56 protein-coding genes, 2 tRNA genes and 1 riboswitch (1 of these 59 running past the window's edge) are annotated in these 57,671 nt (G+C 38.8%); of the genes, 1 reads left to right on the forward strand and 57 read right to left on the reverse strand.

Features of this window, described 5'->3' with window-relative positions:
* Nucleotides 1-514: 514 nt before the first annotated feature.
* From AC1EJ0_RS03480 to AC1EJ0_RS03500, 5 genes are all read right to left on the reverse strand, one after another.
* The gene (locus AC1EJ0_RS03480; RefSeq protein WP_480023399.1) at nucleotides 515-1,051 is read right to left on the reverse strand and encodes a TIGR01440 family protein; all 537 of its coding nucleotides are present in this window, start codon (nucleotides 1,049-1,051) and stop codon (nucleotides 515-517) included.
* Between the two features lie 115 nt (nucleotides 1,052-1,166).
* Nucleotides 1,167-1,916, reverse strand: a complete 750-nt coding sequence (locus AC1EJ0_RS03485; RefSeq protein WP_480023398.1) for a transglutaminase domain-containing protein — start codon at nucleotides 1,914-1,916, stop codon at nucleotides 1,167-1,169.
* A 383-nt stretch (nucleotides 1,917-2,299) separates the two neighbouring features.
* On the reverse strand, nucleotides 2,300-3,058 hold the full coding sequence (locus AC1EJ0_RS03490; protein ID WP_480023397.1) for a sortase domain-containing protein: 759 nt from the start codon (nucleotides 3,056-3,058) through the stop codon (nucleotides 2,300-2,302).
* Between the two features lie 9 nt (nucleotides 3,059-3,067).
* Nucleotides 3,068-10,735 carry a Cna B-type domain-containing protein gene (locus tag AC1EJ0_RS03495; protein ID WP_480023396.1) on the reverse strand — a complete coding sequence of 2,556 codons (7,668 nt, stop codon included), beginning with the start codon at nucleotides 10,733-10,735 and terminating at the stop codon, nucleotides 3,068-3,070.
* 195 nt (nucleotides 10,736-10,930) lie between these two features.
* Complete coding sequence (locus AC1EJ0_RS03500; RefSeq protein ID WP_480023395.1) at nucleotides 10,931-11,464, reverse strand: hemerythrin domain-containing protein; 534 nt, start codon at nucleotides 11,462-11,464, stop codon at nucleotides 10,931-10,933.
* A 94-nt stretch (nucleotides 11,465-11,558) separates the two neighbouring features.
* Between AC1EJ0_RS03500 and AC1EJ0_RS03505 the strand changes: the two genes are divergently transcribed.
* Nucleotides 11,559-12,332, forward strand: a complete 774-nt coding sequence (locus tag AC1EJ0_RS03505; RefSeq protein ID WP_480023394.1) for a ZIP family metal transporter — start codon at nucleotides 11,559-11,561, stop codon at nucleotides 12,330-12,332.
* A gap of 96 nt (nucleotides 12,333-12,428) precedes the next feature.
* Here the strand turns inward: AC1EJ0_RS03505 and AC1EJ0_RS03510 are convergent, their stop codons facing one another.
* The 52 genes from AC1EJ0_RS03510 to AC1EJ0_RS03765 form a co-directional block, all read right to left on the reverse strand.
* Complete coding sequence (locus AC1EJ0_RS03510) at nucleotides 12,429-12,848, reverse strand: flavodoxin (protein ID WP_480023393.1); 420 nt, start codon at nucleotides 12,846-12,848, stop codon at nucleotides 12,429-12,431.
* Nucleotides 12,849-13,028: 180 nt separating this feature from the next.
* Nucleotides 13,029-13,979, reverse strand: coding sequence for an arsenosugar biosynthesis radical SAM (seleno)protein ArsS (gene arsS / locus AC1EJ0_RS03515; protein WP_480023392.1), 951 nt, complete (start codon nucleotides 13,977-13,979; stop codon nucleotides 13,029-13,031).
* Nucleotides 13,980-14,318, reverse strand: a complete 339-nt coding sequence (locus AC1EJ0_RS03520) for an arsenosugar biosynthesis-associated peroxidase-like protein (protein ID WP_320604918.1) — start codon at nucleotides 14,316-14,318, stop codon at nucleotides 13,980-13,982.
* Between the two features lie 119 nt (nucleotides 14,319-14,437).
* The gene (gene mreB, locus AC1EJ0_RS03525; protein ID WP_480023391.1) at nucleotides 14,438-15,463 is read right to left on the reverse strand and encodes a rod shape-determining protein MreB; all 1,026 of its coding nucleotides are present in this window, start codon (nucleotides 15,461-15,463) and stop codon (nucleotides 14,438-14,440) included.
* Between the two features lie 11 nt (nucleotides 15,464-15,474).
* A complete protein-coding gene (gene murA, locus AC1EJ0_RS03530) occupies nucleotides 15,475-16,743 on the reverse strand; it encodes a UDP-N-acetylglucosamine 1-carboxyvinyltransferase (protein WP_480023390.1) in 1,269 nt (422 codons plus the stop codon).
* Nucleotides 16,744-16,875: 132 nt separating this feature from the next.
* Nucleotides 16,876-17,421, reverse strand: a complete 546-nt coding sequence (locus AC1EJ0_RS03535) for a rubrerythrin family protein (RefSeq protein WP_480023389.1) — start codon at nucleotides 17,419-17,421, stop codon at nucleotides 16,876-16,878.
* A gap of 85 nt (nucleotides 17,422-17,506) precedes the next feature.
* Nucleotides 17,507-17,998, reverse strand: coding sequence for a ferritin (locus tag AC1EJ0_RS03540; RefSeq protein WP_480023388.1), 492 nt, complete (start codon nucleotides 17,996-17,998; stop codon nucleotides 17,507-17,509).
* A gap of 13 nt (nucleotides 17,999-18,011) precedes the next feature.
* The gene (locus tag AC1EJ0_RS03545) at nucleotides 18,012-18,620 is read right to left on the reverse strand and encodes a DUF4230 domain-containing protein (protein ID WP_480023387.1); all 609 of its coding nucleotides are present in this window, start codon (nucleotides 18,618-18,620) and stop codon (nucleotides 18,012-18,014) included.
* Nucleotide 18,621: 1 nt separating this feature from the next.
* Nucleotides 18,622-18,906 (reverse strand): hypothetical protein, encoded by a 285-nt coding sequence (locus AC1EJ0_RS03550; protein ID WP_294795894.1) that lies wholly within the window; start codon nucleotides 18,904-18,906, stop codon nucleotides 18,622-18,624.
* Between the two features lie 137 nt (nucleotides 18,907-19,043).
* Nucleotides 19,044-19,119: transfer RNA gene (locus AC1EJ0_RS03555), tRNA-Phe, on the reverse strand.
* 4 nt (nucleotides 19,120-19,123) lie between these two features.
* A tRNA-Ile gene (locus AC1EJ0_RS03560) sits at nucleotides 19,124-19,200 on the reverse strand.
* Nucleotides 19,201-19,284: 84 nt separating this feature from the next.
* On the reverse strand, nucleotides 19,285-20,100 hold the full coding sequence (locus AC1EJ0_RS03565; RefSeq protein WP_480023386.1) for a hypothetical protein: 816 nt from the start codon (nucleotides 20,098-20,100) through the stop codon (nucleotides 19,285-19,287).
* A gap of 159 nt (nucleotides 20,101-20,259) precedes the next feature.
* Nucleotides 20,260-20,673: a DUF2871 domain-containing protein gene (locus AC1EJ0_RS03570; protein WP_480023385.1), complete on the reverse strand. Its 414-nt coding sequence runs from the start codon at nucleotides 20,671-20,673 to the stop codon at nucleotides 20,260-20,262.
* A gap of 93 nt (nucleotides 20,674-20,766) precedes the next feature.
* Complete coding sequence (locus AC1EJ0_RS03575; protein ID WP_480023384.1) at nucleotides 20,767-21,435, reverse strand: hypothetical protein; 669 nt, start codon at nucleotides 21,433-21,435, stop codon at nucleotides 20,767-20,769.
* A gap of 69 nt (nucleotides 21,436-21,504) precedes the next feature.
* Nucleotides 21,505-22,059, reverse strand: a complete 555-nt coding sequence (locus tag AC1EJ0_RS03580; RefSeq protein ID WP_480023383.1) for a TetR/AcrR family transcriptional regulator — start codon at nucleotides 22,057-22,059, stop codon at nucleotides 21,505-21,507.
* A gap of 278 nt (nucleotides 22,060-22,337) precedes the next feature.
* The gene (gene pcp / locus AC1EJ0_RS03585; protein WP_480023382.1) at nucleotides 22,338-22,979 is read right to left on the reverse strand and encodes a pyroglutamyl-peptidase I; all 642 of its coding nucleotides are present in this window, start codon (nucleotides 22,977-22,979) and stop codon (nucleotides 22,338-22,340) included.
* A 32-nt stretch (nucleotides 22,980-23,011) separates the two neighbouring features.
* Entirely contained in the window at nucleotides 23,012-24,010 is a 999-nt protein-coding gene (locus AC1EJ0_RS03590; protein ID WP_480023381.1) for a DUF979 domain-containing protein, read from the reverse strand.
* Nucleotides 24,003-24,674, reverse strand: coding sequence for a DUF969 domain-containing protein (locus AC1EJ0_RS03595; RefSeq protein WP_058259447.1), 672 nt, complete (start codon nucleotides 24,672-24,674; stop codon nucleotides 24,003-24,005). The genes AC1EJ0_RS03590 and AC1EJ0_RS03595 overlap by 8 nt, the downstream gene beginning before the upstream one ends.
* 116 nt (nucleotides 24,675-24,790) lie before the next feature.
* On the reverse strand, nucleotides 24,791-26,848 hold the full coding sequence (locus AC1EJ0_RS03600; RefSeq protein WP_480023380.1) for a glucosaminidase domain-containing protein: 2,058 nt from the start codon (nucleotides 26,846-26,848) through the stop codon (nucleotides 24,791-24,793).
* The gene (locus AC1EJ0_RS03605) at nucleotides 26,845-27,711 is read right to left on the reverse strand and encodes an ABC transporter permease subunit (protein WP_480023379.1); all 867 of its coding nucleotides are present in this window, start codon (nucleotides 27,709-27,711) and stop codon (nucleotides 26,845-26,847) included. Before AC1EJ0_RS03605 ends, AC1EJ0_RS03600 begins: the two co-directional genes overlap by 4 nt.
* On the reverse strand, nucleotides 27,695-28,660 hold the full coding sequence (locus AC1EJ0_RS03610; protein WP_480023378.1) for an ABC transporter permease subunit: 966 nt from the start codon (nucleotides 28,658-28,660) through the stop codon (nucleotides 27,695-27,697). The genes AC1EJ0_RS03605 and AC1EJ0_RS03610 overlap by 17 nt, the downstream gene beginning before the upstream one ends.
* Entirely contained in the window at nucleotides 28,641-29,711 is a 1,071-nt protein-coding gene (locus tag AC1EJ0_RS03615; protein WP_480023377.1) for an ATP-binding cassette domain-containing protein, read from the reverse strand. The genes AC1EJ0_RS03610 and AC1EJ0_RS03615 overlap by 20 nt, the downstream gene beginning before the upstream one ends.
* Nucleotides 29,704-30,765 carry a BMP family ABC transporter substrate-binding protein gene (locus AC1EJ0_RS03620; RefSeq protein WP_480023376.1) on the reverse strand — a complete coding sequence of 354 codons (1,062 nt, stop codon included), beginning with the start codon at nucleotides 30,763-30,765 and terminating at the stop codon, nucleotides 29,704-29,706. The genes AC1EJ0_RS03615 and AC1EJ0_RS03620 overlap by 8 nt, the downstream gene beginning before the upstream one ends.
* Nucleotide 30,766: 1 nt before the next feature.
* Nucleotides 30,767-31,213: a GNAT family N-acetyltransferase gene (locus tag AC1EJ0_RS03625; protein ID WP_480023375.1), complete on the reverse strand. Its 447-nt coding sequence runs from the start codon at nucleotides 31,211-31,213 to the stop codon at nucleotides 30,767-30,769.
* Nucleotides 31,213-32,397 carry a cation:proton antiporter gene (locus AC1EJ0_RS03630; protein ID WP_480023374.1) on the reverse strand — a complete coding sequence of 395 codons (1,185 nt, stop codon included), beginning with the start codon at nucleotides 32,395-32,397 and terminating at the stop codon, nucleotides 31,213-31,215. Before AC1EJ0_RS03630 ends, AC1EJ0_RS03625 begins: the two co-directional genes overlap by 1 nt.
* 1 nt (nucleotide 32,398) lies before the next feature.
* A complete protein-coding gene (locus tag AC1EJ0_RS03635) occupies nucleotides 32,399-32,737 on the reverse strand; it encodes a hypothetical protein (protein ID WP_058259457.1) in 339 nt (112 codons plus the stop codon).
* A 59-nt stretch (nucleotides 32,738-32,796) separates the two neighbouring features.
* Entirely contained in the window at nucleotides 32,797-33,933 is a 1,137-nt protein-coding gene (locus AC1EJ0_RS03640) for a D-serine ammonia-lyase (RefSeq protein WP_480023373.1), read from the reverse strand.
* Nucleotides 33,934-33,990: 57 nt separating this feature from the next.
* Nucleotides 33,991-35,091 (reverse strand): hypothetical protein, encoded by a 1,101-nt coding sequence (locus tag AC1EJ0_RS03645; RefSeq protein ID WP_480023372.1) that lies wholly within the window; start codon nucleotides 35,089-35,091, stop codon nucleotides 33,991-33,993.
* Between the two features lie 11 nt (nucleotides 35,092-35,102).
* Nucleotides 35,103-35,645: an ImmA/IrrE family metallo-endopeptidase gene (locus tag AC1EJ0_RS03650; protein WP_480023371.1), complete on the reverse strand. Its 543-nt coding sequence runs from the start codon at nucleotides 35,643-35,645 to the stop codon at nucleotides 35,103-35,105.
* A complete protein-coding gene (locus AC1EJ0_RS03655) occupies nucleotides 35,645-36,022 on the reverse strand; it encodes a helix-turn-helix domain-containing protein (RefSeq protein WP_058259461.1) in 378 nt (125 codons plus the stop codon). The genes AC1EJ0_RS03650 and AC1EJ0_RS03655 overlap by 1 nt, the downstream gene beginning before the upstream one ends.
* Before the next feature lie 70 nt (nucleotides 36,023-36,092).
* On the reverse strand, nucleotides 36,093-36,695 hold the full coding sequence (locus AC1EJ0_RS03660) for a ribonuclease H1 domain-containing protein (RefSeq protein ID WP_480023370.1): 603 nt from the start codon (nucleotides 36,693-36,695) through the stop codon (nucleotides 36,093-36,095).
* A complete protein-coding gene (gene hemB, locus AC1EJ0_RS03665; RefSeq protein ID WP_480023369.1) occupies nucleotides 36,695-37,651 on the reverse strand; it encodes a porphobilinogen synthase in 957 nt (318 codons plus the stop codon). Before hemB ends, AC1EJ0_RS03660 begins: the two co-directional genes overlap by 1 nt.
* Nucleotides 37,641-39,119, reverse strand: a complete 1,479-nt coding sequence (gene cobA / locus AC1EJ0_RS03670) for a uroporphyrinogen-III C-methyltransferase (protein ID WP_480023368.1) — start codon at nucleotides 39,117-39,119, stop codon at nucleotides 37,641-37,643. The genes hemB and cobA overlap by 11 nt, the downstream gene beginning before the upstream one ends.
* The gene (gene hemC, locus AC1EJ0_RS03675) at nucleotides 39,112-40,014 is read right to left on the reverse strand and encodes a hydroxymethylbilane synthase (RefSeq protein ID WP_480023367.1); all 903 of its coding nucleotides are present in this window, start codon (nucleotides 40,012-40,014) and stop codon (nucleotides 39,112-39,114) included. The genes cobA and hemC overlap by 8 nt, the downstream gene beginning before the upstream one ends.
* Nucleotides 39,983-40,576: a precorrin-2 dehydrogenase/sirohydrochlorin ferrochelatase family protein gene (locus AC1EJ0_RS03680; RefSeq protein ID WP_480023366.1), complete on the reverse strand. Its 594-nt coding sequence runs from the start codon at nucleotides 40,574-40,576 to the stop codon at nucleotides 39,983-39,985. Before AC1EJ0_RS03680 ends, hemC begins: the two co-directional genes overlap by 32 nt.
* Nucleotides 40,557-41,369 (reverse strand): energy-coupling factor ABC transporter ATP-binding protein, encoded by an 813-nt coding sequence (locus AC1EJ0_RS03685; RefSeq protein WP_480023365.1) that lies wholly within the window; start codon nucleotides 41,367-41,369, stop codon nucleotides 40,557-40,559. Before AC1EJ0_RS03685 ends, AC1EJ0_RS03680 begins: the two co-directional genes overlap by 20 nt.
* A 4-nt stretch (nucleotides 41,370-41,373) precedes the next feature.
* The gene (locus AC1EJ0_RS03690; RefSeq protein ID WP_480023364.1) at nucleotides 41,374-42,054 is read right to left on the reverse strand and encodes a CbiQ family ECF transporter T component; all 681 of its coding nucleotides are present in this window, start codon (nucleotides 42,052-42,054) and stop codon (nucleotides 41,374-41,376) included.
* 15 nt (nucleotides 42,055-42,069) lie between these two features.
* A complete protein-coding gene (locus tag AC1EJ0_RS03695) occupies nucleotides 42,070-42,360 on the reverse strand; it encodes an energy-coupling factor ABC transporter substrate-binding protein (protein WP_480023363.1) in 291 nt (96 codons plus the stop codon).
* Nucleotides 42,347-43,057 (reverse strand): energy-coupling factor ABC transporter permease, encoded by a 711-nt coding sequence (locus tag AC1EJ0_RS03700; protein ID WP_294983757.1) that lies wholly within the window; start codon nucleotides 43,055-43,057, stop codon nucleotides 42,347-42,349. Before AC1EJ0_RS03700 ends, AC1EJ0_RS03695 begins: the two co-directional genes overlap by 14 nt.
* An 82-nt stretch (nucleotides 43,058-43,139) precedes the next feature.
* A riboswitch (cobalamin riboswitch) is annotated at nucleotides 43,140-43,307 on the reverse strand.
* 126 nt (nucleotides 43,308-43,433) lie between these two features.
* Nucleotides 43,434-43,802 carry a hypothetical protein gene (locus AC1EJ0_RS03705; protein WP_480023362.1) on the reverse strand — a complete coding sequence of 123 codons (369 nt, stop codon included), beginning with the start codon at nucleotides 43,800-43,802 and terminating at the stop codon, nucleotides 43,434-43,436.
* Nucleotides 43,803-43,941: 139 nt separating this feature from the next.
* Nucleotides 43,942-45,282 (reverse strand): hypothetical protein, encoded by a 1,341-nt coding sequence (locus AC1EJ0_RS03710; RefSeq protein WP_480023361.1) that lies wholly within the window; start codon nucleotides 45,280-45,282, stop codon nucleotides 43,942-43,944.
* Nucleotides 45,283-45,454: 172 nt separating this feature from the next.
* Nucleotides 45,455-45,799 (reverse strand): ArsR/SmtB family transcription factor, encoded by a 345-nt coding sequence (locus tag AC1EJ0_RS03715; RefSeq protein ID WP_058259895.1) that lies wholly within the window; start codon nucleotides 45,797-45,799, stop codon nucleotides 45,455-45,457.
* On the reverse strand, nucleotides 45,789-46,649 hold the full coding sequence (rsmA, locus tag AC1EJ0_RS03720) for a 16S rRNA (adenine(1518)-N(6)/adenine(1519)-N(6))-dimethyltransferase RsmA (protein WP_480023360.1): 861 nt from the start codon (nucleotides 46,647-46,649) through the stop codon (nucleotides 45,789-45,791). Before rsmA ends, AC1EJ0_RS03715 begins: the two co-directional genes overlap by 11 nt.
* Nucleotides 46,642-47,175, reverse strand: coding sequence for a ribonuclease M5 (gene rnmV / locus AC1EJ0_RS03725; protein ID WP_294983746.1), 534 nt, complete (start codon nucleotides 47,173-47,175; stop codon nucleotides 46,642-46,644). The genes rsmA and rnmV overlap by 8 nt, the downstream gene beginning before the upstream one ends.
* On the reverse strand, nucleotides 47,168-47,938 hold the full coding sequence (locus tag AC1EJ0_RS03730; RefSeq protein ID WP_480023359.1) for a TatD family hydrolase: 771 nt from the start codon (nucleotides 47,936-47,938) through the stop codon (nucleotides 47,168-47,170). The genes rnmV and AC1EJ0_RS03730 overlap by 8 nt, the downstream gene beginning before the upstream one ends.
* The gene (gene metG, locus AC1EJ0_RS03735; RefSeq protein ID WP_480023358.1) at nucleotides 47,938-49,875 is read right to left on the reverse strand and encodes a methionine--tRNA ligase; all 1,938 of its coding nucleotides are present in this window, start codon (nucleotides 49,873-49,875) and stop codon (nucleotides 47,938-47,940) included. Before metG ends, AC1EJ0_RS03730 begins: the two co-directional genes overlap by 1 nt.
* A gap of 451 nt (nucleotides 49,876-50,326) precedes the next feature.
* On the reverse strand, nucleotides 50,327-50,899 hold the full coding sequence (locus AC1EJ0_RS03740; RefSeq protein WP_480023357.1) for a methyltransferase domain-containing protein: 573 nt from the start codon (nucleotides 50,897-50,899) through the stop codon (nucleotides 50,327-50,329).
* Between the two features lie 69 nt (nucleotides 50,900-50,968).
* Complete coding sequence (locus AC1EJ0_RS03745; RefSeq protein ID WP_480023356.1) at nucleotides 50,969-52,018, reverse strand: DMT family transporter; 1,050 nt, start codon at nucleotides 52,016-52,018, stop codon at nucleotides 50,969-50,971.
* Nucleotides 52,011-52,940: a hypothetical protein gene (locus tag AC1EJ0_RS03750; RefSeq protein WP_480023355.1), complete on the reverse strand. Its 930-nt coding sequence runs from the start codon at nucleotides 52,938-52,940 to the stop codon at nucleotides 52,011-52,013. Before AC1EJ0_RS03750 ends, AC1EJ0_RS03745 begins: the two co-directional genes overlap by 8 nt.
* A 119-nt stretch (nucleotides 52,941-53,059) precedes the next feature.
* The gene (locus AC1EJ0_RS03755) at nucleotides 53,060-54,508 is read right to left on the reverse strand and encodes an aspartate ammonia-lyase (protein ID WP_480023354.1); all 1,449 of its coding nucleotides are present in this window, start codon (nucleotides 54,506-54,508) and stop codon (nucleotides 53,060-53,062) included.
* A 661-nt stretch (nucleotides 54,509-55,169) separates the two neighbouring features.
* Nucleotides 55,170-56,606 carry a glycogen synthase gene (locus AC1EJ0_RS03760; protein ID WP_480023353.1) on the reverse strand — a complete coding sequence of 479 codons (1,437 nt, stop codon included), beginning with the start codon at nucleotides 56,604-56,606 and terminating at the stop codon, nucleotides 55,170-55,172.
* A gap of 2 nt (nucleotides 56,607-56,608) precedes the next feature.
* Nucleotides 56,609-57,671: the 3' portion of an ATP-binding protein gene (locus AC1EJ0_RS03765; RefSeq protein ID WP_480023352.1), read on the reverse strand. The gene runs 776 nt beyond the window's last position; 1,063 of the gene's 1,839 nt are visible here — the last part of the coding sequence; its start codon lies off the right edge, out of view — the gene reads right to left on this strand; the stop codon is at nucleotides 56,609-56,611.

The following is a 57,671-nucleotide window of genomic DNA, read 5'->3' on the forward strand; positions in this document are numbered from 1 at the left end:
TTTGTTGTCAAACCTATTATATCAGAATACCTCTCTTTTTTTATTTGTTTTTGTAACATATGTTATACCACATAACATACGCAAGAATATTTTCTTTTTTTCACTATGCTTATAGCATTGCTATGATATAGATTTTAAATATGAAAATATTTAAAATCGCAAGAAAATTTTTGTAAATAAATTTTCTTTTTTTCACTATGCTTATAGCCTTGCCACGAATAGTTTTTTTACTTATGCTAATGGCCTTGCCATGATAAGTAAATTTGCTTTTGCTAATGGTCTTGCCATGAATAGTTTTTTGCTTTTGCTAATAGCCTTGCCACGACAAGTAAATTTGCTTTTGCTAATGGCCTTGCCATCTTAAGTTATTCTGCTAAAGAAAAGCGCGGCGGATGTATAGCGCGCGGCACTCATATAACGCGCGGCACTTGTATATCGCGCGGCAGATATATAGCGCGCGGCACTTATATAGCCACGCCCAATAAAAAAGAGGAGCTCATCACTCCTCATCAATCTACTTATATTGTGCTCTTTCGCCGCCTATTAGCTTAGGTCTTCTTCTAACAAGCGTTAGATGCGCTTCACCTATCTCCTTAACGCTCACTCTTACAGGTACTGCAACTGGCTTTATATGCATGCCGATAAATGTATCGCCGATGTCAAGGCCACCATGCGCCTGAATCCATTCAACAACGACTGGATCAGCTAATTTTTTGTATGCGATAGTCGCCATAGATCCGCCCGCGTGCATCTTAGGCACCACACTTACCTCTTCAAGGAAGTATTTCTCCATGCACTCTCTTGTAGTGACTATTGCCCTGTTTAAGTGCTCGCAGCATTGAAATGCAAGGAAGATTTTGTGTTCTTCCGCAAAATCCATAAAGACATCGATAAAGTCTTTAGCGACATCCATTGACGATGCTTTGCCTATGCGTCCGCCAACAACCTCGCTTGTTGAGCAGCCTACGACAAGTATCTCGCCTTCCTTTAAATTCGCCTCAGCTTGAAATTCATCAAGTACCTTCTTAAGCGTTTCTTTATATTCTGCCATGTATATCACTCCTTTTATCATTTTCTACTTACATTTTATATCAAAGGCGCTTCTTTGTCAATCGCATAAAAAGGTCCGCATCATATGATGCAGACCTCGTAATATCTCATATTAATTAATGTTCGCCGTCAGCCGCCATTTGTGCTTGAGTTAAGTTAAAGTACTTCCTAGGTTTTTTAGTAGTGTCATTCCAAGTTACATCGAAGTATTTCCACTCGCCATTGACCTTTGCTCTGTTCCAAGCGTGATCAGCATTGGTAACAGTTTCTGATTCAATGCCGCATAGCTCACACATACGGTTGAATAAGCCAGCGTACGCTTCGCATACACCTTTGCCTTCGTCCATGATGGCTTGCCAAGAATAGTAATAAAAACCATTCTTTGTAGTCATGTTGTCACCTTGAGCGCTGTTAAGCACTTCGTAGTAGTAGTCAGACTTACCAATTATGTAGTCGTTAATCTTTTCTATTTTTTGTATGTCGCTGAGATTCTTAGGCCAAGATTCAACCACATTTTTTAATTCCTTTGCATAGCCATCAGTTTTAGCTTTCTTAGCATTTAATGTGCCAATATCTTGCTTAAACTTAGGCTTAATGGTCAGCGTCTGCCTCGACTTACTGTAGCTAGACGAAATCTTCTGGAAGTCCGTGGCCTCAAATTTACAATCGCTTCTTGTTCTAATGATGTCATAAACTTCTTGTAAAGCTGCGTCCCATTCGGAGTCGTTCTTGATAAGTACTTTCTCGAACTTAATTTCGCTTTCGCAGTTGTTGATTCCTTCCACTAGTTTATCTTGTTCAACAATACTTGGAAAGAATACGAATATGAAAATTTGTACAATAAATAAAGTTTCAATCAGTAGCATATCATCACCCCATATCTATATTTTGCGTAATATTTCTATAGTCCTTTACTGATTTAAATCGTTCTCCTTTGATTTATATATATTATACCACAGAACTTTATTTTTGTAAAGTGAAAATGTGCGGAATACGAATGTATAAGTAAATATTATAGTAAAAGCCGTTTTATTAAAATTTTATCAATGTATCATTTATATGTATCTATAGTCACCCATGAAAAATATCTTTTATCCTTTATATATAATACTAAACTATCATTATTAAAAAAATGTTTTACGCGCGTTAAGACTAAGTAAATAATCAAGACGCGAGTGGTGCAGCGAGCGCCATTACCATAAGCAAGGCAAAAGAAAAACCCCTATGTATCACTACATAGAGGCATCTCTTATCTATCTACAACCGTCATCACTATGAGCCTTTGATTCTTGGCCTCATAAGTGCATGTGACTAGATTGATGATCTGGTCATCTTCCTTAAGCTCGTAGCCCGTGTCGTACACGGCGTGCTTCTTAAGAAAGCTGTAGAGTTCTTTTCTTTTTTCAAAAGTCTTGTAATCCTTTGGATTGATATACGTCTCGCCCGAGACCCTGGCCGCAAGGACGCAAGTGGTTCTAAAATCTTGCTCCCTTGTGTATATAGTAAAGCCAGTCTCAGTGGGATTCTTCTTAAACTCATGAAGCGAAGCGAACATCGTACCGTTCTTGACCACGTGTCCGTAGATCATGATCATCGGGTCCGCCATCGATTCATTTCTGCAGTCCATGAAGATGGATCCGACCAAATTCCTTTGGCCAGTGACCGCGTGATAAAGGTAGTAAGTATTGTTCTTGCCCTTTACGACAGGGTAGTCAATACTTCCCTCATCCGACTCGATCCATGAGACGATGTCCTTGCTAATGGATTCAAGCGCATCGAAGTCGACCTTCTTTGCGTCATCATCATTTTCATCAGCACCGTTATAGGCATCACCATGGTCCTCGTCCGCGTCCTTAGTCCTCTTAAGACCTATATCTTCAATCTTCTTATAGATGTCCACAGACTCTTTCTCTTGTCTTTTTACGTCAATGTATGAGTAGACCTTATATATTAAAAATAAACTTGTTATAACAATGAGTATATTGATTAATATCTTTGATCTCTTCATACTAACTCCTTATTTTACAAGATATCTCTTTTTGATAAATACTAAGCCGAGTAATAATACGAAGGCAAAGTAGATGCTAGCTAAGTCTTCAGCTACGCCAGTCTTAGGTAATTTGTTCTTACCTTGATTGTGTTCTCTTTCTTCTTCGTCATCATGAGGTTTGTCTTTGTTTTTGTCGCCATGATCACGTTCGTCGTCTGGGTGCTTTGGTTCTTCCTTAGGTTTTTCTGTGTTGGTAATAGTGATGCTGCCATCTTCGCCTATGTCGTAGCTTACTTCGAATTTTCTTTCGCCAATCTCAGTAAGGTAGTTAGTTTCGCCAACTTCAACTACAGTGTAGACAATGTCCTTACCATCTTTATCCTTAGCTGGAAGATCTTTAAATTCAGCACTCCAGTTGCCATTGCCTAAAGTTAAGAACTTATCAGTAGGCTCTCCGTTAGCATATAATTGAACCTTAATGCTTGGTGTTGAACCACCATTAAGAACTTTCCAAACCTTGTTAACTCTGATAGTTACTTTAACTTCCTTAGGTTCTTCATTAGGATATTCAGGTTTTTCTGGTTCAGTGTTCTTGGCTTTAAAAGCTATAGCAATCTTATATTCGTCTTCTTCAATATTTTCGACTTCAAGAATATATCCCTTGCTATCTTTTTCTTTAAGAGTATAGTTGTACTTGATTTCTTCTTTCTTAACTTTAGCGTTACCGTCTTCATCAAATGTTACGGTCTTCTTGAACCATGGCAGATATCCAGATTTTCCTTCAAAGTTATTTTCTTTTTTAAGAATAATTGTTTCTGACTTACCATTTTCATCTGTAATGATAAATTCAAGCTCATCAGGTAAACCTTCAGTTATTCTCTTGCCTTCACTGTCAAAGAATTCTTTAAAGATTTTAACGAACTTTTGTTTTTCCAAATAAACTCTAACTTCGTTGGAATCTTCAACGGAGTTTTCCCCGTATAGATCCTTATCTTTTTCTTTAAAATCACCAAGTTTAAAGAACTTATCAGCATCTTCTACAACTTCTTTACCATCAGTTCCGATGTATTTGATCTTTCCACCTTCAATCTTAGCATCCATATCTAAAATTTCCATTGGAATTTCAAATGATACATCTTCGTCAACTTTAAAAGTTCTACCTTCTTTAAGTGTGAAAGTTATTTCAGTAACATCAGATAGTTTTGCTTTACCAGCTTTAATATCATCTTCTGTATATTCATTACCATTGATTTTGTAAAGAACTTTTAGATTATCTGGAACTTTTACAAAGTCTCTTAGAATTGGTCTTAAACCGTTAACATTGCCTGGTAATTTATCTGTCATTTTCCATTCTGTTAAGTTGGTAGAGTTACCAAAGCCAGTGTCAACCAAATTATTGGTTTTTCTTACTTTGATTTTGTAATCAAACTTGTCACCAAATTTTAGCTCAACATTGCCCTTAAACCAATTGCCTAGCTCTTCATCACTAACAGGCTCGCCTTTTTCATTGACTACTCTTAGATACTTGTTTACACTTCCCTTATGACCATCTGTTACTGTAGTATTTTCATTATCATAAAGTATAGTACCTTCGCCACTAAACAAACCGTGGTTTGTATAAATTTGGCCTTTGTTGTTTTTAGTTTCGGCTTCTTTGTATTTTTTCTTATCTACTAATAGATTTTTAATTTCTACTGTAAATTGGGGATCCGCTGATCCGTGTGGAGCTTGAAACTTTGGCAATTTAACAATGATTGCCCTTTGGCCTTTTTTGATACCTTTTTCTTCAATAGCTTCTTCAAAAGCTTTTCTTTGATCTTCATCAGTGATTTTTGATAGATAATCATAAACATCTTCGACATAGATATATTTTGCTTTTTTTCTGAAAGCTTCAAGCTTTTCATCATCTGCAAAATCTTTATTTGCACCATTTGCCGTTAAAGCGTCTTTGTTGAATGTTAAGTTTATCTTTGTATCCTTAGTGATTTGGAAGATATCTGGTAAGACGTCAATTATAAAAGAATTCTTGTAAACAAAGTAACCATCTTCGTCATAGTATCCTTTTCTAACATCTTCTTCTAATTTCTTATCTGCTTTTTCTTTTTCTTTCTTGTCTTCAATCAAAATGTTTTTAGCTTCTTGTTCCTCTTTTTTAAGTTTATCGACTCTTGTATCAATTTTAAAGTCAACATTCATATCCTTTGATTCGTTGATATTAATATCCTTTTTATCAGGATTTGGATTAGTTTTATCAAACTTAGGATTTTCTTCGTCTGGACCTGGATTAGATGGTGTGTAATCAAGTGTTATCTTGTTCTCAGCATCTCCATCTGTTCCAATTAAATCCTTTGTAGGCTTTACAGTTTCACCAGAACTTCCGCCTTCTTTTACCAAGCATGAACCGATTCCAACTTCACCACAAATCTTATACTTCCAATCATCTTCGTTGCCGAAAATTCTTGGGCCTTGACCAAATTTGCCTAGTTTATAGCTAGCTTTATTTTCATAAAAGCCTCTAGCTGGTCCTTGTTCATGGATATAGTATGAGTAAAGGTCTATTGGAGAATTAATAATTTCTGCAACGATAGCCTTAACTTTCTCATCTTTTATAGATTTTAAGTCAACACGTGGTCCTGGATCTTCGCTTTTGCTAGACTTAACATAATATTTGTTAATTTGGTTGCCATTCTTATCTAATAAAGCCTTATACTTATCATCTTCTCCTTTAATTGCTAAATCAGTGAAATCTAAGTCTTTTCCTAATTTTGCTGAGTAGATATAGTAAGGAATATCGTCTTTGGTGTAGAAGAATTCAAAATCATCTCCGGCTTTTCTTAATACCTCGTCTTTAATTGTATCCTCAGCCACAAGATTTCCATCTTTATCCTTAACTTTTATAAGAACTTTAGGATCATTATCTGCCACAGCCTTATTGGTAAGAGGTCTGCCAAATTCATCTGTATAAGGAATATCTACTTCAGGAACTAATACTGAGCTAATACCAATCTTCTTAATCTTTGATACATCTAGAGGTCCACCTATTTGTATATTAGGTTTTAGTAAGACCCTAATAGCGTTGTATCTCATATCATCGTACTTGTAATCATCTTTTGAGTCGAGATATTTTAACTTAGCTGTATCATTAGATTTTTTGATGTCATCCAATACTTTGTTCAAAAATTCTGTCCTAGCATTGCCTGTTTTTGCATTCAGTAGCTCGTAGAATTTTTGAGTCAAGGTGTTGTAGCAGTAAGTTTTTTCTGGATAAACTTTACCAACTAATGTTTCGAATTGGTTTTTCAAAGCATTAGTGTCATCACCCTCAAACTTAAAGTTTTCTGCTTCTTTAGCCAAAGCTTCTAGCGATTCTTCATAGCCTTTTTGAACTGGTGATTTATAGCCATCTGTTCTAAAGTCTTTGTTGTAGAAGGCATTTAAAACCTTGATCCTTATTTGGGCTTTATCCTTATCAATAATGATTTGGTATTTAATACCATCTTTAACAATTTCATTATCACCATTATTAACAGCATTGCGTAATTCGTCTCCGCTAATAATAAATTTTTCACCAGCTAGTTCAAAATCTTTTTTGTTTGCAGCATTTGGATTAACTCCTAGGATAATGTTGTCGATTTGGTCTAAGAAGAAATATTCTCCTGTTCCTTCGAACTTTTGACCTGCTTTTTCTTTAGCAGTTTTAGTGTCTTCCCATTTTTCCCTAGTGTTGTTGATAATGATTTCATCATATACTAGACGATTATCCATATTGTAATCATCAATGGTAATTTGTGTGTCAGCATCAATTGGGAATAGAATTCCTTTTTCATTGTTAAAACCAACTTCCCATAATAAGGAACGCTTAACTTCAAATTCCTTATTTTTATCCTTTGAGTCTACAACAACTAATTTGCCATCATCATTTTTAGCAAACTTAAGACCATCTTTACCGTAGATTTTACCTAAACTTTTTTCTAGTTTTTCTAAGAATTCGATTTGTTCTTTAATCTTTTTAGCTTTTTCCTTATCCTTTTCTTCAGTTTCAGGATCGTACTTTTCTCTTAGTTCAACTAAAGCTTTGATAAAGTCATCTCTTTGCCTATCACTAGAATCACGGTAAATGATGTTAAATAGGTTGTAATCAGGTAATTGATCAAATTCTTCAGGATGATTTTTAAAGAAGAATCCAAGTCCTTTTTCATTAGGCCTTATAGTGAAGTATTTCTTGAAAGAGTATGATACTTCTTCTCCTTCTGTTTTGCGATACTTCTTAGCTTCTTCACTATCACTTTCAAAGATAGACTTTTCTTTTTTCTCCAATGGATCAAAGTAGGAAGCTTTTACATCCGTTTGGATATTGTATTGCATATCTTTGCTTGCCAAGAATCTTGGGAATCTTAATCGGAATTTAGCATTTCTAACTGCATCAAAGATATTAGTTTCCTTTGTGATTATTTCATCCTTGCCTATTGTTTGAACTATTTTATAGATCACGTCTTTAGATATAATATCTGCACTGTCTTTAACTTCTGCATATATATATCTATACTCTGGTTCTTCGTCAGTTCCAACATTTTCCCTATAATAAATTTTATTTTCAATAGTGAAATAATCATCAGGATTATTGCTACCATAAAGTATGTCCAGCTTAGGTGCTGTAGTTATAGCAGCGTTCGTCTTAGTGTTATAGTATTCAGTCTCTCTTTCTGCAGTTGAGTCACTATAGCCTAGATAAATTTTATCTCCGAAAACACCTTTATCGGCTAGTAAAAACTTGCCGTCAGGATAGCTGCCATCATAATAGTATTTTCCTATGATAGCTTCTCTATTTTCTTTATCTTTGATGATGTTTTTGTTATCTACAAAAAGTTGATCTTCATTGCTAATAGAGATATTTAAACCATCTGCAGTAGTTTCGCCAGTTTTTCTAATATCTTCACCTTTTGTAAAGGTATACTTTCCATCTTTTTTATTGAAATTAACAGATATATCCATCAAGAGGCCAAATTTGTCAATTAAGACATAGTCGCCTATCTTTTCATAACCTTGTGGGACTTTTTCTCCCCATTCGGTAGGCTTAGTAGATATATACTTTCTGTCTATTGGTTTTCCTTGACTATCTTTAATTACTTTAAAGATACCATCTTTAATAATAGTTCCACCGTAGGATTTTGTACCATCTTTCTCAACAACTATTTGAGTTCCTTTAAAAGTTGGTGTTACTTCCTTGTTTGCGGTTTTATTTCCACTGCCATCTATATCGTTTGAGACATTGCCTTCATATACATCTTTAATATCTGTGTATGAAATTAATTTATCCCCTTCAAGTTTGTAAGTTCTGCCATCAAGTTTCCAAGTGTTTTTTTCACCTTCAACTTTATTAGCTTTGTCGGTACCAACAGTTAATTCGTCTCCAACAATTTTATATTTGGAAGAATTTATTGTGCCTGTCAGAACTTCTCTTTCTTCAACTTGAACAGGATCTGAAGTCTCATCTGATGGATCTGCTCTAAGAAGTTTTCCATCTTGGTCAACATAGACCTTGTTGCCATCTTTATCTACAAGGATAACGTTCTTTAGTTCAAATTTTTGAGCACCTTCAGCCTTTTCAAAATTGCCACCGATTGCTTTGACATCTAGCTTTAACCTATATTTACCACCTTCTAGCTTTTCGTATTTAAGTTCTGAATTGTGGATAAATTCTGCAAAGTTTCCGTTGTATTCTGGAACTTTTATTGTGATTTCAACTGATGATAGTGGTAGAGACTTTCCATTTGCAGAGTTGACTAGGATTTCCTTGTCAATATAGCCATGAGCTTTTTCTAGCTCTGCAAAAAAATCTTGCAAGACTTTAGTGTTTTCTACTACAATGCCATTTTCGGTTGTACCTGCATCGATTTCTGGAACTTCATCTTTATTAGTTGGTTCTTCATCTTTCGGTTTCTTAAGTCCTGGTCCGTTGAGATCAGCCTTATCTTCATAACCTTTTTTGGTGATTAAGAACTTTTTAGTCTTAGCTGTCTTTTCTACCTTTTGACCATCAACATAATTTTCCATTGTCAATTCAAATCCATTGTGGAATGGTGCACTAAATTTACTTGTCTTTAAAGTTAATTGAGCAATACCAAAGTTGTCTTCGCCAGCCTTAACTGTAAATGTATAAGATCCATCTGAATTTGGTTGTAATTCTATTGGCTTCCCATTGATATATGCTATTTCTCTTGTAGCTTCTAATTTAACATCTGGGTCAAAATCACCAATATTTTCTGGTCTTATAGTAAATTTAAAGTCTTTATCCTTATCCTCATCATTTCTATTGACTTGGACAATTAGTTTTACTTCAGCATCATCTGGAATATAATAGGTTTCTCTATTTTGCCAATCATCTTTACCTTTATCTTTGTCGCCATATCCGAATCTTGGGTCGACTCTGCCGTCATCACCTATAGGGAATATCCAAATCTCAGGTTCGCCATCTTTCTTTGCGTAACTTAAATCAAGCTTATCTTTTTTAATCGCTTCCTTAAGTGGTCCAATTGTGCTATTAAAGGCATTTAATAAATCGCTAATTTCTTTGTCACTTTTTGGTTCATCTGAATTTAGAGCTTTTTCCAAGGCTTCTTTTGCTTCTTGGTAGTTTTTCCAGGCTGTTTCACCTGGACCTAAATTCTTTTCTGCTGCTTTTAATGCATCTGCTAGATCTTTGTTATCTGGATCAGCTTCTAAGGCTTTTTTAGCATCTAGATAAGCTTTATACTTAGTTTCACTATCTCCAGATAGTCCTGGATAATAAGGCTCTTGGCCAACCTTTTTAGCTGCCTCTGACTCTTTTTCAGTAAGAGCTCTAGGTGGTGTAAATCCTCCCAAAAGTTCATTGAAATCGTCAACATCTTTTTGACTTAACTTACCCTCTTCTTTTTTTGCATCAAGTTCTTTTTTCTTTTCCTTGATTTGGTTGTACAAGGCAATTTGATCCTTGTCCTTCAAACGCTTAGCTGTATCATCAGCATACTTATCTTTTCCTTCAGCTTCAACTTTCTTTAAATACTTTTCATTGTATTCTTTTTGAAGTTCTTCCGCTTTTTTCTCGTCGTTTGCATCATTTGCAGCTTTGATTTGCTCTTTCAGCTTTGTTAGCTCTTCATCTGCGTTTGGATCGACTTGCTTTTTGTCTCCGCCTGATGGTGTTGGCTCTGTTGGTTGTGCTGGTGCTGGTTCACCTGCTGGTGCGCCTTGTGCTTCTGGTGCTTTCGCTGGTGCTGCTTGTAATTTTGCACCATCTTCTGTACCAGGTTCTGCTGGTTTTTCTGGTGCCTCAGCTGGATTGTCAGCTTTTTCAGCTTCTTTAGCATCTGCATTAGCTTTAGTCTTTTCCTCTTGCTTTGCCTTAGGTGCATCTTCACTTGCTTTAGGCTCACTTACTTCAGTACTTGTATTTTTATTAGCCTCTGCCTCTGTAGTTTCAGTTTCACCTGTCTCTTCATCATTAGCCTTTTCACTATCTATTTTAGTGTCCTTATTGTTACCAACTAAAGATGCCCCTTCTTCACCTTTGTCTTTTGATTCTACTTTTTCTATATTGGGAGTTGTTTGAGGGTCCACTGCATCATTTAGATTTTGTGCCATCAAACGTGTGCCTCCAAACATAAGAACAGTTAGAACCATTGTGAGTATTATTACTCTTATTTTTCTGTCCATTTTTCTCCCCTCCTTTCTTTTTTGAATTTTATTATAATATCTCTATTATAATATGAATATTATATCACTTATCATCATTTAGTGCAAGTCGCTTTATGGTGATATCATCAAAAAGAAAGCGCTACTTTAGAGCTATGTACTCATTAAGTAGCGTTTTTGATTTAATGTATTAAAATTCTTACAATTTTGTCATAATTAAAATTTATTTATAATATCTAGGTATCTGTCTCTTTGCTCTTTATTTTCTTCTTCAAAGGCTTTTGTCTCTTCGTCTAATTTCTTTTGAATCTCTTCGGGAAGGTTTTTCATGGCGAATGGATAGACGACTTTATTCTCCTTATCTGCGTGGCGGATTAACAGTGAGCGATAGCTCATTAGGTGGCCTATCAGTTCAAGGCGCGCCTCATCTGTTTGATTTTCTTCATAGTGTTTAAGGCTTTCTTCTATCATCATTCGTTCGTAGCGAGCTAGGTCGTGCTCAACTAACATGCCATTTGTCACAAGTTTTTCTGCGAGCTCGCCAAGGTGGTCTAACATGGCTCTAAAGACTAGGTCTTCTTCTTTTTTGTGGTGGTAGCCGTCGGCGTAATTTTTAATCACGTCTGTTATGGTCCTTATGGCACTTCCATTGACATGGCCATACATTATATCTTTAGAGACTTCTAGTATGTGGTCTGTGAGCTTAATTATATATTCATGCTCTTTCTTAAGTGTATCTATATAGAACATTTTATCAACTCCTTTATGTATTTTACCCTTTTTCTTGACTTTTATTTCACCTTATAATATAATCTTTTTAGTATTATTAAAAAGGAGATTTATTATGGATAAATATTTTACTAGGGAGGCAATTGTTGCCTTTGGTCTTGTCTTTCCGGGACTAATGACTGCTTTGGGCGCGGTGCCTGTCTTTTTCACGAAGAATGTTTCGCAAAAGCTTCTTGATGTTATGCTTGGCTTTGCTGCTGGTATCATGCTGTCGGCGACTTGTTTCTCTTTGGTTATGCCATCGATTGAATATGGCGGTGGTGACTTCAAGGCGGTTATGATCGCTTCTTTGGGTATCATCTTTGGCGCCTTTGTCATTGACATGATTGACAAGTTCTCGCCGCACGAGCACCTTATTGACAAGAGGCGTGAGGGCGCATCGTCTTCTTTAAGTCAAATCTGGCTATTTATCATCGCGATCACCATTCACAATTTTCCTGAGGGTATGGCGACTGGTGTTGGTTTTGGTACTGAAAATATTAACGACGGTCTTGCGCTTGCTCTTGGTATCGGTATTCAAAATATGCCTGAGGGTCTAGCTGTTGCCTTGAGTCTTGTGCGTGAGAATTACACTACGAAGTACGCTTTTATGGTGGCTGCTCTGACTGGTTTAGTTGAGCCGGTTGGTGCTCTCCTTGGTTACAGTCTTGTCAATGTATTTAAGCCTGCACTTCCTGTGGTGCTTGCTACGGCTGCGGGTGCGATGCTTTTTGTTATCTGTGACGAGATCATTCCCGAAACGCACTCGAAGGGTTACGAGCGTGAAGCGACTTACGGTATCATCTTTGGTTTTGTAATTATGATGATACTGGATATATTACTTGGATAATGGTTTTAAGAGCATAAATACAAGAAACTGCCTTGATGGGCAGTTTTTTTATATATGTACAAGGGGCGCCAAGGGGGCTCAACGCTCCTTGATAAATTACTTCATTAGTTTTTCTGCTAGCTCTCTGCACTTTTCTAGTGCTTCTGCATCTGGATGATCGTATGCGATAAGTGCGTCTACGACTTCTATGCCGCTGTCAGCACATTCGTTTTTCCAAAGGTCCATCCACTCTCCGCTGTTCCACTCGTATGAACCGAAGATGGCAAGTTTCTTGTCTTTGATTATCTCTTTGATGCTGTCGAAGTATGGTCTGAAGTAGTCTTCTTCAAGCTCTTCTGCTCCCATGGCTGGGCAGCCAAGTGCTAGAACGTCTGCTTCTTTGGCATCATCTGTGCTTGCATTTTCTACTGATATAAGCTTAGTATCTGCGCCAAGCTCCTTTAGCTTTGAAGCGATTTCATTCGCCATGGCCTCTGTGTTTCCTGTGCCTGACCAGTATATTACGCTTGCTTTCATCTATAAAACCTCCTTTATTAGTTAGTCATTGCTAACTAAATTTATTATACAATATATTTTTATAAAAAGCAATATAAATTTTGCTATTGGCATAAATATTATTATAGTTTGAATGGCAAAAAAATACTTCCCGTCTAGTGACAGGAAGCTCTATGTGAGTAACTACTCCAATGCTCCGCCTCATGAGGAGCCGCTGCCGGCTGTACATGTGTAGCAATGGTTCATAGTTCTAATTTTTCGTCCGATTAAATCGTCTTTTTCTATATCGAAGATGGTCTTGTGTGGACCAGCAATCTTCATGCCGAGTGCGAGATTGAAGTCGCAGTCGTGAAGGCTGCCGTCGTAGTCGACGGATAATGTGTCAAGGCACATAAGTTCATCGACGGTCGCTGGATTGAAGGCATCGCAAAGCCTTGTAAGGTAGCGATCCATATTGCCTGATCTATCGAGCCACTCGCCGAAGCGGCCTATGGGTGAATTGGTCATGCTGAATAGATTGTTAAAGTCTATGTCGTACTCGTCCTTAAGCTTGGTCCTATATATGGCCTCGAGCTCTTCTTGACTCGATGGTATCATGGCACCGCTCGGGTTGTAGACAAGGTTCAGCTGAAGCTTCTCGTCTCGTCCGTAGCCAAGCGCGCAGAGCCTTTGAAGTACTTCGATTGAGTCATGAAAAACGCCTATGCCTCTAACTTTATCCGTTCTTACTTCTTCGTAGAATGGCAGTGAAGCTACGATCTCGACTTTTCTTTCTTTTAAAAACTCTGGCAGATCTCTATATTCATCTTCATTAAAAATTGTAAGGTTAGATCTGGTCATGATTTTCTTATCCATGGACGTGGCTGTATCTATAAGATACCTATAGACAGAGCTCATCTCGGGTGCTCCGCCTGTTATATCAAGCGTAGTGAAGTCCCATTCTTTCAATATTTGCATAGCTCTTTCGGCTGTGCGCATATCCATATCCTCGCTTCTTGCAGGTGAGCAAGCCACGTGACAATGTTTGCATGCCAAATTACACTTCCTAGTTATATTTAACTGAAGTGTTTTGGGATTTTTCGTAAGTATATCGCGCCCAACGGTCTTAGCAAAGGGCTGAGCTGCCTCTTGTAGACTCTTTAGATAAGACAATTACATCTCCATATCGTCGGCAAGCTTCTTCATTTGTGTTGAATAAGCAAGGACTGCGCCGCCTGTGATTGAGCTAGCTACGTGAACTGCTTCCATCATCTCTTCTTTTGTGTAGCCTTGATCTAAACAAGCTGTTGTGTACGCTTCGATGCAGTATGGGCAGTGAATTGCGTGTGCAACGGCTAGTGCGATAAGTGATTTTTCTCTGCCGCTAAGCTTGCCATCTTGGTAAACGCTTCCGTAATAAGCCATGAAATTATCCCATAGCTCCTTATTTAATTCGCCTAAAGCACCTCTACCAAACTCTTCTAAATCTTTTCTTTCAAAATATTCGCTCATATATATACCTCCAAATATTTACAATACTATTGACATTATACCAAAAAAAGAGCGGATAAATCAATTAACCGCTCATGTATAAATATTTTTAATAGTTTACGCCATAAGTATAGATAAAATTATCTAAATCTAACGCTTGCTCCGCTTTTATTGTTTGACTTTTCAAGTATTTCTACCCAATCAAGTGACTTTCCTGTACCGATGGCTACGCATTCAACAGGGTCTTCAGCAACTTTGCATGGTATGCCTGTTTGCTCTGTAACAAGTGTGTCAAGGCCCTTTAATAGGGCGCCGCCGCCTGTAAGTATGATGCCGCAACCGGAGATGTCGGCCGCTAGTTCTGGTGGTGTTCTTTCAAGAACTGTGTGAACTGCTTCGATAATCTCTTGAACCGGCTCTTTAAGTGCTTCGAGCATGTCTGATGATGATACTACTACGTTCATAGGTAGGCCGCTCATTAGGTTTCTGCCCTTTACTTCCATGTATTGTTCTTCTTCGAGTGGATAAGCGCAGCCTATAGTTACTTTAAGCTCTTCGGCTGATCTTTCGCCTATCATCATCTTGAATTTCTTTCTTATATACTTAGTGATTGCTTCGTCGCAGTCGTCGCCCGCTACTTTGATGGACTTACTTACAACGATGCCGCCAAGTGAAATAACGGCGATGTCTGTTGTACCGCCACCTATATCGATGATCATGTTACCATTGGGCTGAGTGATATCTAGTCCAGCGCCTATAGCTGCCGCAATTGGTTCTTCGATAAGATAAGTTTTGATTGCACCTGCTTCGTTTGCAGCCTCAATAACGGCTCTCTTCTCAACTTCTGTACAACCGCTTGGCACGCAAACTACTAGTCTTGGCTTGAAAAGCATTCTACCAAGTGCCTTTTGTATAAAATACTTAAGCATTCTTTGTGTAACGCTGTAGTCTGAGATAACTCCTTCTCTAAGCGGTCTGATTGCAACGATGTTGCCTGGTGTTCTACCAAGCATCTTTCTCGCTTCTTCGCCAACTGCTAAGAATTTATTTGTATATTGGTCTATCGCTACGACAGACGGTTCTTTAAGTACTATGCCTTTACCTTTTACATAAACAAGTACACTTGCTGTACCTAAGTCTATGCCTACATCAGATCTTAATCCCATGCCTATCCCCCTTATTCCTCTACTCTATAGACTTTTGCGCCTAAGGATCTAAATTTCTCTTCAAAATCTTCATATCCTCTGTCGATATGATATATGTCTGAAAGCTTTGTCTCGCCCTCTGCACATAGGGCTGCTATGACAAGTGCGGCTCCAGCTCTAAGGTCTGTCGCCTTTACTTCTGCTCCGTGAAGCTTTGCTACGCCCTTAACTGTTGCAGTTCTGTCCTCTACGTCAATGTCTGCGCCTAGCTTTCTTAGCTCATCTACGTGCATAAATCTATTTTCAAAAACTGTTTCTATTACCTCGGACTTCCCTTCGATGATGGTTTCAAGCGCCATGAATTGGGCTTGCATATCTGTTGGAAATCCTGGATATGGTAGTGTTTTTACCTTGATCGGCTTAAGCTTTTTAGTCGCTATAATCCTTAGTGAATCAGCCTCTTCATATATTTCGCAGCCTGCTTCACGCAGCTTCGCTATAACAGGTCTCATATGATTAACGATGACATTATTTAATATGATGTCGCCGTGTGTTGCCGCCGCAGCCACCATAAACGTGCCTGCCTCTATCCTATCTGGCATGATTTGATGTGTAGCGCCAAGAAGTTTTTCAACGCCTCTTATACGTATAGTCGATGTGCCTGCGCCATAAATCTTTGCGCCCATCTTGTTGAGGAAGTTTACCATATCAACGATTTCTGGCTCCATGGCCGCGTTATCGATGACTGTCTCGCCTTGAGCAAGGACCGCCGCCAAGATGATGTTTTGTGTTGCGCCAACTGATGGAAAGTCAAGATATATCTTATTGCCAGCTAAATTATCTGCGTGAGCAAAGATATCTGTGTACTCGTCTGCCTCTTCAACATCGACGTTGACGCCAAGTGATCTAAAGCCTTTTAAGTGCAGGTCAACTGGTCTTGCACCTATAGCGCAACCTCCCGGCATCGAGGACCTCGCCTTACCCATCCTGCCTATGAGCGCCCCCATAACTATGAAGGATGCTCTCATCTTGTGCATCAATTGGTAGTCGACTTCGTATTTATTTATAGTATTTGAATTAATTTTTACTCTATGTTCATCTAATTTCTCAACCGTAGCCCCAAGTGACTCAAGCACTTCGCACATGACTTCGACATCTTTCAGCTTAGGTAAATCCTCTAAGATGATGTCTTCAGTGCCAAGTATAGTCGCAGCAAGTATCGGTAGTGCAGCGTTCTTCGCGCCGCTGACTCTTACTGTGCCTAGCAAGGGATTTGATTCTTGTATAAGTAATTTTGCCAATGCAATACCTCTTTCTATATTAATCAGTACTATTTTATCACATATGAGCAAATATTTCTACTCTTTTTACAAAAAAATTCCTATACGCTTATGGTATAGGAATCTTTTAGATAATTAAATTAATTTCGTGTATTAATATTCAACGAATTTTGATTTGTCTGCGCCGCAGATTGGGCACTTGTCTTCTTCGCCTGTAAGTGAAATAAATCCACAGAATGGGCATAGATAAATCTTGTCAGCGTCTAAGTCTTTGCCTGCGTCAACTGCTTCTTTAGCTTTTAAGAATAGTTTTTCGTGAACTTTTTCAGCTTCGATAGCAAATTTCATTGCTGATACAGCTGCTTTTTCGCCTTGTTCTTCGGCAACTAATATGTAGCTTGGATACATTTCTGTAAATTCAAAACGTTCTCCGCCTGCTGCTGCTTCAAGGTTTTTAGATGTTCCGTGGTCACCAAAACCTGCTCCAGATGTAACTGCGAAGTCACCTGATATGTCTTTCATAGCTTTAAAGTGTAGGTGAGCGTGAACTCTTTCAGCTTCAGCTGTTGCTTCAAATAGTCTTGCTACGTTCTTAAAGCCTTCTTTTTCTGCTACGTTTCCCCAGTATAGGTAACGCATGTGCGCTTGTGATTCTCCTCCAAATGCTGATTGAAGGTTTGTTTGTGTCATTGCTCTCATAATTTTCCTCCTAAAAAATATTTTTATAGCTCTGCTATATATATTTAAAGGGTGCACTTAAGCACCCCTTATAAATATCTTAAGATTATTCTCTTCTACCTAGTTCCTTATCATATAGATATAGACCTGTGTAACCGTCTTTTAAGTTTTCTAATACTTCAACAATAGTTCTCATATTGTCTTCTTCTTCAACTTGTTCTTTTAAGAACCAATTTAAGAATTCTACTACAACGTAGTTCTTTTCTTCTAGTGCTAGTTCATAGATATTTTCGATTCTCTTAGTAACTTCTTGTTCATGATCATAAGCTGTTTTGAATATTTCTAGAACTGATTTGTATTCTTTCTTTGGTTCAGGAATTGCTTTTAGTTCAACTCTTTCGCCTATTTCTTCGATGAAGCCTTTGAATTTAGTAGCATGTTCGTATTCTTCATGAGCTTGTTTGTCCATGAAGTGAGCGAAACCGTCCCAAGCTTTGTCCTTTAAGTCATGTACCATAGCTAGATAAATATAGCCACTTTCCAATTCAAAGTTGTATTGTTCAACTAAAGCATCTACAACATTCTTACTAATTTTCATATCAAATTACCTCCTAAATGTAATTAATTTTTATATCTTTGAAGCCAAGGCCCTCAAGCAGCTTTCTTAAGAGCTTGTCAGCATTTGCCTGAGCTCTCTCGAGTATGCCGTCTTTCTTAGCCTTTAGCTCTCGAGCATTCAATTCTTTTTTAAGTGTCTCTTGGTAGTCACCCAAGTCTAAAGGATTAAATATATTGTTCTTTTGATCAAGTATAACCATGGACTTTTCATCAAGAACGCTGTCTGTGATGGCCGCACTTGGCACGTCAAGCTCGACACTTGTTTCCTTTACGTCCTTAACAACAGCCTTTGCTAGGTCAACGCCTGCCTTGATGTAGCCGTTATACTTTATGATGTAGCTCTTGTCTGTGAATGGTATCTTCATATCCATAAGAGTTAAGCTGTCCTTATACGTTAAAACGTCGGTGTAATTATACTCGACCGTTACTAGCTCGCCCAAGTCTTCGATGGACGCCTTGATATTGTCAACTCTTTCTTCTTTGCTTACGCCTATGAATTTCTTTCTAAAAAAGAAAAAGTATACAGCGATTAGGGCTATAAGCAAAAGTACAAGTATTCTGTAAAAACGCAGTCTTCTCTGCCTTTGATTCATCTTTGCCATACTAAACCACCGGTGTATACATCTCAAAAACGCTATATACAGGCACTTTCTCATCGATAAGCGCCCTTAATATGGCTGGGATGTTCCTTATTTCAGTTTGTATTTGAAAGCCGTTGTACCTAAAGACAATGTCTTCAGAGCTAATGCCTTCTAAGCCGCATAATATCTTAACTATATTGTATTCCGAATAATCTTCACTCTTGTAATCGACAATAAAAAAGACCTTCTTTTTCTTATCGTATTCTTTCTGTACATCTATCCTATTAATAAGAAGAACGTCATTCATAATATTCATCCTTTCTGTACACTTATTATCACCTGTTATAAGTATACCCACTGAAGAATTAAAATAAACATTAAATTTTTAATTATGATTATGGAATAGTTCTGATAAAAAAATAAGCTTAAGTAAAAACTTAAGCGTGGTGCCCAGAGCCGGGATCGAACCAGCCACACGTAGATTTTCAGTCTACTGCTCTACCGACTGAGCTATCTGGGCAAATTGGTGGACCTTCAGGGACTCGAACCCCGGACCTGCCGGTTATGAGCCGGACGCTCTAACCAACTGAGCTAAAGGTCCCAACAAGAGATATTATACAATAATGAAAAGAAAATGTCAAGAATTTTTTAATTATTTCTTGACATAATCCCCTTTTATATTTAATTAAAATTTTGGCATATAGCTATAGATTTTTTCGAATAGTTTTTCGTCGTAGTCATCAGCCTTGTCATCGTAGCTTAGTACTTCGCTCGCATCGACTGCGCCCTCATCAAGCATTAGCTCGCCATCCTTTAATGAAACATAAGGACTGAACTTCACTTCGCCAGCTTTATCCTTGATAGTGATTTCGCCATTAGGCGCTATATCAGAGATGTTTTGCACGATAAGTGTAGGTCCATGAACAATTTTGCCGTCAAGTGCTTCGTTTGCCACGGCGTCTAAAGCGCCCTCTTCACTAAGTTCTAGCTCCTTAAGCGAAATGTCCGCGTCATCATACTTTGGTACTAGTAGATAAAACTCTTGCGCAACGAGATAAGTATTGCCGTCATCACCCTTAACAAGCATCATTAGCTCTTCAAGGTCCTTGTCGTATGAGTATTTTTCCTTGACTTCCTTTAGTCTAGTTAAAACTGCTTTTAAAGTCTCTTCGTCATATCCTGCGCCAAGAGGAATCATAAAGGCCTTGTTATCTTCTTTTACTTCTTTTTTTAAATCCTTTTCCACTAGCTTATATAAATCACTTATGCCATCATCTTCATTTTCTTTTTTTGTGTCAATAGCTTCAGGTGCTTCGTCATTATTTTCATTTGCTTCATTATTTTCTTCTTTATTATTTTCATTTGCTTCGGTATTTTCATTTGCATTGCCACTTGAACTTCCATTGGCACCAACATGGTCATCAGTCTTCTTGCAAGCAAAGGCGTTTAGCATCATGACAAGAGCCATGAGTATGAGTAAAGTATTTCTAAATTTTTTCATAGTATCACTTCCTTTGATATAATTATACCACCATTATCATAAAAAAACGCTCTTGTAACAGATACTTAACAAAAGGGAAGCCCCATCATGTGATGAGGCTCAAAAAAGAAATGAGGGTAGAATAAAGTATATTCTAATCGTATATTTTAAATTACGCTTCTAGTCCTTGATTGTTTGTTTCAATGACAAGAATAAAAATGCTAGGCCGATAGTAACTGTTACGTGTCCTGCGCCTGCTGTCCATGATATAACAAGGTCTAGTATTTTGTTGTCAAGACCAATTACTTGATACAAACCTCTACAGAATATCATAGTTGCTGTTAGACCAACGCCGATGTTGTAATAAAAGTAGAAGCGATCGAAGTACTCGCTCTTAGTAATTTCTGTTGTTGATGCAAGTGCAGTAACTATTAAAAACATAAGCATACCTAGGGCAAATAGGTGTGTGTGTGCTTTGCCAAGTGATGTTACTCCAGTATAGCCCATGTACTTAGTGAACTCTCTGTAGAAAGCGCCTGCAAATAGACCAGCTACAGCATAGTATGCAGCTGTGTTAACTAATTTCTTCTTCATATTTTTCTCCTTTCGTATATAGGTATATTAAATAGCTATATATTAAATAATGTAAATATGATTATACCACGAGCAAGACGCTTTGTCAAAAACTTATTTTTTCTCTGTGCTAATCATATCTTTATACCCTATCAAGACTGTCCAAACGTAAGCGCAAGTCTTTGGTATCATCAGTAGTCCTACGTTTGGATACCTTTGCGCGTATAAAACGACTGGCGCGTAAAAGGCAAAACTCAAAACTATTGTGAGCCACATATACTTAAAGTTCTTGTCATTGTGCGCCTTTTGTGACTTGTAGAATATAATCATAATTATGATGCCTATAAGCAAAAACGGTAAATTTCTATATATTGCCCAGGATAATGGCGGATTCGCCGACAAAAATTCATTCCTTGGACATAGGCAAAGAATTATCCTAAGTATTGCAAGTCCGTAGATGGTCTTAGTGAGTTCATCTCTGCCATTTACCTTATAGCGCAGGCGCCAAACATAATAAAGCAAGACGTAAAACACCGTCATGGTGATGGATGTGATGAGCTTACCAAGACCAAGTAGCTTCACATAATTTTCTTCGCCTGTTGTCAGTAGCGCAATCATCCTTGGCACTAAGTGAAAGGCATCGCCAAAACCTAGTACTAGAGCCATGAGACCAAATAAGCGGTACTCTTTTCTGCCATGCGCCCCTTGCAGCATCTTTATACCTATAGTGATGACTGTGATTAGGTAGATGGCGTCAAAAAGACTTTCAAAAATTGCTCGCATAATATCACTCCTTACTGAACATTGTTCAATTTCGCTTTAATATATACCCGTCAGATTAAGTGACGGGTTTTAATATAATATTTTATCTATAAGTTTAATGAAAAACTCTTTTTTATACGATGGATCAAGTATAAGGCTCATGATGTTTGACATGATGAAGCTAATAAAATCATCTTCAGTGAAGTCATCAGTGAAAACGCCTTTCTTGACACTGCTATCTCGATCCAAAACTTCTTTCATATTGCTCTTAAGCTTAGTCATGTAAATCTGCATCATGGACTTAGCCTCGCTCCTCTTATCGGTTTGAAGCATAAGAGTGTGAAGAGTGAAAAAGTTTGGATACTTTTTAATTCCACTGCTTATATGAGTAAAAGAATCACTGATATAAGCTAAAAATGAATCGTAGTTACTTGTCTCATCCGCTTGAAAGATGTCTTCCCAAACACTTTCTATCGCTTCGACGATCAGCTCGTCCTTCGACTCAAAGTAGTAGTAGATGATGCCAACAGAGCAGTCAAGCTCCTTTGCGAGCCCTCTTATACTAAGCGCATCGAGACCGTCTCTTGCGACTATCTCTCTAATTTTAATAAGTATAGCATCCTTTGATAAAACAGAGCTCTTCATACGTCCTCCTAACTGAACTATGTTCAATATTATTATAGCATTAGTAATTTGCTTTGTCAATAGCTTTGTGTAGATATAATAAAAAAGACTAGAAAATTAATTCTAGTCTTGTATGTTTGATAAACATTATATGCATTTAAATATATTTTTTTTAATTCTGTAGAAAAAATCGATGAATGAAGCGAAGTTTAGAATGAGACATACCGGAGTAGTACAAGCGAGTACATCGAGGATATGTCTTCATTCGTTACAAGCTTCAGGCGCGATTTTTTTAAGAATTAATGAGTGGCTCCACCTGTGACTTTAATATCACTATCGTTATTTACAATCGCTCCTATTGCCAAAGTAAGTCCCTTAACAATAGTCTCAAGCGCCATCGATGGCATATTCTTCTTATCAACTACTTGTTCTGGTAAGAACGGAATGTGTATAAAACCTGTTCTCATCTCAGGATGCTTAGTAGCTTGTATGTGTGCTACTCCATAAAGAACGTGATTACAGATGAAAGTACCTGCTGTGTTTGAAACGCTTGCTGGCACGCCGCCATCTTGTATACTCTTAACCATGGCCTTGATAGGTAGTGTCGAGAAATATGCCGCTGGACCGTCTTCAGCCACCTTTTCATCTATAGGTTGATTGCCTTCGTTGTCCTTGATTCTGCAGTCGTCGCAGTTGATGCCGACCCTTTCAACAGTGATGTCTGGTCTGCCGCCTGCTTGACCGATGGATAAAACAACATCTGGATGCACTTCTTCAATCTTTGCTTTGATCTTGTCAACAGATTTACCTATTACAGTAGGTATCTCTAGCTTAATTATTTCAGCTCCGGCAATTGTATCAGGAAGTTTCTTTACCGATTCAATCGCTGGGTTTATCTTTTCTCCGCCAAAGGGGTCAAAGCCTGTTACTAATATCTTCAAAATATCGTCTCCTTTCAAAATTTCTTCTAATTCTATCTAAATCCAATCAATAACATTAATATAATGTGTACTACTATTAAAGGTATAGCAACTGGTGCTTGTGCCTTGATTATAGTGTATTTATCTTTTGTTTCAAGTATAGCTCCTGGAACTATGTTGAAGTTAGCAGCCATAGGTGTTAGTAGCGTACCGCAGTAGCCGCAAGTCATACCAAGCGCGCCTATGATGGCAGGGTTACCGCCATTGGCAATAACGAATGGAACACCAACGCCAAGTGTAATAACTGTAAATGCTGCGAAGGCATTACCCATAATCATGGTAAAGACTACCATACCAACGCAATAAGCGATTACGCCTAAAACTTTTGCTTCAGGTGGAACTACAGCAGAAACGCCTGAACCGATGATTTCGCCAACACCTGCCGCTGCGAATACTGTTCCTAGTGCTCCAAGTAGTTGAGGAAGTAGTGATGAGCTGCCTATTTGCATAAGCATCTTAGCTGTATCTTCCTTTGTTTCAGAGTATTTTGCCTTTGTTATGATAAGCGCGATGATGATGGCAAGTACTGATGATATACCAAGTGTTTGAGCTGATGTAAATCCAAAGAATACATCTGCACCATCTTTTACATCAACAGCTACTTTAAAGCTCTTGAATTGCGCCATAATCATGGCGATGACACCTATTGCAAGAGCTGGTATGAATATCTTGTTGCCAACCTTTTTTCCGTAAGCAACTTTTTGCTCTTCTGATTGAGAATTGAACTCGCCTATTTGTACTTGATTTGTAAGTGTTAGTGCTCCTAGTAGCATCAAGCAGCCGCCTATGATGGCTCCGCCATGTTCAAAACTGTCGATAATAAACTTACCTGCTCCAAAAAGTATACCTAAAAGTGTCCAGAAAAGAAATGTACCGATAGGAGCTTTTTTATTCTTTAAGCCTCTAATTCCAGTCATAATGCAGACGATACCACATAGAATGTAGATGACTTCGTCAACCATAGCTGAATTAGCATAAATAAATTTAAACATTCTTAAGCTCCTTTCTTAAACTTTTTTCAAATAGGTAGCATTGTACTAGTGATAAAATCACCATAGCAACGCCGGCTAGTATTGAGCCTTGAGCGATTTCTGCGTTAGTAACTTCATAACCAGCTCCTGCTAGTGTACCTTGAATTAATAAAACGCCGCTCGCAACTGGGAATATGTTTTGTCCGAAGAAGTTTCCGTAGTTTTCTGCAGCACCTGCAAGTCCCTTAAGCTCTTCTAATTTCTTTTCTGATAGGTCAACAGTCTTTGCTGCAGCACCCTCAGCCATAGGTAGTATAAGTGGTCTAACGAATTGAACGTGTCCACCTAGTCTTAAAGAGAATATAGCTGCCACCCATCTAATTAAGATGTATAAACCAACAACGCCACCTGCGCTTGCTGATTTGATCTTCTTTATGGCTTCAGCTGCTCTGTCCTTAAGACCGTACCTTTCCATGATAGCGATTAGTGGTAGACTTAGGAAGAAAAGTGACATGTATCTGTTTGTTACAAAGCCCTTTCCAATTAAGTCTAATACTTCTACTAATGACATACCTGATACCAAGCCAGTTACTAGGCCAGATATCAAAACGACTGCTACAACGTCAAGCTTTAGTGCAAAGCCGACAACTATTAGCAGTACGCCGATTAAAACTAAGTAATTCATAAATATACCTCCTTTTTTATAATATACCCAGTCTAAATCATTACTATGCTAAAATTAATTATTTTTTTTATATCTTGCCACAAAAAAAGAGCAAGGCAAGTGCCCTGCTCTATATCTTATAAATTAACTTTGTCTAGCTCTTTTAGATTGTATTTGTCGATGATTTGCTTTAATTTCACTGGATAGCTAGGGTCTGTCGCATAACCGCATCTCTTGATTGCGTAGACGCCTCTTTGGTCGTTGAACATAACTTTTCTAAATGGCGTATACCATTTCTTTGCGAAGAATAATTCAGTGTGATCTCTAAATGATTCGTCGGCCGATTTATATGCTCTAAACTTGTCATCAACTGTGTATCTAACGTTATTATAAACTTCTGTTGTAGTTATGGTTACGGTGCCATTGGAAGCGCTTCCCTTGATACCAAATAGGTTATTCGAGAACTTTCCTGTGTACTTATCGACTGGCACTGATTGGCCCCAACCTGATTCAAGTATTGCTTGTGCTGTAGTGATGGCGCCGCTTAGGTCTGTTCTTAAAAATTCGCGTCTAGCAATCTTTTTTGTGTAGTCAAGGAATTTGTCCTTCGCCATTAGCGGCTGTTTTGTATATATCTTTCCTGTGTATATCCTAAATTTAATGCTCTCACCCTTGATAAAGGCGTCGATTTGATTGCCTGTAACGCTGATTTCATTCTCGCCTTCATCGTCCTTAGTGACGTTGTATCTAAACTTTTGGCCATAAGGCACGTTCTCAGCTATGGTCTTAGTCTTGCCTGTTCTAAGATTTTTGATGTAATAGTTTACGCTGTTAACGCCAACATTTGATACAGCGTTCAAATCCACATACTTGTGAACGATGCCGCCAGGAGCAACGCCTTCAAGTATAAGCTTCGAGTCGCCCTTGATCAAGACAAGTTTATGTTCGCTCTCCATAGTCTTTCCGCTCGCGTCTATGCATCTGACGAAGACTTCCTTTTGACCTGCGTCGTTAATGTTCGGGAAAAACTTGCATGCGCCGTATGATTTTGACTCAATAACTGTTTCTTGTCCTGTCAATGGGTCACGTAAAACGTAATCAGTTCTCATTACATCGAAGTTTCTTTGCGCGTTAAGCGTTACTTGACCTGAGATGACGCCGTCCTTCGGTACGCCTGTTATATTTAGATATGGATTTATGCTCATGGTGAAGCTCTTTGTCTCGCCAAAGTGCTCTCTGCCTAGCTCGTCAAAAGCCGATAGCATTATGGAATAGCTGCCCGCATCCAAATAGCTTGGCTTGAATAAGAATTCTCCTTCTGGATCAAGATTGTCCTTCACTTCTGTAGCGCCTGTAGTTAAATTTGTTATAGTCGCCTTCATCTTTGATGCGATAAAGTTTATGTCAGGTGTTATCTTTAGTTCGTCTTGCACAAAGCCACTATTGTCAACGCCTGAGTAAGTTACTCTCGGAAGTACGTTTAAGTTGATCTTGGCGCCTGTCGCGTCAATCACATTGCCATTTGCATCGTAAAGCGCAAGGACTAATTTTTTATTTCCTTCGTCTTTAAGGCTCGGTAAAAACTCAAGCGCTTCGGCTGTACTTGTCTTTACGTCTTGTATATAGCCTTCGTTTTTGTCATTTAATAGTAATAGCTTTGCCTTTGCAAAATTTTTATTTGTGACAAAAGTAAAATTCATCTTAGTATTTATTGTTTGATTTGGCATAAGGCCAACGATTGTAGTACTCTCTTCTACTGGATTATAAGTAGATGAATCAATAGTAACCGTTGAACTTGCTTTATCGTAGCCGACGCCTATATTCATAAGCTCAGCTATGGCTCTAAGCGGTAGATATGTTTTTCTGTTCACTATGCATGGAGCAACGTCAGTAAACTTAAGCGTTCCGTCACTATTGTCAATAATCTTTGAGTCGATATATAGCTTGAAGCTAGTGCCCTCGTCACTAACTGTAACGCTCTTTTCGTCGTTGTTCCAAAGAACTTCCTTTCCTAAAGCTTCCCCGATGAAACGAAGTGGAACCAAGGTCCTTCTGTTTTTGACAATGGGGCTCGCGCTCTTTGTCACGTTGTTTCCGTCTATGATTAAGTTAAGTGATGCCGCCTTAGTTCCTGTATTCATAAGGCCTAGAAGCAGTATCGATAGTATAAATAAATTTCTAATTAGCTTTTTCATTTCTTCACCTCTTTTTTAATTATATCATAAAAGCCCTTGCCACGCAATTTTTTATCGTCCTTCAAAAAGTATAGCAAAATGAGAATTACAAGGTAAGGAATTAAGTCCAAGAGCTTGTAGTTAATGGCCGCCACGCTTTGGAATGAGCCTGCAAGATAAGTAAAGACTGCGTATACAAGACTTGCAATTGGCGTTAAAGCTGGATGTATGACTGAGAAGCCTTCAAGCGCCAAGCATACATAGCCCACATTTTGCGAGATATTTTCCGTGAAGTATGAAAAATATGATAGCGATAAGAAGCTTCCAACGAGTGCTGCAAATATAGATGCAAAAAGAATCGCATCACGGCGCGCCCTAGCTATATTTAATTTTCTAAAGCTAGCTTTTTCTTCATCAAGGCCCACGGCTCTTAGCTCAAGCCCTGCCCTTGTCTTATATAGATATATATAATAGAAAAGACTTAGTACTAGAGTCAAAACTATAAATATGTCAACGCCAAATACTTTCACATCAAAATCTACATTGACCGAAGTCGACATGGCGAGGTCGCCCGCATATAGATAAAGCATAAGGCCCGATAGACCACGCAGAATAAGGTTCATCGCTATGCCATAAACAATGTCTGATGTGCCTCTATGTTTTGTTAAGTAAACAAAAAACGTATTTACCAAAAGCGTTACGACTGTTGCTGCCAATATTGTAAATGTAAATGAATGCGTTTCGCTATATAACACAAGTGCCGTTATCGCCGAGATATTGACAAGGCCGTCTGCGTGTAAGAGGCAGAGGCCGAGCATCCTCATCGAGTTGATGGCTAGGCACAAAAGAAATATACGTATAAAGGCTCTAATAATTTCTGTCATCGCGCGCCTCCAATATCGATATAAAGATCAGAACGCCTTGCATTAGGTACATCACAGAGGAAACAAAGGAAAATTCGGTCTGCATGACAAGGCTTAAAAGTCTTATGTATGTAATTAATATGGCTGGGTAGGCAAGTTTTTTAAAGTCGCAACGCGCAAGAAGCGTAACGGTTATCGCGTCAAAGCCGTAGCCCGTGAAGCTTTGAAGTGAAAAGCGATTGTAGTTTAAGAAAAGATATAGAAATGCGGCCACAGATGTTAGAAGCGCAAGACATAGGTCTATCGCCCTCTTTTCTTTTTTTATCTCAGTTCCAGTCGAAGTTAATATGCTTGGCGCGTCCTTAATTATCTTTAGCTTAGATACGAGCGAGGTCTTCACTGCAAATATTATAAATGCCACAAGACTCACTACGGCTATGGCAATGCCAAGCTTTATATCAAGCGTAAAAGCAAAGTCTTTTGTAACGGCTGAAGAAATATTTTCATCTGAGAAAAATGTATAGACAAGGTAATTTATCGCACCTAAAATAAGGTAGTTAAAGATCAGTGAGGAGATGATGAGCTTGTTTCCATCACCTCTTGATACTTTTTTCGGTACTTGCCAAAGTAAATACAAAACTATTGGCACTAAAGCTATAATTATAAAGAAATTTGCAAAGTAAATGGCCACTAACGCCGATAAGAATACCGCCATATGAAAGATGCCTTCAAACGAAAAGTTCATCTCACCCATTGACAAGGAAAGGTTCATCGCCACTGACAAAAGGCCGACTATGAGAAATTCTTTGATAAAGCTCAGTCTATAGAATGGCGAGGCAAATGGTTTTGCGGCCGCCATGAGCATATCGTTAAGACTGATATTTGAGATCAAAGCGACTAAGACTAGTGTTATAAGCATCAAAAAAGGATATAGCAAAATGAAATATCTCTTAAATGACTTTGATTTCATCTACTATATCCTCCTTTAAATCTTCGTAATCGTCCGAAACGATGTAAATGGTTTTGCCTTCATCTCGTCTCTTAAGTATCGACTCTTGAGCAAGGGCCTTCGCTTCGAAGTCCATGCCCTTCTTGTAATTGTATAAAATGTATAGGTCCTCATCACGCCCCATCTCTCTGAAAAAGACCAGCTTTTGCAAATTGCCTCCAGAGAGTGTCTTCGTAATGTCATGCGCCTTGAACTTTAATTTGTATTTTGATATAAAGTCCTCGGCCTCTTTTGTGTAATCGCATTTTTTATTCTTTAAAATATCATATATGAAGATGTTTTTGTACGCCTCTTCGTCCATAAGCAAGGCGCTGCGCACATCTTTTGGCACGTAGGCAAAGCGCGTGAAGCCTTTGATGAGCATCTCGAGTTTTGACTCGTCTTTTAGGTAGATGCCGATAATTTTTGAGCTGCGTGCATTTTGCCTAGGATCAATTTTTTGCTCGGACTCTGCTTTTTGCTTATCTAAAAAAATTTTCTTCGCATCGAAGCTTTGAATGAAGTCCTCGTCGTGTGATACCATAAGAAAGCTCTTCTCCGAGCCCTTGATGTAGGCCTTAAGCTTATCTGTGGTCCTCGCATCAAGTGCGGCACTCACCTCGTCAAGTAGTATCAGCTTTTTTTCTGTTAGACTCATTGCGATGAGCTCAACTGTCTGCCTCTCAATAGTACTCATGTCCTTGACTTTGCGCTCAAGACCCTCTATATAAAATGGCGATGTCTTTACAAGGCTCTCTGCTTCTTTTTTACTCACGTTTATGGCAGAGCTGATATTTTCAATAGCGCTTAGCTCATCAAAGAGCATAAAGCTTTGACTAAGCATATAGGCCTCGTCTGAGACTATCTCTCCACTGTAATCTTTCAAGTCTCCGTGAATGAGTTTTAAAAGTGTCGTTTTGCCTGCACCATTCTTCCCCATAAGAAAAGCAAGTCTATCGTTTATCTCTAAGCTAAACTTATCGAAGATGATCTTCTCGCCATAAGCAAAGCTTAAATTATTTATCTTAATCATTGAATTCGCTTCTGATAGTGATCTTATCAGCTTTTATCTCGTCAATAATCTCGTCTATCTTGGATCTATCTGCTTCACTGACTGTGTTTTTGTAGAAATCGTTGTCAGCTATGCTGATGGCGTCCTCTTTTACGCCTAAAATTTCTGTTGTGCCGAAGATTTCTTCGCCAGCTTTGTATTTATCAATTGCTCTAAGTAAGGATATATCAACTCTTTTTAGTATTGAAGTCAAAATGAATTTTGCTTTTGCTTCGCCTAGTAGAGCCGCTTGATCTGAGTCAACGCCTATGACGTAGTGCTCTGTCTCAGCTGCTGAGTCGATGATGCCAAGGCCAGCTATGGATGCGACGTTAAATATGATGTCGACGTCCTTCTCCTTGTACAAGATGTTAGCTAGGTCCTTCGCCTTAATCGCGTCAGTGAAGTTACCAACGTAGCTTGTTAAGACCTCTACATCATCGCACACGTATTTTGCACCATCTTCGTAGCCAAGTAAAAAGTCCTTAACTATCTTATTGTCCATGCCGCCAATTAGACCGATCTTTTTAGTCTTTTTGGCAAAACTATAGCCCTCGCCTTGCTCAACTAATCCAGCAAGTGCCCCAGCTAAGAAACCGCCTTCATTTTGCTTGTAAAGAATCGAGTAGATGTTATCATATTTTTTCTCGCCATCGTTGGCGTTGTCGTCAAAAAGTATAAATTTTTGTTCTGGGTAGGCTTCGGATATCTTTTGCAGCTTGTCCTTAAGCTGCCAAGTGCCCGCTACGATGATGTCATAGGCCTTTGAGCTTACATTTTCTTCAAGTATAGCGGCGTACTTTGTCTCGTCAACACCCATCTCTATGGTCTTAGTAGTTATTTCTGGATACTTTTCCTTGATTAGCTCCATGCCTGCTTCAGCGCTATCGAAGAAGCTTTTGTCTCCAAGAGTACCATTGATCAGTAAGAGTATACTTAAATCTTTTTTATCATTTTTAGCAGCATCTTCAGTCCCTGCGCAAGCTGTTAAGGCTAGGCACAAGACCATAAGCATGATAAATATTTTCTTATACATATTAATCTTTTTTGTAAAGCATATCCACATGCTCTATATCGTCTTCAAGATAAGGCTCGGATATCTCTTTAAAACCTTTCTTAGCGTAATAATCTTTCATATATGTTTGAGCTTGTATTTTGATTGTATCCTCTTTCATGTCGTCTGTGATGTAGTCGATTGCCCTTGAGAATAGCTTATCGCCGTAACCATCTTTTCTAAAATCCTTCTTCACAAGGAAGCGGCCTATAGAAACTTCTGGATAGCGAGTGCCCTTCTCATTGATTCTAGCGTAGCCGATAAGCTCGTCACCCTCTATCATCATAAGGTGCACTGATACTGGATCAAACTCGTCTATATCGTGATATGGACAGTTTTGTTCTACCACGAAGACAGCTTGTCTAAGCTTAAGTATTTCATATAGTTCGGTTGTGTTTAGCTCTTCAAAATACTTAATTTTGATGTTCATTATAAGTTCTCCTTTTTGATTTCTCCAGCTCTAAGTAGCGCCATCTTTGTTAATAGCGGTCCTACTAATTCATAGATAACTGTAGCTGAAAGTATTATGTCTCTGATTACTTCTCCATGAGGTGCAGGTATGATTCTCTTTGCAATTAGTGAAAGACCGATGGCAACGCCGGCTTGAGGAACAAGGCAGAAACCTAGGTTTTGTTGTACTGTGCTTGGCAAGTTGCCGATCTTTGCGCCAATGCCTGCGCCTAGCGCCTTACCTATGACTCTAGCAACTACATATGCTATACCAAGTAGACCAACTTTTGTTAAGCTTGCTAGGTTAAGGTCTGCGCCTGATAATACAAAGAAGCATAGGAAGATGGCTGGCGTAATAACTTCGATTGCGTTGAAGACTTTAACTTCTTCTCTTGATGTATTACAGATTGTTGTACCAAAAGCCATCATAGTAAGTAGACTTGATAGGTCAAAGCGTAGTGATATAGCTGCTAATAAGAAGATTACACCTATAAAAGAAGCTTGGATTTGTCCTTGGTTCTTCATGAATCTCATGGACTTAACCATGATGATGCCTGCTACTACACCTAGAGCAAGTGCTGCTAATATTTGGATTATTGGCTTTCCAACCATGTTCATCATTGAAAAAGCTCCGCCTTGTATCATGTTTTGAGCAAGTGTTGATGCAACACCGAAAGCGATGATACAAACGCCGTCATCAAGTGCAACGACTGGTATAAGTGTCCTAACTAGTGGTCCTTCGGCCTTGTATTGCTTAATGACCATAAGTGTTGCGGCTGGTGCTGTTGCGCACGCGATTGAGCCTATTGCTAGTGAGAATGGAAAACTTTGTCCAAGTAAAAGCATAACTACGGTTACTAGGAAAAAGGCAACTAGTGCTTCTAGTATAGTTATTATAAATATCGCCTTGCCCACTCTTTTTAAATCGTCAAACTTTAGCTCGGCACCTATGGAAAAGGCGATGAAGGCTAAAGCGACTTCACTGATGATATCAAAGTTCTTAACTGCTTCTTCGGGTATTAGTCCTAAGACCGAGGGTCCTATGAGTATACCTGCTATCAAGTAGCCTGTTACCTCTGGAAATTTGAAGAGGCCAAGTATTTTTGAAACTATAAATCCAACGAGTAAGATTGTACCTAAATGTAATAAGATTTCATAATTCATACTATTTAGTCAATCCTTCCACGCTCTTGACATCAAGAGTAAACATAATTCCTGTATTTTCATTGTTAATATTGCCCATAACAGTCTTAACAACTTCCTTTGCTACGACAAGCTTTTCATCGTCAAGCACCATAAGCAGTGTTTTGTTGAATGGTCTTTGTCCGTTAAGTATTTGTCTAAGTCCGCCGAAGGCACTGATGTCTTTGTGCCAACCAGCTAGTGTTGAGGCCATACCTTGACTGTCAAGTATAGTACCTCCTGTGATTGATTTTTTGGAAAGTTCAAGTAATAATTCATCGAGCTTATCCATTTCATTTAAAATTACAACTAATAAATTCATAATATCCCTCCAAATTTTAATTATATCACTAACAATATTATAATTCAAGACTTTAAGTGCTATTTATCAACATTTGATCCAGTAATCCATAGTATTGAGTTCTTTGGCCTATTTATTTTTTCATATGCTAATAGTGCTGCGGCGCTCGATGCTTCGACGACCTTCTCGTCAATCGCTTCTATATCTTTCTTTGCTCTTAATATGCTCTCGTCGTTAAAGGTGAAGAAGCCGTCGATAAGTGAAGATAGCATAGGAAAGACAAGCTTCGATGGTGCGCTACACGCAAGACCATCGGCAATGGTTTTGCCCCCGAGACCGATATCGTTAACAGAAGCAGCCTCACCATGAATAAAGCTATATAGCATACAAGGGTACTCGGTCGGCTCTACAAAGTATATACGGACGCTGTCTTTGAAGAAGCTTCTTAAGGCAAATGCGATGCCACCAGGTGCGCCGCCCACGCCGCAAGGCAAAAATACATGAAGGGGCTCGTCATCTGATGGGTTTATCCCGCTTGATGCTACTTGCTCAGCGACTTCAAAAATGGACGCTGCATAGCCGAGGAAAAGCTTTTCACTCATCTCATCATCAACAAAGTAGCTCATTGGGTTCTGCTCGGCACTTAACCTACCCATCTTAACTGCGTATGTATAGTCATGATCATACTCGATGACTTCAGCGCCCGCTTCTCTTAATAGCTTTTTCTTCCAATCCTTCGCGTCGCGGCTCATATGAACCTTGGCTTTAAAGCCAAAGGCCTTAGCGCATAGACCTATGGATAGACCCAAGTTGCCAGTTGAACTCACTTCGATTGTATATGCCGCCATAATCTTTCTTATGTCGTCAAGACTTAAATCATCAAATTTATCTAGCATATTATTTTCTTTAAGAACGTCTTCGACCTTGACCATGACCTCGTTAAAGCCGCCTCTCGCCTTAACGCTATGAGCAACTTTTAGCTCCGAATCAAGCTTTAGATAAAGCGCAGCTCCAAGCTTTGACTTATATAAATCGCTTTTGTAATAGCATGGTCCATCTATCTCCTCAAAGGCTTCCATGAAGAGAGGCGCAAAACGTTCGAAGCGCTTCTTAGCAAGAAAGGCGTCATACAATGTAAAGCGCAGGTCCATATTTCTATTTCTTTCTATAGGGTAATATATCTCTTCTCTATTTTTAAGTTTATCAAGTATATCCACTTCTATCTCACTCCTTTTTTAGACAAAAAAATAGACGACCTAAGCCGTCTATTATTACTAATTATTATCTACAATGTAATACTCTCTTGACCAATCTCTAACTGTCTTGTCTATGTCGATGGCATCGTAGTATCTGTCCTTACCCATGTAAGTGCCATCAGCGTACTTCATGCCCCAAGAGTTAGGGTCGTTTACTATATAATAAAGTCTTCCGTCTACTACTTTATATCCATTGACAATGATGAAGTGACCGCCGCCACCTGTGTAGTACTTGTTAAAGCGAGAATCGTTATCTGGATTGTAACGAAGTGTCGATGAATCGATACAGATGATACAGATTTTGCCTTCTCTAAGCGGTGTCAATAAGCTATCTGGGTTCTTGTAGAACTTCATTTTGTGCTTAACACCAGAATCACTTAAGAAGTCACTAACGTCTGATGTGAACCACCAGCCACCATCGTTGACACGAGTGTTTCTAGCAGTTTCAGCTGTGATAGCCTTGTCATATCCCTTTTGGAAATACAAGCTCATTACAGCGCAGCTTGGTCCACAGTTATTATCAGCGTATTGACCTGTTTCTTTTTGATCAATATACCAGTCGTAGTCCTTTTGATTAAGAACTTCTAATTCATTTTCATCTTTTTCTGCAAAAACAAATTCGCCGTTTTCAGCCTTAAAGCTAAATACTTCAGCTAGATGTTCTAGTGGATAGAAAACTGTATCATTAACTTTCTTTACTCCCTCATCAAGAGCAATGACATCGTCCTTATAATATATAGGGAACTTAACGTCTTCCATCTTATCATAAGTTTCGCTGTCAAGTCTGACTGCTTCTATCGGCTTTTCTGTGCTATATAGCATGCCATCGTCAAGGTAATAGAAGCCATCTTCACTCTTCTTTGGCATAGGAACGCCGTCAACCATCTCATAAACATTACCCACTCTATGAATTGTTGGGTTAAGTAGCTCTAAGAATTGGTCGAAGATGACATATTCTTTGCCATCGATATCATAAGACGTTAATACGCCGTTAGTTCCTGCTGTTGTGTAATGATCCTTTATAGTAAATTTAGCAGCATCCTTAGCTCCATCGCACGCAAATAAAAATAAGCTTGCTAGGACAAGTAATGCCACTGCGCTTAATATTTTCTTTTTCATAGTATCCTCCACTAGTCTGTTTCGTATTTTTTAGCTTGTTCTGCTAGATTTTGAAAGAACTGACTCCTAGGAACTTCGCCCAAATTGATATTAAGGCCCCTCTTCTTCATAGACTTAAGCTTATAAAGAAGAAGATTTTCGTCAACCATCAGTCTTTGAGCGAGCTCCATGTAGCTCATGCCTTCCTCTATAGTGTTTAAAACTTCGTCTTCGTCAATAAGTAGATGCGCCGCAAAGGTATTGGCCTGGGCTTCGATTATTGAAGACTCCTGTGACAAGCCAAAATCTGCTAGCTCCGCCTCACTTGCATAATCCTTGTGATAAAGGTAGTGACCTAGTTCATGCGCCAAGACCTGTGTAATCACTTTCTCATCCGCATGAGTATTGTAGATCACGTAGCTAACGCCGTCCAAAATCCTAAACATGCCTAGAAAAGCCGCACCTATGTTTATGGGTATGACTACTACGCCAAGGTTTTCAAGTATCTCGTAAGGATCATTAGTTCCGTGCTCCTCAATCAATGCAAGTGCATCATCTAAATATTTTTCGCTCACTAATTTTTACTTTCCTTATTATTATTGCCTTGATATTTTGATTTGTAGTAAGCATCTGTGATAGCTTCAACTACAGCCTTTTTGTCTTCATCGCTAAGTGTTCCACCTGCGAATAGGCCTAGCATGCCATTTACAAGCATATCATAGTTTTGGTCCTCAACTGGAACCTTGTAGTCGTCATCATCAACTAAAAGGTATGATGCGTCAACTCTAAATATGTTAGCCATTTGATTATAAATTTTTCTACTACGAGGTCTCATACCATTGACTTCATATCTTGAAATAGTCTTAAGTGATAAACCTAGTTCTTCGGCAAGATCAGTTTGTGTCATGCCTTCTTTTTCTCTTAATCTTTTTAATTTTTGTGCAAAATCCATTTCTTCACCTTCCTAAAATATTTTCTTTGTCATTCAAGTGCCTTTATTATATACTATGGACATATAAATGTCAAGAGCTTTTTACAAGAGCTTCCTTGGCAAGTTTATCTGCCATCTCATTGTATTTGTCGCCAGTATGTGCTTCTACCTTATGGAAATGGACCTCTACTTTATCTTTTTTCTCATCAAAAAATTTTTTATAAGCCTTAGTCGCGTCCTTATTAGTCTTCCAATAGCCCATCGCCCAGCTGCGAATGCCTTCGTAGTCGTAGTAGATGTGGACCTCGTCGTAACCTTCGTCAATTGCATAGTTAATAGCAAGCATAGACGCCTTTATCTCACCGGCGACGTTACGAATCGCCAAGTGATCCTTATCGTCATAGGCCACCGAGGCCTTGTGAACGACTTCACCGTCCTTTACGAAGATGGCTGCCGCCGAATATTTTTTTAAGATATTACTAAAGCTGCCATCGACATAAGCAAGGAGCTTACCAGCTAACTCGTGACTTGTCTCGGGCTCCGCACCCTTCATGTAATTTTCTGCCTCTTCCATAGTTTTAAATGATTTATATATTGCGTTCTTAAAGCCATGGACCTGCTCTTTCGCTTCGTCCCATGTCTCGAAGATTTCAGTTTTGCGACCTGCCTTAACCGCGTAATACTTCTTCGCCATTATAATCTTTCTGCTAAGTACTTAGCAAAGTATGTGATGATTAAATTTGCTCCTGCTCTTTTGAATGATAGCATTGTCTCCATAATTATATCTTCTTTGACAAGGCCGTTTGCCACGGCGTCATAAAGCATAGCGTACTCACCACTAACTGAGTAAGCGACTATAGGTAAATTTGTTTCTTCTGATGCGATCTTCATTATATCACCGTATGCCATAGCTGGCTTAACTATAAGCATGTCGGCGCCCTCTTCTACATCTGAAAGTATCTCTCTAAGTGCTTCTTTTTTATTTCTATAATCCATTTGATATTGTTTTCTGTCACCAAAACTTGGTGCGCTGCCAGCTGCGTCTCTGAATGGTCCGTAGTAGTTTGAAGCGAATTTCGATGCGTAGCTCATGATTGATACGTTTATGTATCCCGCCTCGTCAAGTGCTTCTCTAATCTTTGCGACACGTCCGTCCATCATATCAGATGGAGCGACTATATCGACTCCTGCTTCTGCCATGGACACGGCTATCTTTTGTAAATAGGAAACGGTTTCGTCGTTATCAACATAATCACCATGAAGTATGCCGCAGTGACCGTGATCAGTGTACTCGCACATGCAAACGTCACCTATAACGATGAAGTCCTTGTCAATCTCTTTGATCTTTCTGATAGCTCTTTGAACGACGCCGTCCTTTGCATAAGCGCCTGAGCCGCACGCGTCCTTGTGATCAGGCACGCCGAATAAAATCACTGAGCGTATGCCTAAGTCCTTTAGCTCTTTGATTACTTCGTCAAGCCTATCGACAGTGTATTGCTTTTGTCCCTTTAGGCTTTTTATCTCTTCTACCTCATTTACCCCGTCTTTCACAAAAAGTGGATAGATAAGGTCTTCTTTTCTAAGTGCTGTTTCAGCAAATACTTCTCTGATATTTGCGTTTAATCTAAGTCTTCTCATTCTATTTTTCATAATTAATCTCCTCTTTTACTAAATCTATCATACCTTCTGAGTCATGCACCTTGGCCTCTTTGTAGACTTTGTAGCCCATGGCCTCTATGCTCTTTGTAGTGTATGGCCCGATTGAGTATATCCTTGCCTTTGACATTAGCTCTGGATAAAATTTATTGAAGCTAATGGCCTCCGATGACGAGAAGAAGAATATATCGTAAACCCTATCTTCTAAATACATCTTCTCATAAGCTTCGTCGCTGTTTTTGTATATTTCAAAGGCATCCACATCGTAAGCCTCAAGTGCCGCTCTAATATTGCCCTTCGCCTTGTCTGAGTGCGGGTAAAGCACCTTAGCGCCCTTTTCGAACTTCGATGTGATATTCTTAATCATTTCATCTGATGTATATTTTTCCGAAACGTAGTCCGCTTTAAAACCATAAGCCTCTATGTCCTTCATAGTCTTTTGACCTATTGAAGCTATCTTAATATTAGCAAATCTTCTAAAGTCTATACCAAGCTCAAGCGCCCTCTTAAAGAAGAATTCTACTGCGTTTCGGCTTGTTAATATTAAATATTTATAAGCTTCGATATTTTTCAGCGCCTCGTCAAAGCCATGGTCATGGATGGGCGTGTACTTAATAGTCTCTAGCTCTAAAAATTCTGCCTTATGATCGATTAGAAAATCTTTAAAGTCTTGATTGAATTCTTTTTTTCTAAGCAAAATAAAGGACCTATCCTTAAGAGGTCTATCGCCAAAGAAGTCAATTTCATCAGCAAATTGAACTACGTCACCAATTACAAAAACAGATGGGTTTTTGATATCGTTAATAGTTTTGCATTCGTAAGCGTCCTTAAGTGTAGTAGTGAAGGACCTTTGATCCGCTCTAGTCGCCTTGTATATGAAGGCTGCCTTGGTATTTGGATCTTTGCCTGCCGCGATAAGTTTATTAGCTATGGTCTCGATATTGCTCATCGCCATAAGAAAGATGAGAGTTCCCTCCATATGAGCGAGGGTTACCCAGTCAAGCTCGGCTGGGCCATCCATTGTGTGGCCGGTAAAGACGTGGAAGCTCCTTGACGTTTCTCTGTGAGTTGTTGGTATGCCAGCGTAGATAAGGCCGCCAATTGATGAGGAGATGCCAGGAACTATCTCAGATTTAATTCCGCGCTCCTTTAAAAAGAGTGCTTCTTCAGATCCGCGGCCAAAGACAAGCGGGTCGCCGCCCTTTAGCCTAACTGTAATCTTGCCCTCTTCGCTCGCGCACTTAAGTAGCAAATCATTGATTGCTTCTTGCTTCCAAGAGGACTTCATCCCCTCTTTGCCCACGTAAAAAATTTTCGCATCTGCCTTTTTTTCGTTTAGTAAATTGTAATTGATGAGCCTGTCATAAATAATATAGTCGGCCTTTTGTATCAGCCTTAAGCCTTTGACAGTAATTAGGCCCTCATCACCAGGGCCCGCTCCTACTAAATATACTTTAGACATCTATATCTCCTTTAATCACTTCAGTATTTTTCTTTACATCAGCTAAGTAATTTTCTTTATCCGTATCAAAATTTATAAATCTATATCTCTTTAGGTCATCAGAGGCCATAAAGGCTTTGATCTGTGCCTTGTCTTTCTCGCTTACTACGTTTATGCCGAGCGGCTTGTTACACGAAGCGCCTGACTCAGCTAAAAATGCTCTCTCTATGCCGACTTCGAAATCAGTTTTTTCATTTTGTATTGACTTAAGCATCTTCTTAAGCTCATGATTTTCTTTATTCACTTCAAGAGCTATGACCCCTTGACATGGCGATGGCAAAAATGCTTCTTCGTCCAAGTCTATGATGCGTCCACAAAGTCCATCAGCTAAGTCAAGTCTGTCTATGGCCGCTCTTGATAATATAATCGCGTCGAAGCCCTCTGTATCGAGCTTTGCTATCCTTGACTCAATATTGCCGCGTATCTCGGCTATCTCATAAGACTTTTCATCCATAGCTAGTAAAAATTTCCTACGAAGCGAGCCAGTTGCGACTCTCATGCCACTTTCGAGCTCAGTCTTGCCCTTGTGTTTTTCATTTAGAAGAACGATGTCATTGCGCCTAGCCCTATCACCAAAGTAGATGATCTCAAGGCCATCTTCAATCTCAGAAGTCATATCCTTTAAGGAGTGAACAGCGATATCGATCCTGCCGTCCTTAAGAGCGTCTTCAATCGCTCTGACGAAGACGCCTTTGCCACCCATCTGACTGATCGAGGTCTTCTTGTCGATGTCGCCAAGCGTGTTTATACCAACTACTTCGTAATCAATCTCATAAAATTCTTTAAGTTTACTAAAAACAAGTTCAACCTGCTTCAGAGCAAGCCTACTCGTCCTCGTTCCTACCTTTATCTTCAAAGTCTTCAAACTCCTTTATATAGCGTAAAATTTCTTCCTTAGTATAAGTCTTAATCTTTTTTATTTCATCTTGTTTATGGTAATGGATGTAGTACGATCTAAGCAAAGATGCTAAATCTAAATATTCATCGTCATAAGCCTCATATTTTTTTAAATCATCCATAATAGTTTTGTTTAAGTCGGGAAGCCTTCCTCCTGTAGATATGGAGACGTCGATGCCGCCAATCTTTTTCATGTTTATGGATATAAAATCCGATTCATCGCTTTTGTCACATCTATTAAACAAGATGCCTAGCTCTTTTGCATCAGCCTCGGCCCTTCTGTTGACCTCTTCGTCACCCGTTGCGATGTATAGTAAAAAGGCTCCTTCTATGTACTCTTTTTTGTAAGCATCCTTGATTAGCTTTATATTTTTGCCAACAAAGCCATCTACAAAGTCCTTAGCAAGAACAGTTATTAAAGCGCCTTCATTTACTAATGTATTAAACTTTCTTAAAGCGACAGACCCGCCACCAATGATGGTAACAGGTCTATCCTTTATATTAAGAGCTATGCTTAGCATAATTCTTTAACTCCTCTATCATTTGATCATTATTATCAAAAAAGTCAACGCCCAAAGCATTAGCGACTCTAACGCACATAGGCAGCTCTTGATTAGCACGCTTGATGACATCCTCATCCTTGAAAATCTCATACTTAGTGCCTTCTTTGATAATCTTAGCGTCTTTAACTACATAGATGTAGTCCGCCATTTCATAGCAAAATTCCATATCGTGAGTAGATATTAGAAGCGAGCTATCTTTGGCAATACCGGCAATAGTCTTTTTAAGTATGCCAATGGAGACAGGGTCAAGTCCAGCAGTCGGCTCATCCATGAGGATGTAATTTGCACCCAAGGCGATGGCTGAAGCGATGGCAACCCTCTTCTTTTGTCCGTAACTTAAGAAGTGAACCGGCATATCCTTTAGTTCGTATGCATTGGCACTCTTTAAGGCCTTATCAACCCTTTCCTTGACAGTATCTTCGTCAAAGCCAAGATTTCTAAGCGTAAAAGCAGTGTCATCAAAAACATTCGAGTAAAAGATTTGATTGTCCGGGTCTTGAAAGACCATAGTAACGTTTTTTCTGTAATTCAAAAGACTTTTCTTGTCGTAGCGAAGCTCTTCGCCGTCGACAACTATCTCCCCTTTGTCCCTTTTAAGTAGACCAAGGATATTTTTGAATAAAGTAGTCTTTCCCGCACCATTCTCACCTATAATCATAGTGATGGCGCCGTTCTTAGTCGAAAGACTTATCCCGTCCAAAACTTTTTTTCCACTTTCATAAGTATATTCTAAATTTTTAACTTCTAACATATAATCACCTAACTGGGAACTCTCCGTTGTAAAGCTTGATATTTAGTGCATTTATCATCTCTTCGTTTCTCTTTAATATGCCCAAAACCATGTTCTCAATAAAAATCTTAACTGATTTAAATGAGGTCTTCGTATTGATAAAGCCAAACTTTATCTCAAGCGAATTGATATTGGTTTGAGCCTCTTCTATGATGATGAAGATGAAGCGATAAATCAGCATAAACAGCTCTATAAAGACATTTGGTAGATGCATGGCCTTAAAAACTTTTATGATGTCGACCATGGGTGTCGTTACACTTAGGAAGATGACCGAAGAGGTCGCCGCAAGAGATCTCATGAAAACTCTGAGAAATAGCATCTCTTGCCCCTCAATCACTCCAAAGTAGCCGCCAAAAATCTTTATCGAGTAGGAAAAATGATTTTCCTTTGAAAAACCTATAACCAAAAATATCGTTCCTAATAAAATAAATATAAGCGGAACTTTGATAAATGATATGACGTTTCTCAATTTAAACTTTGCACATGTGAGCTCCAAAATTATTATTAATAAAAATATGGATAAATTTACGTATATATTGTCTAGTCCTATGGCCAAAACAAGCATAAGTAAGGTGAATAAAAATTTGTATCCCGCCTTAACATGCCTTAAGCCGTTCGTATAGGCAAACTGATCAATGAGTAGCAATCTTTTTTAGCTCCTTTATTTGCTTTCTTTTTTGCTTGCAGCGCCCTTCCAGCTGCCAATGATGTAGCCTATAGCTCCAGCACCGATAGCTGCTTGAAGGCCAAATAACAAGGATTCAACTTCGCCCGATGGTGGTTCCCAAAGGGATTCAAACCATGGTTCATAGTCTGGGTTTAAGGCTTCAATTTGTTCGCTTGCTGCGTCATCAGATCCACCATATTCCCCTTGAACAAAGATTAATGGCGTAACAACTAATAAAATCGCTAGGATAATTAATATCCAGTTAGTCTTTTTAGATTCCTTCATTTTTAAGTACCCCCTCACCTTTGTATCTAACCATAAGGTTAACAACTACAACAGTTAATAAGCCTTCAACTATAGCTATAGGTACTTGAGTAACAGCAAATATCGATAAGAACTTGCCTAGAGCCGCACCAAAGCCTATGCCTTCGTGATAAACTATAGCAAGTTGAGTCGCAGTGATAACGTAAGTGAATAAGTCACCAAGTGTTGCTGCTAAAAATACTGCCACGCTTCTGTTTTTGTTTTTTAGTAATTGATAGATGGCAAAAGCTAAGAAAGGTCCAGCTATGGCCATAGAGAAAGTATTAGCACCTAAAGTAGTTAGACCACCGTGAGCTAATAACAATGCTTGGAATAGTAAAACAATTAAACCTAAAACAGATGTTTGAAGTGGTCCAAATAGTATAGCACCTAGACCAGTACCTGTTGGGTGTGAGCAACTACCTACTACTGAAGGGATCTTCATAGCAGATAATACGAAGATAAAGCCACCTGCAAGTGCAAGTAGAACCTTCTTTTCGTTTGAATCAGAGCCTTTTGCAATTTTTCTAATACCAAGTATGATAAATGGTAGTGATATTAGTCCCCAGATTATGCACCACTCTTTAGGAAGGTAACCTTCCATGATGTGCATTGCGTAAGCGTCTGCGGATAATAAAATTAGCGAAAGACCCATGAGAATGAAATTTTTCTTCCTCATAAATTATTCCTCCTTTTATTTTCCTACGCAAAGACTCCTTTTAAAAATCAGATTGATTTAGAAAAGAACCTCTCTTTGCCGAAGGTATTTCTTGATAAAGTAAGGTTTTCCGGCTAGCGCTTTAAGCCCTTGTAAACGCCTTCCCATTATTAAACGAATAACAGTGACTTAAGTGTTTACTCAGTATGCGCCAACGGCAGCGGCGACTGCGTTTTTTAAACTTCCCTTAAACAGTATCAATATGATTATATCACTACAGATTGTAAAATGCAAGGCAATAAGCACATATAAAATAATATAAATAAGTATAGTAGATGGACTTTTATAAAAAAGAAAGAGTGGCATCGAGCTACCCCTTCTTCGTACGAATCCTTATTTACTTGTTTCTTTTAACTTCTCCAGCGTATGTTACTAAGGTATCCTTAGTTCCGTCTGAATAGTTAACTACTGATGTTCTTAGAACTTTAATCATACCAGAGTAATTATCATCTTCATAATAGTATGTGTTATTGAACTTAGCTCCAAAAGGAACCGCTAAGCTCGCTACTACAGATTTTGTTTCACCGCCTGGCAAAGACTTATTAAATTGATAATTAAGTCCTCTCTTTTGATTAGCTATAGAGTTAACTAGGACATCATAGTTGGCACCGTCGTGGTGATGCTTCATGCTTGCTGCATTAGCTGGGCTAATAGCTGCGCTTAGTAGAAGCAATACAGTCATGACAATGGCTAGTGACTTCTTCATACTTCCACCTCCCTTTGTGTAGACAGTAATTACTATCTTTACTATAGTATATCAGATATATAGTAAAGAAAGAGTAACAAAAGAGTAACAATTTGTGAGAGATGAAAAAAGGAGAGCTAATTGCCCTCCTTTGATTAAACTAATTAAATTCTTTTGTAATGGCTACACTATGATAAGACTCGCCGCGATCACTTACTGACCAAACACCTACATAAGAAACTTTGGAAGCATTGTCTCTATATATTACTTGATATTCTGTATCGTCAAGGTCAGTCAAATTTATTTTAAAAATCTTTTTACCTACATTATTAGCATTAAAATTAAATTGCTTAATAAACTTAAGCTCTTCATCAACATAATATTTACAAGTTTTTTCTTCTAAGCCATATTGATTACTTGATAAATTATATGCCTTATCATAAAACGCCCTATTATATAGAGCTTGTCCATCGCATCTAACGAAGTCATTGCTTATAGAAAGAGCTCTGTCAAAATAATTTCTCGCTTTTGCATCTAATTTTTTATATGAATCTTCTGTATAAGACCTGCTAAGTTCAACATCTACGCCAAGATTGTTTCCAGCGTAAGTGTCATCTCCATTTACAGGTAGCTCCCTAAATAGTGACAATACTAGACTTGCTCCTTGATCGTATATAAACTCATATCTTGTACGCTCATGTGAACCAGTGTTTTCTATACTCTTTTTGATTTCTTTGTAATCAGAAGCTAAGTCAAATCCAAGCGTTTTAGAGTGCTCCCAAGCCTTGCTACTTAATCCGTGGAAGTAATTAGCATAGTCATGAAGCTCGTCCCAACCAAGTGCTAGCTGCATCGCTTCTTTACAAAGCTTAGCATCATCTTTAATAAGGGCTTCACGGTACTTAATAATACCGGCTAATTCATCTTCATCACTAATCTTGCTATCTTTATTATCTTTATTATCTTTATTATCTTTGTTTTCTTTATTTGCTTCATTGTTTTTTACTTCACCATTGCTATTTAAAATTATGGTTTCAGTTTTGGCATCATAGTCAACGCCAAGACCTATTAAAGAAGCTAAGTCCCTAAGCTGAATGTAGTTATACCTATCTATAACGGCTGTTTTAAGTTCTTTTTCTTCACCATTAACAAGGATTTTCTTTGACTCGACAAATGCTTTTGCCTTTGCATTTTTAATAGCTACTAAATCTCCTTCCAATTTAGTGTAGCTATTGTCAAGATATATCATTACGAGCTCTTTCTCTTTGTCGTATCCTACACTGAATTGACAGTTTTTTCCATTTAACAGAGCCGCTACATCTCTTAGTTTTAGGTAGTTATAACGCTCTACAGTATATGAGCCAACCATAACTTCTTCACCATCAAGAATAATCTTTTTAGTGTTTTTAGTCGCATCAACAGTCTTAGGCTTAGCAAATGTGCTTGGCATAAATGTTATTAGCATGAGCATTGCTAATAGTAATGAAATTTTCTTCTTCATAATAAGTCCTCCTCTTGTTTATTGTGATAAATCAATTATAAAACAATTCACTATATAATTCAAGAGATTATTTAATTTTTAAGTATAAATAAGTCATAATTGTCTACAAAAGATAAATTATATCTTTATAAATAAAAAAAATCTGCCACCATTTCAGTGACAGAAAATATATCTATTGAACTTTTTCTTTTGCGTGCTCCAAGCCTTGTTTATACAGCATCAAAACGTGTTCGTCATCAAGTGAGTATATCAGTGCCTTGCCATCTCTCTCGTACTTAACTAGGCCAAGGTTTCTTAATATCCTTAAGTGGTGACTAACAAGTGGCTGTGTCATGTTTAGCGCGTATGAAAGGTCTGTAACGCACATCTCGCTTAAGCTTAGCGCGTGTATTATTTGTATTCTTGAAGGCTCGCTAAGCGCTTTCATAATGTCTGCAAGTTTCTCAACTATCTTATAGTCGATGACATCGTTTTTTATTGCGTCTAAGTCTTCTTGACTTAATTCTCTATTTTCCATAATCTCCCTCCAAGTCTCTCGTTATGCTTACAAAGTCATCAAAGCTTAGCTCCTCTGCCCTTGCATTTTCACCTTTGCCAATGGCCTTTAGTGCGGCCACTGTATCTTTTTTATCTATACCCACTTCGCTATTAAATAAAGCGTTCGCAAGCGTTTTTCTTCTCTTCATAAAAGCTGCTCTAATTATCTTTAAGAATAGCTCTTCATTTGCCAAATCTTTTTTCTTTTTCTCTATATATAGTACTGCTGAATCTACTTTTGGCTTTGGATAGAAGCAGTCCTTCGACACGTTAAATGCAATGCGCGCATCGCCATAAGCCCGCGTGAAGACTGATATGCTGCCGTAGTCCTTTGATTTTTCATCTGCGACTATCCTTTGAGCGACTTCTTTTTGCACCATAACCGTGATTGAATCTATATCAAGTTTTGATTCAAGCAAGAATGTTAATATGGGTGTCGTCACATAGTATGGCAGATTGGCGCATACTTTAAATGCTCCGCCTGTCAAGGCCTTGATCTCGTCCTCAGTGGCGTCCATAAAGTCTTTGTAAATGACCTCGACATTGTCATGCTCGCCAAGTGTCTCCTTGTGTATCTCTCTAAGTGATTCATCAAGTTCAAAGGCAATGACCTTCTTCGCATGCTTTGCGAGCTCCTCGGTCAAGGTGCCTATGCCGGGACCTATCTCCATAACGGTACTATCCTTTGTAATGCCGCTTTCCTCAGCTATCTTCCTAATTATATTGCCATCGATCAAAAAGTTTTGTCCTAGTGCTTTTTTAAATTCAAAGCCGAAGTCCTCTTGCAGCTCCTTGAGTCTTGCTATGCTATATAAACCCTTTTCAGTCAATTTTCTTCATAGCCTCCTCAAAATCTTCTCTCGATATTTGATAGTAGTTTAGTGCATCGAGCATCTTTTTTGCGTTTGAATTAGAAATTTTTAGTAGGCTCGCAAGTTTTTCGCGTCTCTCCTTAGAGCCGTCCGCGCCTAAGAGGCCTGTCTCATACAAATCTTTCGTTGTATATAGTACAGTTCTCTCCTCTGTCGAGGCTCTTGCGTTCATCAAGGCATCGATAATTGCTTCCTTCGAAGCATTTTCAACGCCTATATCATCTTTCTTAATCGCATCTGACTGCTTTAGATAAGCGTTTTTACAGCCCTTAACATTTTCATTTATGGTGCGCCTAATCATCTTGCCAGCATAATCAGGGTCAGTAAATACAATAACTCCCCTCGTTTTAACAGCTTTTCTTAGCTCATCGAAGAGCGTCTTTTTTATTTTATAGCCATGTGTCGCGACGATGTCGGCATCAACAGCGTTTTTTATCTGAGCGATGTCGTCCATGCCCTCGACAACTATGAGTTCTTTAATCATTTTTCACTCCAAAAAATTCAAATGCGTTCTTCTTTGTAGCTTCAAGCACTTCTTCTACGCAAATATTTTTGATCTCAGCAAGTTTTTCTGCGACCAAAACGACTTTTCTCGGGTCATTTCTCTTGCCTCTATATGGCACCGGCGTCATATATGGTGAGTCTGTCTCTATAAGTAAGTCTTCTAAAGACACCTCTTTTGCTACATCAACCGTATTTTTTGCGTTTTTAAAAGTTAGCGCTCCTCCTAAAGCTAGTTTGTAGCCTAATTTTAGGAACTTTCTCGCCATCTCTATAGATCCTGTATAGCAATGGATTAGAACTTTCATACCTTGAGCGTATTTTTCAAGTATTTCATAAGTTTCTTCCATTGCTTCACGCATATGAATAACGATGGGCACATCCATTTCCCTAGCTAAATCTATCTGATCAATAAAAACTTTTCTTTGTACATCTCTTGGCGAAAAATCATAGTGATAGTCAAGACCAATCTCGCCTATCGCCATAACCTTATCCTTTTTTAATAGCTCTTTGAGAGCCTCACGCGTTTCAGCCGTGTAATCTTTTGCCTCATGCGGATGCACGCCTACAACTGCGTAGACGTGATTGTATTTTTTGGCAAGTTCATAGCTCGAGTAGCTTGTTTTTAGGTCAGATGCTATATTGAAAAAATAGTTTCCGCCCGATAATATATCGGCTATGACTTCGTCTCTGTCCTCGTCAAAGGCCTCATCATCAAGATGAGCGTGTGAATCAACGAATATCATTACGCAATCACTGAGCCCGATGGCATATCTTCAAGCGATGTCACTAGTGACAAGTCATCGCCGTTTTCACAAGCAAGTATCATGCCTTGAGATTCAACGCCTCTAAGCTTTCTAGGCTTTAAATTGCATACAACGACAACCTTCTTACCTATGATATCCTCTGGTTTGTACCATTTTTTGATGCCGCTGACAATAGTTCTTGTCTCGTCGCCTATTTTTATAGTGTTAATCAAAAGTTTATCAGCTTCAGGATGTTCCTTCGAATCAATTACTTCGCCTAGTCTTAGATCAAGCTTTGCAAAGTCATCAAAGTCTATAGCTGGCTTAGCATCAGCTTCCTCTGCCTTTGCCTTGCCATCTTTTTCTTCTCTCGATTTAATTAAATTTGCGTTTTCACTAAGTAGTCTCTCTACTTCTTTATCAACGTCAAGTCTTGGGAATAGTGTATCTATCTTCTTTACAGTATATTTATCTACTTTGCCAAATTCATCGCATTCTTCATATTTCATTTCTTCACTTAAACCAAGTGCTTCCCTAATCTTCTTAGCAGTATCAGGGATGAATGGGCTTAGTAAAACAGATGAAATTCTTAGTGCTTCAAGTAAATTATATATGATAGTTTCAAGTCTTTCCTTGTGTTCGTCATCGTTTAAAGTCCATGGGCATGTTTCGTCGATGTACTTATTGGACCTTCTGATTAGCTTAAATACTTCATCAATGGCTACTGATAAGTTTAGGTGCTCCATCTTTTCATCAAGAATAGCTTTTCTTGTTAGAGCCACATCTATTAAGTCCTTATCAAATTCATCATCAGAAGTCTTTTTATTAACAGTGCCTCCAAAGTACTTTTCTGCCATGGCAATAGTTCTTGAAACCAAGTTACCAAGGTCATTTGCAAGGTCAGAGTTTACTCTTTCCATAAACTTTTTGCTTTGGAAGTTACCATCGCTGCCGAAGTTAAACTCTCTTAGAACGTAGTACTTAAGCGCGTCTCTGCCATATAGCTTAACTATTGGTTCAGGGTAGATGACATTTCCCTTACTCTTACTCATCTTGTCGCTTTCAAAAAGTATCCAGCCATGTCCAAAAACTTTCTTTGGTAGTGGAAGGTCTAGAGCCATTAACAAAGCTGGCCAAATAATTACGTGGAAACGTAAAATGTCCTTACCAACTAAGTGAATATCAGCTGGCCAAAGCTTTTCGAACTTTTCATCGTCTTGTAAATATCCTGCCGCGTCAATGTAGGATGACAAAGCGTCTATCCATACGTAAACAACATGCTTTGGATCGAATGGCACTTGAACGCCCCAGTCGAAGGATGTTCTTGAAACGCATAGGTCTTGAAGGCCGTCCTTGAAGAAGTTATTGATCATCTCAGTCTTTTTAGACTCTGGTTCAATAAATTCTGGATGCTCTTCGTAATATTTTAAAAGTCTGTCCTTGTAATTGCTTAATCTGAAGAAATAAGCTTCTTCATGAGCCGGATGCACTTCTCTACCGCAGTCAGGGCACTTGCCATCAACAAGTTGAGACTCAGTCCAGAACGACTCACATGGAGTGCAGTAAAGACCTTTGTACTCGCCCTTGTAGATGTCGCCTTGCTCGTAAAGCCTTGTAAATATCTTTTTAACCATCTCATCATGAGACTTATCCGAAGTTCTTATATACTTATCATATCTTATGTCAAGTAAGTCCCATAGCTTATATATTTCTTTGTTAATATTAGTAACAAATTCCAATGGAGTAACGCCAGCCTTTTCAGCGTTCTTTTGGATCTTCTCGCCGTGTTCGTCGGAGCCTGTAACAAAATATACATCCATGCCTTGAAGCTCTTTGTACCTCTTAAGCATGTCCGCAACTATAGTCGTATACGTGTTTCCTATGTGTAAGTAACCACTTGGATAATAAATTGGTGTACTTAAATAATATTTTTCCATCTTATCAACTCCTCTTCCCATAATTATAGCATAAAGAGACAAAAAAATCAAAGACCGTTTATATATAGTCTTTGATTAAATATAAAATTAAAATACCCTCCCTCAAACGAAGGAGAAAAAGCTTGAGGGAGGGTTAATATAATAAACTATTCACTGCATCTATCGTATCACTTTGCAAACTAATTGTCAAGTCATTTAGCTAAAGTTATAGTGTTTTTTTTTGCAAATAAATGGACGCCATTATTAAATAGCATCCATAAGCATAATTATTAAATTAATTAAACGGCTTTATAGCGAGTATCTTGCCACGCTTGATAAACTCGTCAAGGCCTTCGTGTCCCCACTTGTTTAGGTACTCCTCTGTCAAGTCCTCTTCGACAATTGTGTATGGCATAAAGCCGACCTTTTCTAAAATCTTATTCAGAGCCTCTGAAGTGATGGATCCCCCTACTCATGTCGCGTGAAAGATAGGATCGGCTAGAATATCGTCAGGAAGCTTTTTTATCTGAATGATGTCACTTATCGAAACACGTCCGCCCGGCTTAAGCACGCGGAATATCTCTCTATAAACCTTTTCCTTATCTTCTAAGAGATTGATTACGCAGTTTGATATAACGACGTCGAAAGTATTGTCAGGCAGATTGATATCATCAATGTCCGAGACTAAAAAGTCCGCATTGTCAAAGCCTCTCTTGTCGCGAATGAAATTTGCTCTCTCAATCATCTCAGGGAGCCTGTCTATGCCCACAGCCTTGCCAGTTCCGTGCATCTCACGAGCCGCCTTGAAGACGTCAACCCCTTTGCCGCAGCCAAGGTCAAGTAGCCACTCGCCATCTTTTAGCTTAGCATTTTGAATGGGATTGCCACAGCCAAGACCCAAGTCGCCGCCGAGCTCTATGTCCTCGTCAGTGTAGCCAAGCGAGTAGGCAACTGCCCTTTGCTTCTCCTCGTCCGAAACCTTGTTGTCCTCGGCTATCCTTTTATAAAATTCATCAACATATTGTTTTGTATCTATTTTATTCATATCATCACCATTGTATATATACCCAGAACATATTTAAAATATTCTATATGTTATATTATTTCTTAATATTTATAAATTATTTTTATGCAGCCTCATATGTTCTTCGCTGCTCAAAAAAGCATTGTGGCTCCTGCCATCTTCATCTAAAAGGTGCTTGTGCGCGTGCTCGTGAGTAAATTCATGTGTATGAGTGCTTCCGTCATGTGTATGTCTTATCGTATGTGTATGCAAGTGCGTGTGTTTGATTAAGCAAGTATCCATAACTACAAAGACGGTTCCCACTATCATAAAGATGAGCCCAATGAAGTACGAAGCGCTCAAGGCTTCTCCGTTAATCAAAAAGCATAGAAAGGTTCCCACAAAGGGAGCTATTGCATAGTAAGCGCTGGTCTTAGCGGCTCCTAAATCTCTTTGGCTTCTTACGTATAAGAAGATGCTTAGGCCATATGCCACGTAGCCAAGCATAAGTGCATAGGCAATGTATCTAAATTCAGGCAGCTTCTCCCCGATGATGAATGAGATGATTAATGATGACAGCCCTGAGCATATCCCTTTGATCGTAACTATCTCATAACTTGATTTATTTGAAATTTTCCTTGTGCAATTGTTTTCAAGTCCCCACGAAAGTGTCGCAAGTATTACAAATAGTGATCCATAGGAGAATCTAAATGCTCCTTCGCCCTCGAATGAAAGTATTATACTTGAAACTGTTATAAAGGCTATCGCTATCCAAAGATTTTTCGAAACTGCTTCTTTGAAAAACACTAGAGCTATGATGCTTGTAGCAACTATCTCGAAGTTTCCTAAAAGCGATGCGTTTGCTGACGAGCCTATGGATATACCTATCATTAAAAGTATGGGTGCGATGACGTCTAAAAGAACCATCAGTACCGTATATGGCAGGTCTTCTCGACTTAAGCGCATTGAGCTGTCTTCTTTTTTGTATTGAAATAGGTACATAATGCCAACGCCTATGCCAGCTCCTAGATAAAGGAAGGCGGCCATGAATGTCGGTGAGATATTTTTTAATAAAACTTTTGAAAATGGTGTATTAAGCGCATAAAAAACTGCCGCTAGTATGGCGCAAATTATTGCGCTAAGTTTATTATTTTTATTCATCTTGAAGCTCCTTACTAAAATCTTCATCATTAGTAGCAAAATTAATCAAAGTAAGTAGTACTGTGCCAAGAGATAGCAGTGCACAAAGCGCAGTGTATATTGGCTTTGCGCTTAGTACGCCTAAATGCGCAAGGCCCGCTAAACAGTAAAGATATAGCGCGAACCAAAATATTGTCAGTGCCGGGTCGTCTAGTTTTATCTTTACTTCTTTTCTCCTCAAAACAATTTCTCTAATCAGCCTTATAAATATATATAGCCACAAAACCACAAAGGCGATGAATGAAAACCATTCATCCGTTACATCATTTAGCTTAAGCGATATGAAGCTTAAAACGCCAACTGTCACGACCGACATAAGCCCTATGATTATGGCGGCAATTACGTTTTTGATTATGGATTTTTCATTGCGGCGCCAATATTTTTGTGAATAATAAATTATCGATGGCGTTTCAAACATATAGCCAAGGAAGTTTACCCAGATGACGGACATAAAGGTATGTTGGTCAATGACTAAGTTAATGGGTCTACCGTCCCAAACCCAAAAGCCGCCTGAAAGCCTTATCGCAGCTACATCTAGTAAGAGGTCCATCGACACGACGAAAAAGCCCGATAGAAGCGCCGTCATTATTGGGCTGAGTTTAAATTTCTTGGCAAGTCTATACGCACAGACGGCCACTGCTCCCCACATAAGTCCGCCAAAGAAAGGGAATTGATATGGCTCTACGCCTATCATGATGTAGTAGAGCTTCGAGTAGTGATAGATGTCCGTTAAGCGCACCGCAAGTAGTTCAAGCGAAAAGCCCGCTATTGCCGCTGATATAAACATGTATAGCTCGTTCCACGCTTTCTTCCTAATCACGTCTAGTAAAAATATTGAGACTATTATGTAACAAATTATTTCAAATGCATTGATCCAGTTCATAATTAACTCCTTTTTGTTTTATAATTATATTATAACACAAATTTGCAGATAAAAATGGGGAGCATTTCATGCATATTTTTAATGCATTTGCTCCCCATAAATTTTTTGTTTTGTTTTATTTATTTATCGTCGTCTTCAAAGTCGCCCTTATCTTTCAATAACTCTCTCGCTGCAATTCCCGGTTTAGTCAATTGGAATGGGTTGAAGATTTCATCTATTTCTTTTTGGTCAAGGATATTGTCTCTTAGTATGATTGAAGTAACTGATTCGCCTGTCTTAAGCGCTTCCTTAGCGATGGCTGCTGACTTCTTGTAGCCGATGTGCGGAACAAGGGCTGTAACCATGCCTACAGAGTTATCAAGTAGCGCCTTGCATCTGTCCTTGTCAGCAATTATGCCTTCAACGCAGTTCACTCTTAGAGTTTCGCAAGCGTTTCCAAGTGTTTCAATCGATTCGAAAAGCTTGTAGAACATAACTGGTTCAAACGCGTTTAGTTCAAGTTGACCAGCTTCAGCCGCCATAGTGATACACATGTCGTTACCTATGATTGAGAAAGCAACTTGGCTAGCTACTTCCGGTATAACTGGGTTAACCTTTCCTGGCATTATGGATGAGCCGTTTTGTCTAGCTGGCAGAATGATTTCGCCAAAACCAGTTCTTGGTCCCGAGCTCATAAGTCTTAAGTCGTTACTCATCTTTGATAGTGTTATAGCGCAAGTCTTGATAGTTGCCGATAGGAATGCCACTCCGTCAAGGTTTTGAGTGCCGTCAATCATGTCGTCCGCTTGTTTAAGTGATAGTCCTGTCACTCTCGCAAGTGTCTCAGTAATATTTACATAGTAGTTAACATCAACATTTATACCAGTACCGATGGCAGTTGAGCCCATGTTTATAACCTTAAGCACATCTCTTGCCCTTTTAATTCTTCTAACGTCACGGCGTAGAGCGCTTTGGTATGCGTGAAACTCTTGTCCAAGTCTGATAGGTACTGCGTCTTGTAATTGTGTTCTACCCATCTTGATAACGTCGTCAAACTCAATCGATTTCTTTTCAAGAGCATTGATAAGGTCCATAAGTTGATCGATAGTCTTGTTAACAAGCTTAACAGCAGCTATCTTACCAGCTGTTGGATAAACGTCGTTAGTTGATTGACACATGTTTACGTCGTCATTTGGGTGAACGTGGTCGTATGTACCAAGGTCTCCGCCCATGATCTCATTAGCAAGGTTGGCTATAACCTCGTTAGCGTTCATGTTAGCTGTAGTGCCCGCACCGCCTTGAATTGCGTCGCAGATGAATTCGTCGTGATACTTTCCTTCGATAATCATATCACAAGCCTTGGCAATGGCCTCTTCCTTTTCCTTAGACATAAGGCGCGATTGTTGGTTAGTGATGGCGCAAGCCTTTTTAATTTCAGCAAGAGCAACAATCATCTCTGGATGAATGTGTCTGCCAGTTATATGAAAGTTTTCCTTACCTCTTAGACTTTGAACGCCATAATAAGCGTCTAATGGTACTTCCTTCTCACCAATAGAGTCCGCTTCTATTCTTTTTTTGATTTCTTCCATGACTTACCTCCCGATTTTTAATTACATCATCATTCTAACACATAATCGAAAAGCTTGCAAGTACTTAAGCCTAGGATTATGGCGTAGAGTTTTTAATCTGGTAAAGTATTTGCAAGCTAAGCGAATAGATAATTCATTGTGACTCAAATCACAGTCCTTATATGACTGAATATGAAAGAAATAATTTAAACTCTTCAAAAATATTTATAAAATTTTCTTGCTAATGGTTTTGCCACGATAATTGTCTTGCCACGATAATGGTCTTGCCATGATTATTGTTTTGCCATGATTATTGTTTTGCTCACTCAATCGCCCAGCATACGATAAGTAAAATCACTTCAGCAAACGCGCGTCAGACGTTTAGTAATTTTACCTCAGCAATCGCCCGTCAGACGTTTAGTAATTTTGCCTCAGCAAACGTATAGCATAAAACAAAAAACCTCTTCACTTAAAGCAAAGAGGTTTATGATTTTTTATTCTTATTTATTTACCCAAAGCAAATTTCGCACTCGATTGCCACTAATCATCTACCACGAGCAAATTTCGCAGAGCAAGCGAGATGATTGGGCGATGTGGACTGACGAAGCAAGCGGAGTGTACAAATGTACTCGAGCATTGCTAAGGAAGGAACGAGCTCAAGGGCTCGCTTGAATGCGAAATTTTATTCGTCGCATAAATTTTGATATAATTTAATGTACTCTTCTGCTGTCTTAGCCCAGCCATTATCAACCCTCATCGCGTTTTTCAAAATCCTATTGAACTCGTCCTCATCTTGATAATATAATTTTAACGCCCTATTAAGCGCTTCATACATTTCATTTTGGTCAACGTTTTCAAATGCAAAGCCATTGGCATGCTCCTTGTCATCGTTATAAGCAATGACTGTGTCCTTAAGTCCGCCAACCTTCCTTACTAAAGGGAGTGATCCGTAGCGCATAGCAATCATTTGAGCTGATCCACAAGGCTCAAGCTCCGACGGCATCAAGAGTATGTCCGATGCAGCGTATAATCTTCTCGCTTCGTTCTCATTATAATATATCCTTGCCGCCATCTTGTCTGGGTACTTTTCTTCTAGCTCTCTAAACTTTTCTTCGAAGCTCTTAAAGCCAGTGCCCATGATGATGAAGTTGCAGTCGAGCTTAACCATCTCTTCTATGGCGCCAATCACGAGCTTAATGCCCTTCGAGCGCTTCATACGGCTGATCATAATGACTAGAGGCTTTTCAGCATCTTTCTTAAGTCCATAGTAGTTTTGAACTTCTTCCTTATTATATCTCTTGATCTTAAAGCCATTAACGTCGTAATTTTTAAATAAGGCCTTGTCCGTCATCGGATTGTATTTTTCCTTGTCTATGCCATTGACAATGCCGTGAAACTTGTAGCTATACTCTTTAAAAACTTCTTCGAGCCCCTCTCCAAAGTGCGGATCCATTAACTCATCTCTAAAGGACTTACTAATGGTAGTCACTATATCCGCTGAGACAATACCTGCCTTAAGCATATTGATCGAGTCGATGAACTCATAATTTTGATCCTTAAGTACATCGAGGTCGGTATCGACTATGCCAGCGATGATATTTTGATTGAAAACGCCTTGGTACTTGAGGTTATGAACGGTGAAAACGGTTTTGATGCCTCTGTAATAGCTGTCGCTCTTCCTATATTGCTTTAATAAAATCGGCACAAGTCCTGTGTGCCAGTCGTTCGCGTGAATGATGTCTGGCTTGATGCTATACATTTGGATAAATTCCAAAACGGCCTTGCTAAAGAAGATGTAGCGCTTGGCGTCATCGAACTCACCATAAATTCTGTCTCTCTCAAAATAATCTTCATTGGCAATAAAAATATATTTAACGCCGTCCTCCTCGTACTTGAAGACGCTCGCATAGATAATGCCGTCGCCCATCATGACCCCGTAGGATGACATGAACTCGACCTTCTCTTGATATTCACTTTTAATTGGCTTGTGCAGTGGGATGAAGACGTAGACGTCGTTACCCTCTTTGGCGACCTCTTTTGGAAGGCACCTCATGGTCTCGGCAAGTCCCCTTGTTTTGACGAAGGGACTTACTTCTGCTGCTAAAAAAAATATTCTCATCTTTATTCCTTCTCTATATATTCATTTTGTCCGAATGGATTTGTCCTCTTACTGATGTAGCCCTCATCTGCAAGGCGCTCAAGTATGTCCTTAAACTCTTCTGTGCTCATTGTGCCGACTGTTTTTTCAAGCCTTGCCGCTTCACGAGTTAGATTAAAATCGCTTATAGGCAAACTTCCCTTTATCTCTTCAAAGACCGCCATCATTTTATCTTCTGTCTCGCCCTTTAACTCTAAGAATGGATTTACTTTGTCTATGGCCTTGGTGTCAGCAAAACGAAATCTTGTGAATATGGTTCTACCGAAGGAGGCTTCGGATATAAAGGCATCGCCCGTAGTTAAGTAAGGGAGCCTCTTTGCGTCGTCTGAACTGATGTCTGTCTCCTCTTTTATGGTCATGATGTCTGACTCTCTAACCGTTCTTAGTATAAATTTTGTATTGAGCTGAGCCGTGATAGTGTCATCAAGCAAGGTTATTCTTTGTGTTGCTAAGATTAAGAAGACACCATACTTTCTTCCTTCTTGAGCAACTTCTTTAAGAATGGGTTTTGACGCGCTCTCAAAGGCCTTCGGAGCAAAATTGTGTGCTTCGTCTGTGATTATGATAAATGGTGGGAAGTAGTCCTCATCGTTAGTGCCAAGTAGTTTTGCGTCCATATAGGCTCTTCTCTTGTAATAAAACTTCTTAAGTATATATGATGAATAAACTTCCAAAAGTCTTGTTGATCCTTTTAGTGATATAAGCTTGCCACTTCTAAGCGCTGCCTCTAAAGCTTCTGAGCTATTGCTAAAAACATTGTCCTGAACAAGTCTTCTAAATCTCCAGCTAATGCCCTTTAGGCTCGATGCATTTAATTTGCGGCCATAAGTCTTTTGATAGCCTTGTAATCTTCTTATCCTATCTGCTTCAGCTGCATCACCATTTAGCTCAGCTGTTTGCATATCCATATTGAGAGCGTCCTCAGTCCTATCAAGCGCTTCAAGTATTTCACTTAGTCTAAGTCTAAATGCGTCGGCACTCTCGCCTCTTTTGAAGACTTCATCAACTGAAGTATCCATCGCGTCA

This window comes from Fenollaria sp. C0166D3 (genome assembly GCF_056590255.1).

Coding starts and splice junctions, on each gene's coding strand:
- AC1EJ0_RS03730 (WP_480023359.1), bottom strand. CDS start 47,938: ATGATATTCGTTGATTCACACGCTCATCTTGATGATGAGGCCTTTGAC.
- AC1EJ0_RS03715 (WP_058259895.1), bottom strand. CDS start 45,799: ATGGAAAATAGAGAATTAAGTCAAGAAGACTTAGACGCAATAAAAAAC.
- AC1EJ0_RS03480 (WP_480023399.1), bottom strand. CDS start 1,051: ATGGCAGAATATAAAGAAACGCTTAAGAAGGTACTTGATGAATTTCAA.
- AC1EJ0_RS03485 (WP_480023398.1), bottom strand. CDS start 1,916: ATGCTACTGATTGAAACTTTATTTATTGTACAAATTTTCATATTCGTA.
- AC1EJ0_RS03705 (WP_480023362.1), bottom strand. CDS start 43,802: ATGAAGAAGTCACTAGCCATTGTCATGACTGTATTGCTTCTACTAAGC.
- AC1EJ0_RS03760 (WP_480023353.1), bottom strand. CDS start 56,606: ATGAGAATATTTTTTTTAGCAGCAGAAGTAAGTCCCTTCGTCAAAACA.
- AC1EJ0_RS03645 (WP_480023372.1), bottom strand. CDS start 35,091: ATGAAAAAGAAAATATTAAGCGCAGTGGCATTACTTGTCCTAGCAAGC.
- AC1EJ0_RS03500 (WP_480023395.1), bottom strand. CDS start 11,464: ATGTTCTATATAGATACACTTAAGAAAGAGCATGAATATATAATTAAG.
- AC1EJ0_RS03565 (WP_480023386.1), bottom strand. CDS start 20,100: ATGAAAAAATTTAGAAATACTTTACTCATACTCATGGCTCTTGTCATG.
- AC1EJ0_RS03490 (WP_480023397.1), bottom strand. CDS start 3,058: ATGAAGAGATCAAAGATATTAATCAATATACTCATTGTTATAACAAGT.
- AC1EJ0_RS03755 (WP_480023354.1), bottom strand. CDS start 54,508: ATGGAAGAAATCAAAAAAAGAATAGAAGCGGACTCTATTGGTGAGAAG.
- AC1EJ0_RS03625 (WP_480023375.1), bottom strand. CDS start 31,213: ATGAACATCAAAATTAAGTATTTTGAAGAGCTAAACACAACCGAACTA.
- AC1EJ0_RS03570 (WP_480023385.1), bottom strand. CDS start 20,673: ATGAAGAAGAAATTAGTTAACACAGCTGCATACTATGCTGTAGCTGGT.
- AC1EJ0_RS03655 (WP_058259461.1), bottom strand. CDS start 36,022: ATGGATTTTGCACAAAAATTAAAAAGATTAAGAGAAAAAGAAGGCATG.
- AC1EJ0_RS03635 (WP_058259457.1), bottom strand. CDS start 32,737: ATGAATTTATTAGTTGTAATTTTAAATGAAATGGATAAGCTCGATGAA.
- AC1EJ0_RS03580 (WP_480023383.1), bottom strand. CDS start 22,059: ATGAAGAGCTCTGTTTTATCAAAGGATGCTATACTTATTAAAATTAGA.
- AC1EJ0_RS03545 (WP_480023387.1), bottom strand. CDS start 18,620: ATGGCAAAGATGAATCAAAGGCAGAGAAGACTGCGTTTTTACAGAATA.
- metG (WP_480023358.1), bottom strand. CDS start 49,875: ATGGAAAAATATTATTTAAGTACACCAATTTATTATCCAAGTGGTTAC.
- AC1EJ0_RS03710 (WP_480023361.1), bottom strand. CDS start 45,282: ATGAAGAAGAAAATTTCATTACTATTAGCAATGCTCATGCTAATAACA.
- rnmV (WP_294983746.1), bottom strand. CDS start 47,175: ATGATTAAAGAACTCATAGTTGTCGAGGGCATGGACGACATCGCTCAG.
- cobA (WP_480023368.1), bottom strand. CDS start 39,119: ATGTCTAAAGTATATTTAGTAGGAGCGGGCCCTGGTGATGAGGGCCTA.
- AC1EJ0_RS03605 (WP_480023379.1), bottom strand. CDS start 27,711: ATGACAGAAATTATTAGAGCCTTTATACGTATATTTCTTTTGTGCCTA.
- AC1EJ0_RS03615 (WP_480023377.1), bottom strand. CDS start 29,711: ATGATTAAGATAAATAATTTAAGCTTTGCTTATGGCGAGAAGATCATC.
- AC1EJ0_RS03520 (WP_320604918.1), bottom strand. CDS start 14,318: ATGAGCGAATATTTTGAAAGAAAAGATTTAGAAGAGTTTGGTAGAGGT.
- AC1EJ0_RS03745 (WP_480023356.1), bottom strand. CDS start 52,018: ATGAATAAAAATAATAAACTTAGCGCAATAATTTGCGCCATACTAGCG.
- hemB (WP_480023369.1), bottom strand. CDS start 37,651: ATGAAAAATAGAATGAGAAGACTTAGATTAAACGCAAATATCAGAGAA.
- AC1EJ0_RS03620 (WP_480023376.1), bottom strand. CDS start 30,765: ATGTATAAGAAAATATTTATCATGCTTATGGTCTTGTGCCTAGCCTTA.
- AC1EJ0_RS03510 (WP_480023393.1), bottom strand. CDS start 12,848: ATGAAAGCAAGCGTAATATACTGGTCAGGCACAGGAAACACAGAGGCC.
- AC1EJ0_RS03630 (WP_480023374.1), bottom strand. CDS start 32,397: ATGAATTATGAAATCTTATTACATTTAGGTACAATCTTACTCGTTGGA.
- AC1EJ0_RS03590 (WP_480023381.1), bottom strand. CDS start 24,010: ATGTTTAAATTTATTTATGCTAATTCAGCTATGGTTGACGAAGTCATC.
- AC1EJ0_RS03550 (WP_294795894.1), bottom strand. CDS start 18,906: ATGAATGACGTTCTTCTTATTAATAGGATAGATGTACAGAAAGAATAC.
- AC1EJ0_RS03660 (WP_480023370.1), bottom strand. CDS start 36,695: ATGGCGAAGAAGTATTACGCGGTTAAGGCAGGTCGCAAAACTGAAATC.
- AC1EJ0_RS03695 (WP_480023363.1), bottom strand. CDS start 42,360: ATGAAGGAATCTAAAAAGACTAACTGGATATTAATTATCCTAGCGATT.
- AC1EJ0_RS03700 (WP_294983757.1), bottom strand. CDS start 43,057: ATGAGGAAGAAAAATTTCATTCTCATGGGTCTTTCGCTAATTTTATTA.
- AC1EJ0_RS03505 (WP_480023394.1), top strand. CDS start 11,559: ATGGATAAATATTTTACTAGGGAGGCAATTGTTGCCTTTGGTCTTGTC.
- AC1EJ0_RS03685 (WP_480023365.1), bottom strand. CDS start 41,369: ATGTTAGAAGTTAAAAATTTAGAATATACTTATGAAAGTGGAAAAAAA.
- AC1EJ0_RS03540 (WP_480023388.1), bottom strand. CDS start 17,998: ATGAAAATTAGTAAGAATGTTGTAGATGCTTTAGTTGAACAATACAAC.
- AC1EJ0_RS03750 (WP_480023355.1), bottom strand. CDS start 52,940: ATGAACTGGATCAATGCATTTGAAATAATTTGTTACATAATAGTCTCA.
- AC1EJ0_RS03495 (WP_480023396.1), bottom strand. CDS start 10,735: ATGGACAGAAAAATAAGAGTAATAATACTCACAATGGTTCTAACTGTT.
- AC1EJ0_RS03680 (WP_480023366.1), bottom strand. CDS start 40,576: ATGCTAAGCATAGCTCTTAATATAAAGGATAGACCTGTTACCATCATT.
- AC1EJ0_RS03610 (WP_480023378.1), bottom strand. CDS start 28,660: ATGAAATCAAAGTCATTTAAGAGATATTTCATTTTGCTATATCCTTTT.
- AC1EJ0_RS03740 (WP_480023357.1), bottom strand. CDS start 50,899: ATGAATAAAATAGATACAAAACAATATGTTGATGAATTTTATAAAAGG.
- AC1EJ0_RS03595 (WP_058259447.1), bottom strand. CDS start 24,674: ATGAATTACTTAGTTTTAATCGGCGTACTGCTAATAGTTGTCGGCTTT.
- AC1EJ0_RS03535 (WP_480023389.1), bottom strand. CDS start 17,421: ATGAGAGCAATGACACAAACAAACCTTCAATCAGCATTTGGAGGAGAA.
- mreB (WP_480023391.1), bottom strand. CDS start 15,463: ATGGGATTAAGATCTGATGTAGGCATAGACTTAGGTACAGCAAGTGTA.
- AC1EJ0_RS03575 (WP_480023384.1), bottom strand. CDS start 21,435: ATGCGAGCAATTTTTGAAAGTCTTTTTGACGCCATCTACCTAATCACA.
- AC1EJ0_RS03600 (WP_480023380.1), bottom strand. CDS start 26,848: ATGAAAAAGCTAATTAGAAATTTATTTATACTATCGATACTGCTTCTA.